Source organism: Pseudomonas sp. MWU349 (assembly GCF_017947325.1).
GTDB lineage: Bacteria > Pseudomonadota > Gammaproteobacteria > Pseudomonadales > Pseudomonadaceae > Aquipseudomonas > Aquipseudomonas protegens.
On sequence record NZ_JAFEVP010000002.1, the window covers coordinates 904,039 to 959,723 of the forward strand.

Annotated in this window: 56 protein-coding genes, 1 tRNA gene and 1 riboswitch (2 of these 58 only partly in view); of the genes, 31 read left to right on the forward strand and 26 right to left on the reverse strand. The window is 62.6% G+C overall.

Annotated elements, in window-relative coordinates:
• The 5 genes from KCG88_RS11430 to KCG88_RS11450 all read right to left on the reverse strand — a co-directional run.
• Positions 1–2,553, reverse strand: partial view of a LuxR C-terminal-related transcriptional regulator gene (locus KCG88_RS11430; protein ID WP_210712389.1) — the 5' portion only. Its footprint begins 183 nt before the window's first position; 2,553 of the gene's 2,736 nt are visible here — the first part of the coding sequence; it begins with the start codon at positions 2,551–2,553; its stop codon lies off the left edge, out of view.
• A gap of 293 nt (positions 2,554–2,846) precedes the next feature.
• The gene (locus KCG88_RS11435; protein WP_047285289.1) at positions 2,847–4,211 is read right to left on the reverse strand and encodes a DUF1329 domain-containing protein; all 1,365 of its coding nucleotides are present in this window, start codon (positions 4,209–4,211) and stop codon (positions 2,847–2,849) included.
• A 30-nt stretch (positions 4,212–4,241) separates the two neighbouring features.
• Positions 4,242–6,131 (reverse strand): DUF1302 domain-containing protein, encoded by a 1,890-nt coding sequence (locus tag KCG88_RS11440; RefSeq protein WP_047285291.1) that lies wholly within the window; start codon positions 6,129–6,131, stop codon positions 4,242–4,244.
• Positions 6,132–6,469: 338 nt separating this feature from the next.
• Positions 6,470–8,152, reverse strand: a complete 1,683-nt coding sequence (locus tag KCG88_RS11445; protein WP_047337770.1) for a fatty acid--CoA ligase — start codon at positions 8,150–8,152, stop codon at positions 6,470–6,472.
• A gap of 146 nt (positions 8,153–8,298) precedes the next feature.
• Positions 8,299–9,483 (reverse strand): MFS transporter, encoded by a 1,185-nt coding sequence (locus KCG88_RS11450; RefSeq protein ID WP_047285295.1) that lies wholly within the window; start codon positions 9,481–9,483, stop codon positions 8,299–8,301.
• A gap of 87 nt (positions 9,484–9,570) precedes the next feature.
• On the opposite strand from KCG88_RS11450, the gene KCG88_RS11455 reads away from it, so the two are divergent.
• Entirely contained in the window at positions 9,571–10,344 is a 774-nt protein-coding gene (locus KCG88_RS11455; RefSeq protein WP_210712390.1) for a helix-turn-helix transcriptional regulator, read from the forward strand.
• Here KCG88_RS11455 and KCG88_RS11460 read toward each other — a convergent pair.
• A complete protein-coding gene (locus tag KCG88_RS11460; protein ID WP_011063367.1) occupies positions 10,328–10,957 on the reverse strand; it encodes a LysE family transporter in 630 nt (209 codons plus the stop codon). The genes KCG88_RS11455 and KCG88_RS11460 overlap by 17 nt on opposite strands.
• An 85-nt stretch (positions 10,958–11,042) precedes the next feature.
• Between KCG88_RS11460 and KCG88_RS11465 the strand changes: the two genes are divergently transcribed.
• The 3 genes from KCG88_RS11465 (at position 11,043) to KCG88_RS11475 (ending at position 13,889) form a co-directional block, all read left to right on the forward strand.
• Positions 11,043–12,008, forward strand: coding sequence for a 2-hydroxyacid dehydrogenase (locus KCG88_RS11465; protein WP_047285298.1), 966 nt, complete (start codon positions 11,043–11,045; stop codon positions 12,006–12,008).
• A 31-nt stretch (positions 12,009–12,039) separates the two neighbouring features.
• Positions 12,040–13,038, forward strand: a complete 999-nt coding sequence (locus KCG88_RS11470; protein ID WP_210712391.1) for a class I SAM-dependent methyltransferase — start codon at positions 12,040–12,042, stop codon at positions 13,036–13,038.
• A gap of 52 nt (positions 13,039–13,090) precedes the next feature.
• A riboswitch (yybP-ykoY riboswitch) is annotated at positions 13,091–13,212 on the forward strand.
• A 92-nt stretch (positions 13,213–13,304) separates the two neighbouring features.
• The gene (locus KCG88_RS11475) at positions 13,305–13,889 is read left to right on the forward strand and encodes a TMEM165/GDT1 family protein (RefSeq protein WP_047285503.1); all 585 of its coding nucleotides are present in this window, start codon (positions 13,305–13,307) and stop codon (positions 13,887–13,889) included.
• An 85-nt stretch (positions 13,890–13,974) separates the two neighbouring features.
• Here KCG88_RS11475 and KCG88_RS11480 read toward each other — a convergent pair whose 3' ends face one another.
• Positions 13,975–14,793, reverse strand: coding sequence for a M48 family metallopeptidase (locus KCG88_RS11480; protein ID WP_011063371.1), 819 nt, complete (start codon positions 14,791–14,793; stop codon positions 13,975–13,977).
• 274 nt (positions 14,794–15,067) lie between these two features.
• Between KCG88_RS11480 and KCG88_RS11485 the strand changes: the two genes are divergently transcribed.
• Entirely contained in the window at positions 15,068–17,209 is a 2,142-nt protein-coding gene (locus KCG88_RS11485; RefSeq protein WP_210712392.1) for a methyl-accepting chemotaxis protein, read from the forward strand.
• A 107-nt stretch (positions 17,210–17,316) separates the two neighbouring features.
• Here KCG88_RS11485 and KCG88_RS11490 read toward each other — a convergent pair whose 3' ends face one another.
• Genes KCG88_RS11490 through KCG88_RS11500 form a run of 3 tightly spaced genes read right to left on the reverse strand, consistent with a single transcriptional unit; the run spans position 17,317 to position 18,432 of the window.
• Complete coding sequence (locus tag KCG88_RS11490; RefSeq protein ID WP_047285304.1) at positions 17,317–17,937, reverse strand: SOS response-associated peptidase; 621 nt, start codon at positions 17,935–17,937, stop codon at positions 17,317–17,319.
• 35 nt (positions 17,938–17,972) lie between these two features.
• On the reverse strand, positions 17,973–18,233 hold the full coding sequence (locus KCG88_RS11495) for a DUF2007 domain-containing protein (RefSeq protein ID WP_011063374.1): 261 nt from the start codon (positions 18,231–18,233) through the stop codon (positions 17,973–17,975).
• Positions 18,234–18,249: 16 nt separating this feature from the next.
• Positions 18,250–18,432, reverse strand: a complete 183-nt coding sequence (locus KCG88_RS11500; protein ID WP_011063375.1) for a CPXCG motif-containing cysteine-rich protein — start codon at positions 18,430–18,432, stop codon at positions 18,250–18,252.
• 139 nt (positions 18,433–18,571) lie between these two features.
• On the opposite strand from KCG88_RS11500, the gene KCG88_RS11505 reads away from it, so the two are divergent.
• The gene (locus KCG88_RS11505; RefSeq protein WP_015636954.1) at positions 18,572–19,738 is read left to right on the forward strand and encodes a 1-acyl-sn-glycerol-3-phosphate acyltransferase; all 1,167 of its coding nucleotides are present in this window, start codon (positions 18,572–18,574) and stop codon (positions 19,736–19,738) included.
• 66 nt (positions 19,739–19,804) lie between these two features.
• On the opposite strand, the gene KCG88_RS11510 is transcribed toward KCG88_RS11505, so the two are convergent.
• Positions 19,805–20,092 (reverse strand): hypothetical protein, encoded by a 288-nt coding sequence (locus KCG88_RS11510; protein WP_015636955.1) that lies wholly within the window; start codon positions 20,090–20,092, stop codon positions 19,805–19,807.
• Between the two features lie 189 nt (positions 20,093–20,281).
• Between KCG88_RS11510 and KCG88_RS11515 the strand changes: the two genes are divergently transcribed.
• Positions 20,282–20,488, forward strand: a complete 207-nt coding sequence (locus KCG88_RS11515; protein ID WP_011063378.1) for a hypothetical protein — start codon at positions 20,282–20,284, stop codon at positions 20,486–20,488.
• An 88-nt stretch (positions 20,489–20,576) separates the two neighbouring features.
• Here the strand turns inward: KCG88_RS11515 and KCG88_RS11520 are convergent, their stop codons facing one another.
• The gene (locus KCG88_RS11520) at positions 20,577–21,161 is read right to left on the reverse strand and encodes a YajG family lipoprotein (protein WP_047285306.1); all 585 of its coding nucleotides are present in this window, start codon (positions 21,159–21,161) and stop codon (positions 20,577–20,579) included.
• A gap of 206 nt (positions 21,162–21,367) precedes the next feature.
• Here KCG88_RS11520 and KCG88_RS11525 point away from each other — a divergent pair, with 206 nt between their 5' ends.
• Both KCG88_RS11525 and mqo read left to right on the forward strand, forming a co-directional pair.
• A complete protein-coding gene (locus KCG88_RS11525; protein WP_047285308.1) occupies positions 21,368–21,601 on the forward strand; it encodes a hypothetical protein in 234 nt (77 codons plus the stop codon).
• A gap of 735 nt (positions 21,602–22,336) precedes the next feature.
• Complete coding sequence (gene mqo / locus KCG88_RS11530) at positions 22,337–23,848, forward strand: malate dehydrogenase (quinone) (protein WP_047285309.1); 1,512 nt, start codon at positions 22,337–22,339, stop codon at positions 23,846–23,848.
• Positions 23,849–23,915: 67 nt separating this feature from the next.
• On the opposite strand, the gene KCG88_RS11535 is transcribed toward mqo, so the two are convergent.
• The 4 genes from KCG88_RS11535 to KCG88_RS11550 all read right to left on the reverse strand — a co-directional run bounded on the left by KCG88_RS11535 (position 23,916) and on the right by KCG88_RS11550 (position 25,886).
• The gene (locus KCG88_RS11535; RefSeq protein ID WP_047285311.1) at positions 23,916–24,203 is read right to left on the reverse strand and encodes a PA4642 family protein; all 288 of its coding nucleotides are present in this window, start codon (positions 24,201–24,203) and stop codon (positions 23,916–23,918) included.
• 63 nt (positions 24,204–24,266) lie between these two features.
• Positions 24,267–24,752, reverse strand: coding sequence for a hypothetical protein (locus tag KCG88_RS11540; RefSeq protein WP_210712393.1), 486 nt, complete (start codon positions 24,750–24,752; stop codon positions 24,267–24,269).
• 99 nt (positions 24,753–24,851) lie between these two features.
• Entirely contained in the window at positions 24,852–25,325 is a 474-nt protein-coding gene (locus KCG88_RS11545; protein ID WP_047285314.1) for a WbuC family cupin fold metalloprotein, read from the reverse strand.
• Between the two features lie 3 nt (positions 25,326–25,328).
• Complete coding sequence (locus KCG88_RS11550; RefSeq protein ID WP_047285504.1) at positions 25,329–25,886, reverse strand: hypoxanthine-guanine phosphoribosyltransferase; 558 nt, start codon at positions 25,884–25,886, stop codon at positions 25,329–25,331.
• A gap of 165 nt (positions 25,887–26,051) precedes the next feature.
• Between KCG88_RS11550 and upp the strand changes: the two genes are divergently transcribed.
• Together upp and KCG88_RS11560 are read left to right on the forward strand one after the other, a co-directional pair.
• Positions 26,052–26,690 (forward strand): uracil phosphoribosyltransferase, encoded by a 639-nt coding sequence (upp, locus tag KCG88_RS11555; protein ID WP_011063386.1) that lies wholly within the window; start codon positions 26,052–26,054, stop codon positions 26,688–26,690.
• A gap of 2 nt (positions 26,691–26,692) precedes the next feature.
• Positions 26,693–27,967, forward strand: a complete 1,275-nt coding sequence (locus tag KCG88_RS11560; protein ID WP_016965962.1) for a uracil-xanthine permease family protein — start codon at positions 26,693–26,695, stop codon at positions 27,965–27,967.
• Between the two features lie 58 nt (positions 27,968–28,025).
• Here KCG88_RS11560 and hemH read toward each other — a convergent pair whose 3' ends face one another.
• Together hemH and KCG88_RS11570 are read right to left on the reverse strand one after the other, a co-directional pair.
• The gene (hemH, locus tag KCG88_RS11565; RefSeq protein WP_047337775.1) at positions 28,026–29,051 is read right to left on the reverse strand and encodes a ferrochelatase; all 1,026 of its coding nucleotides are present in this window, start codon (positions 29,049–29,051) and stop codon (positions 28,026–28,028) included.
• 8 nt (positions 29,052–29,059) lie between these two features.
• Positions 29,060–29,968: a TIGR01777 family oxidoreductase gene (locus KCG88_RS11570; RefSeq protein ID WP_047285319.1), complete on the reverse strand. Its 909-nt coding sequence runs from the start codon at positions 29,966–29,968 to the stop codon at positions 29,060–29,062.
• Between the two features lie 194 nt (positions 29,969–30,162).
• Here KCG88_RS11570 and KCG88_RS11575 point away from each other — a divergent pair, with 194 nt between their 5' ends.
• The 12 genes from KCG88_RS11575 to KCG88_RS11630 all read left to right on the forward strand — a co-directional run bounded on the left by KCG88_RS11575 (position 30,163) and on the right by KCG88_RS11630 (position 40,200).
• Entirely contained in the window at positions 30,163–31,149 is a 987-nt protein-coding gene (locus KCG88_RS11575; RefSeq protein ID WP_047285321.1) for an FAD-dependent oxidoreductase, read from the forward strand.
• Positions 31,146–31,361, forward strand: coding sequence for a TIGR02450 family Trp-rich protein (locus KCG88_RS11580; protein WP_047285324.1), 216 nt, complete (start codon positions 31,146–31,148; stop codon positions 31,359–31,361). Before KCG88_RS11575 ends, KCG88_RS11580 begins: the two co-directional genes overlap by 4 nt.
• Before the next feature lie 120 nt (positions 31,362–31,481).
• Positions 31,482–32,432, forward strand: coding sequence for a DUF523 and DUF1722 domain-containing protein (locus KCG88_RS11585; RefSeq protein ID WP_047285325.1), 951 nt, complete (start codon positions 31,482–31,484; stop codon positions 32,430–32,432).
• 3 nt (positions 32,433–32,435) lie between these two features.
• Positions 32,436–33,371, forward strand: coding sequence for a MerR family transcriptional regulator (locus KCG88_RS11590; protein WP_047285327.1), 936 nt, complete (start codon positions 32,436–32,438; stop codon positions 33,369–33,371).
• 13 nt (positions 33,372–33,384) lie between these two features.
• Positions 33,385–34,830 (forward strand): deoxyribodipyrimidine photo-lyase, encoded by a 1,446-nt coding sequence (gene phrB, locus KCG88_RS11595; protein WP_210712394.1) that lies wholly within the window; start codon positions 33,385–33,387, stop codon positions 34,828–34,830.
• Positions 34,823–35,248, forward strand: a complete 426-nt coding sequence (locus KCG88_RS11600; RefSeq protein ID WP_047285330.1) for a nuclear transport factor 2 family protein — start codon at positions 34,823–34,825, stop codon at positions 35,246–35,248. The genes phrB and KCG88_RS11600 overlap by 8 nt, the downstream gene beginning before the upstream one ends.
• Positions 35,245–36,015, forward strand: a complete 771-nt coding sequence (locus tag KCG88_RS11605; protein ID WP_210712395.1) for an SDR family NAD(P)-dependent oxidoreductase — start codon at positions 35,245–35,247, stop codon at positions 36,013–36,015. The genes KCG88_RS11600 and KCG88_RS11605 overlap by 4 nt, the downstream gene beginning before the upstream one ends.
• The gene (locus KCG88_RS11610) at positions 36,012–37,259 is read left to right on the forward strand and encodes an FAD-dependent oxidoreductase (RefSeq protein WP_047285334.1); all 1,248 of its coding nucleotides are present in this window, start codon (positions 36,012–36,014) and stop codon (positions 37,257–37,259) included. Before KCG88_RS11605 ends, KCG88_RS11610 begins: the two co-directional genes overlap by 4 nt.
• Positions 37,256–38,071 (forward strand): DUF1365 domain-containing protein, encoded by an 816-nt coding sequence (locus tag KCG88_RS11615; RefSeq protein ID WP_210712396.1) that lies wholly within the window; start codon positions 37,256–37,258, stop codon positions 38,069–38,071. Before KCG88_RS11610 ends, KCG88_RS11615 begins: the two co-directional genes overlap by 4 nt.
• The gene (locus KCG88_RS11620) at positions 38,058–39,329 is read left to right on the forward strand and encodes a cyclopropane-fatty-acyl-phospholipid synthase family protein (RefSeq protein ID WP_210712397.1); all 1,272 of its coding nucleotides are present in this window, start codon (positions 38,058–38,060) and stop codon (positions 39,327–39,329) included. The genes KCG88_RS11615 and KCG88_RS11620 overlap by 14 nt, the downstream gene beginning before the upstream one ends.
• Complete coding sequence (locus KCG88_RS11625; protein WP_210712398.1) at positions 39,322–39,837, forward strand: DUF2878 domain-containing protein; 516 nt, start codon at positions 39,322–39,324, stop codon at positions 39,835–39,837. The genes KCG88_RS11620 and KCG88_RS11625 overlap by 8 nt, the downstream gene beginning before the upstream one ends.
• Before the next feature lie 54 nt (positions 39,838–39,891).
• Positions 39,892–40,200, forward strand: coding sequence for a YkgJ family cysteine cluster protein (locus tag KCG88_RS11630; RefSeq protein WP_047285342.1), 309 nt, complete (start codon positions 39,892–39,894; stop codon positions 40,198–40,200).
• An 8-nt stretch (positions 40,201–40,208) separates the two neighbouring features.
• Here the strand turns inward: KCG88_RS11630 and KCG88_RS11635 are convergent, their stop codons facing one another.
• The 6 genes from KCG88_RS11635 to hemA all read right to left on the reverse strand — a co-directional run bounded on the left by KCG88_RS11635 (position 40,209) and on the right by hemA (position 45,564).
• Positions 40,209–40,727 carry an acyloxyacyl hydrolase gene (locus tag KCG88_RS11635; RefSeq protein WP_047285344.1) on the reverse strand — a complete coding sequence of 173 codons (519 nt, stop codon included), beginning with the start codon at positions 40,725–40,727 and terminating at the stop codon, positions 40,209–40,211.
• Positions 40,728–40,843: 116 nt separating this feature from the next.
• Positions 40,844–41,635, reverse strand: a complete 792-nt coding sequence (gene murI / locus KCG88_RS11640) for a glutamate racemase (RefSeq protein ID WP_210712399.1) — start codon at positions 41,633–41,635, stop codon at positions 40,844–40,846.
• Complete coding sequence (locus KCG88_RS11645) at positions 41,628–42,383, reverse strand: molybdopterin-synthase adenylyltransferase MoeB (protein ID WP_047285508.1); 756 nt, start codon at positions 42,381–42,383, stop codon at positions 41,628–41,630. The genes murI and KCG88_RS11645 overlap by 8 nt, the downstream gene beginning before the upstream one ends.
• Complete coding sequence (gene prmC, locus KCG88_RS11650) at positions 42,377–43,207, reverse strand: peptide chain release factor N(5)-glutamine methyltransferase (RefSeq protein ID WP_047285346.1); 831 nt, start codon at positions 43,205–43,207, stop codon at positions 42,377–42,379. Before prmC ends, KCG88_RS11645 begins: the two co-directional genes overlap by 7 nt.
• Entirely contained in the window at positions 43,208–44,290 is a 1,083-nt protein-coding gene (prfA, locus tag KCG88_RS11655; protein WP_047285348.1) for a peptide chain release factor 1, read from the reverse strand.
• A complete protein-coding gene (gene hemA / locus KCG88_RS11660; RefSeq protein ID WP_011063407.1) occupies positions 44,290–45,564 on the reverse strand; it encodes a glutamyl-tRNA reductase in 1,275 nt (424 codons plus the stop codon). Before hemA ends, prfA begins: the two co-directional genes overlap by 1 nt.
• Before the next feature lie 183 nt (positions 45,565–45,747).
• On the opposite strand from hemA, the gene KCG88_RS11665 reads away from it, so the two are divergent.
• From KCG88_RS11665 to ychF, 8 genes are all read left to right on the forward strand, one after another.
• Entirely contained in the window at positions 45,748–47,472 is a 1,725-nt protein-coding gene (locus tag KCG88_RS11665; protein WP_047285352.1) for a tetratricopeptide repeat protein, read from the forward strand.
• Positions 47,473–47,476: 4 nt separating this feature from the next.
• Entirely contained in the window at positions 47,477–48,094 is a 618-nt protein-coding gene (gene lolB / locus KCG88_RS11670) for a lipoprotein insertase outer membrane protein LolB (protein ID WP_047337784.1), read from the forward strand.
• Positions 48,095–48,100: 6 nt separating this feature from the next.
• A complete protein-coding gene (gene ispE, locus KCG88_RS11675; protein WP_047285356.1) occupies positions 48,101–48,946 on the forward strand; it encodes a 4-(cytidine 5'-diphospho)-2-C-methyl-D-erythritol kinase in 846 nt (281 codons plus the stop codon).
• Positions 48,947–48,982: 36 nt separating this feature from the next.
• A tRNA-Gln gene (locus tag KCG88_RS11680) sits at positions 48,983–49,057 on the forward strand.
• Positions 49,058–49,104: 47 nt separating this feature from the next.
• Positions 49,105–50,046 carry a ribose-phosphate pyrophosphokinase gene (locus tag KCG88_RS11685; RefSeq protein ID WP_003171603.1) on the forward strand — a complete coding sequence of 314 codons (942 nt, stop codon included), beginning with the start codon at positions 49,105–49,107 and terminating at the stop codon, positions 50,044–50,046.
• Between the two features lie 138 nt (positions 50,047–50,184).
• On the forward strand, positions 50,185–50,784 hold the full coding sequence (locus KCG88_RS11690) for a 50S ribosomal protein L25/general stress protein Ctc (protein WP_047285358.1): 600 nt from the start codon (positions 50,185–50,187) through the stop codon (positions 50,782–50,784).
• A 168-nt stretch (positions 50,785–50,952) separates the two neighbouring features.
• Entirely contained in the window at positions 50,953–51,537 is a 585-nt protein-coding gene (gene pth, locus KCG88_RS11695; RefSeq protein WP_011063412.1) for an aminoacyl-tRNA hydrolase, read from the forward strand.
• Between the two features lie 23 nt (positions 51,538–51,560).
• Positions 51,561–52,661, forward strand: coding sequence for a redox-regulated ATPase YchF (ychF, locus tag KCG88_RS11700; RefSeq protein WP_015636980.1), 1,101 nt, complete (start codon positions 51,561–51,563; stop codon positions 52,659–52,661).
• 57 nt (positions 52,662–52,718) lie between these two features.
• On the opposite strand, the gene KCG88_RS11705 is transcribed toward ychF, so the two are convergent.
• The gene (locus KCG88_RS11705) at positions 52,719–54,773 is read right to left on the reverse strand and encodes a TonB-dependent receptor (RefSeq protein WP_210712400.1); all 2,055 of its coding nucleotides are present in this window, start codon (positions 54,771–54,773) and stop codon (positions 52,719–52,721) included.
• Positions 54,774–54,961: 188 nt separating this feature from the next.
• Positions 54,962–55,685: the 3' portion of a 4-hydroxybenzoate 3-monooxygenase gene (gene pobA, locus KCG88_RS11710; protein WP_011063415.1), read on the reverse strand. The gene runs 464 nt beyond the window's last position; 724 of the gene's 1,188 nt are visible here — the last part of the coding sequence; its start codon lies off the right edge, out of view; the stop codon is at positions 54,962–54,964.

Consider the following 55,685-nt stretch of genomic DNA (forward strand, 5'->3'; position numbering starts at 1 on the left):
GCTCAGGGACTCGTTATGGGTCACGATCTCCTGAGGTTCACGCGAGGCTGCCGGCAACCGCTCCAGCAACGCCTGGGTCAGGGCCGTCGATACGCCCTGCTGCAACTGCTCGCGCATCCAGCCGGGATGGCCATGGAGCAATGCCATGAACGGCTGCACCGCGCCTCCAACCCCGGCCTCCAGAGCCTGGGCCAGGTCCTGGCGGGCCTGCGGACCGCGACCGGCCGCCAGCAACAGTGCGGCTTTCTGGGTCAGGGCCATCACGCTCAACAGCTGCCGGCCGCTCTGCTGGCCATGCTCGACCAACCGATTCAAGCGCTGCTCCGCCCGGCTCAGGTCGCCCTTGATGCTTTCAAGCTGGGCTTGCTGCAATTCGATGTGCAATGGCAGTTGCGGATGGAACTCCGGTGGCGCCGCCGCCTGTTCGCCGGTGTAGGTCTGGCCCAGGCGGGCCAGCCAGGCTTCGGCCAGATCGGTACGCCCCTGGGCCAGCCACAGCTCGCATTTCACCAGGGTGATCATTGCCAGGTAATAGATCGGTGGTACGTCCCAGATGTGCATCAAGCGCTCGGCTTCCGCCAGCTCGGCGAAGGCTCGGGAGAACTCGCCGACCAGGCCTTCCTGCTTGGCGATCACGCAGTGACCGATCAGCACGCTGATATCGCGACAGGCCCGGGCCTCCACCAGCCCGGCCTGCAAACGCACCAGGCCGGCCTCGGGCTGGGCACGCAGGGTCAGCAGATAACCGTCATACAGGGTCAGGCGGGCCCGCACCGCATACAACCGCTGGGCCGACAGGCCCTGCAGGCGCCGCAGCCCCTGGTGTACCTCCTCCTGCGCCCGCAGCACTTCGCCGCGGGCCTGCAGGACCCGGGCACGGTCGTAGTGGGCCAGGGCTTCGAACAGCGGATTGCCAACCCGTTGCGCCAGCTCCAGGGATTCGCGATTGAGGCTGCGGGCCCGCCACAGATCGGCATCGGTAATGGCCAGGTTGGACAAGGTCGACAAGCACATCAGGCGCTGCCCATACCGTTTGGGCGGCAGGCTTTCCAGGGCCTCGCTGCAATAGGCCAGGGTGTTTTCCCGCTGGCCGCGGCCACGGGCGATGATGCCGCTCAGGGCCAGCCATTGCGCCAACATCGACTTCTGCGCCGTGGCCGAAGGGGCCGGCAGGAAACGACTCAGGTGATTGGCCAGTTCCTCCGCCGCATCCAGCTGGCAGGCCAGGCCCAGGGCCCAGCTGTAGAGCACGATCAGCCGCGGCGTGCTGATCAGCAGGCTGTCGGGCAGGTCCATCTTCCAGCGCAGCAGCATGCCGACGTTCTGTTCCGCCAGCAGTTGCTCTTCGGACAGGTTCTGCACCAGGTTGGCCGCCACGTCCAGGTGCCCGGCGCGCAGCGCTTGCTCCACCGCTTCGTCGAGCAGCCCCTGGGCGTTGAACCAGCGGCAGGCGCGCAGGTGCAGGCTGGCCGCTGGCACCAGGGCATTGGCCGTGGGCCGGGTGCGCAGCAGGTCGGAAAACAGGTGGTGATAACGATACCAATGGCCGTGTTCATCCAGGGGCACCAGGAATACCTGGTGGGCCTGGAGGAAACCCAGGATCTCGGCGCTGTCATGGGCTTCGCGCAGGGCATCGCACAGCTCGGCGCAAAACCGCTCCTGGGGCGCCGTGTCATACAGGAATGACTGCACTTCGGCGGGCAGGCAGTCGATGACCTCTTCCAGCAGGTAGTCGCGGATCAGCCCTTCCCCGCCATGCAGGCCCTGGGGTAGAGCGCCCCCGGCTCCCGCCTCGGACGCCGCCAGCAGCCAGAAACGCAGCCCGGCCACCCAGCCTTCGCTGCGCTGAATCAGGTTTTCCAGGGCTTCGCCGCGCAGCGAACTGCTGTGCCGGTCGAGCAGGCTCAGGGACTCGTCGTGGGTCAGGCGCAAATCCTGCTCGTGCAGCTCCAGCAGTTGCCGGGACAACCGCAGCCGCGCCAGGTGCCAGTCCGGACGTTGGCGGCTGGTGACCAGCACCAGCAAGCCATCGGGCAGGTGATTGAGAAAAAACTGCAGGCAACGATCGAGGACCGGCCCCTGGGCCAGGTGATAGTCGTCCAGCACCAGCAATAACGGACTGGCACCGGACAATTGCACCGCCAGCTCATCCAGCAGGCCGTCCAGCCACTCTTCAAAGGCGAAGGGCTGGTGGCGCTGACGCATTTTCAACAGGCCCAGGGACTGCCGTCCCAATTGGGGAAAGTACTGCTGCAGACCGGCCAACAGACGCTCGAGGAAGCGCCCGGGATCGCTGTCCCGGCGGCTCAACCCCAGCCACAGGCTCTGCCAGTTATCCGGCAGGCCCTGGCAAAACTCCACGGCCAGCGAGCTCTTGCCAAACCCGGCAGGCGCACAGACCAGCAGCAATCGCCCCTTCAACCCGGCGCCCAGACGCTCGCAAAGACGCGGCCGCTGCACGTATCCATCGGGCAGGGGGGGTCGATAAAAACGCCCCTCCAGAGCGGGAATCACCGCGCTGGCAGGCCGTTGCAGGGGGGACAGGTCAGTCATGGCCAACTCTTATTGATGTACGGTTGTCGGCGTAGCAGATGTCCGCAGACTAGCGGTAAAAGGCCACCTGTTGAAGATTTTTGCGACCATTCGGGCGAAAAAGACTATGAGCAAATTGGTCAGATAACTCTGAATGATTAAAAGATATTTCGTTTATTTATTAATTAAGTGGCTAATTAGCTTCGAGAAAACCGTCTGTACCCGAACGGATTCCAAGACTGGGCCTCAGGCAAAAAAAAGCCCCGAACCAGGTCGGGGCTTTTTCCGAGGATGCGGCCTCTATTTGCAGCGGCTCAGCGAACCCCGTCCTGACGCAGGGCGGCTGGGGTGAAATCGCTGGTGGTGGCGGTGAAGCCGAAGTCGTACGCCTGCTTCTCTTCGTTCTTCATGCCCAGGGCCAGGTAGCGGCCGGACTGCAGGTCGTAGAGGGTTTCCAGGGCGTACCACGGCACTTGCTTGTCGTAGTAGTTCTCGGCATGAGCCTCGGCCACGCGCCACAGCTGGCCACGACCGTCGTAGTGGTCGATCACCGCTGCCTGCCAGGTGTCTTCGTCGATGTAGAAGTCACGCTTGGCATAGATATGGCGCTGGCCTTCCTTCAAGGTTGCCACCACATGCCAGACCCGGCGCAGCTCGTAGCGAGCCAGGTCCTGGTTGATATGGCCGGCCTTGATGATGTCGGCGTACTTCAGGGTCGGCGAGTCGAGCTTGTAGCTGTCGGAAGCGATGTACATCTCCTTCTTGCCTTCCAGCTTCCAGTCGTAGCGATCCGGCGCACCGTTGTACATGTCCAGGTTGTCGGAAGTACGCAGGCCGTCGGCAGCAGTACCCGGGCCGTCATAGGACACTTGCGGGGCGCGGCGCACGCGGCGCTGGCCAGCGTTGTAGACCCAGGCCGAACGCGGCTCCTTCACTTGGTCGAGGGTTTCGTGCACCAGCAGCACGCCACCGGCCAGGCGCGCCGGCGCGGTCACTTTCTGCTTGAAGTAGAACAGGATGTTGCCCGGGTTTTTCGGGTCGTAGTCCTTCATCTTGTCGCGGAACACGAACTGGTCCTGGAAGTACACCAGGCTGTAGGAGCCGTTGGCCTGTGGCGTGGCCTGGGTCACCAGGCGGGTCACACTGCCACCGCGATAGCGGGTGATGTGGTTCCAGATGACTTCCACGCCGCTTTTCGGAATCGGGAACGGAATCGCGGTTTCGAAGTTCTCCAGGCCGTTGCCGCCGGACACCAGGTTGGTTTTGGTGGCGTTGCGCTTGATGGCGGCGAACACGTCAGCCGGCACGGTGGCCCCGCGATGGGACGGGTAGACCGGCATCTTGAAGGTTTCCGGGTAGCGCTTGAACATCGCGTACTGCCCCGGCGCCAGCTTGTCCTTGTACTGCTCGACGTTCTGCGCGGTGATGGTGAACAGCGGCTGCTCGCTGCCGTAGGGGTTGGACAGGAAACCCTTGCTATCCACGGTGCCGGCATTGGTTGCCAGTGGCTTCCAGGCCGGAATGGTACCGGCGGCATTGCCGGCCATTTCCGCACCCATCGGCGTCAGGCTGGTACCCAGCTTGGCGGCTTCATCGGCCGAGACCGCGGCCATGACCCCGGTGGCCAGCAGTGACAGTCCCAGCACACCGACGTGCAACAGACTCTTGGTGATTTTCATAGTGTTGTTCTTCCTGAAAATGCAGTGTGCTTAGAAGTTCACGCCAACGCTCAAGGCGAGGAAGTCCCGATCATCCACGGTGCTGTAGTCGCCACCGAAGAAGTTGGTGTAGGCCAGGCTCGCGGTGTAGGTGTTCTGATACTCGGCATCCAGCCCCAGGCTGATGGCCTTGCGGCCTTCTTCGAAGTTGCCGCCAGGACCTGGCGAGTAACCCTTGACGTCATGGGACCAAGCCACGTTCGGCTTGAGGTTCACACCAGCGAACACATCCGGGTATTCCCAGATGGCACGGCCGCGGTAGCCCCAGGAAGTGGCGGTGGTGAAGCCATCGTTGTTGCAGTTGGTGCTCAGATTGCTGGCATCTGCCCCAGGACCTGCACCAGCGATGGTGGTGGAGTTAAGCGCACGACAGGTGTTTTGCCCGCCGGTGGCTGGCAAGGCGCCAGGACCAAACACCGGATCACGTCCATAGCGGACATCCGACTTGCTCTCAAGACCACCGACGTGGGTAACCCCCAACTCACCCACCAGCGTCAGACGGCTGGCGCCCATGACCTGATCGAAGAAGTGCGTGAAGGTGGTCTGGAATTGCGTGATTTCCTTGCGGCGATAGCCGTGCAGGTCCTGCCCCGGCACACCTTCAAGCAGAGAGGCGTTGGTGTATGCCCCCTTCAGAGGTCGAACGGCGGAATAGAGAATATCGGTCGAGTTGAGTTGCACAGGCGCATTCGGCCGGTAGCTGATTTCACCGCTCCACGCCGTCCCCGTAGGCAGGGTGGTGGAGAAGCTCAAGCCATACAGGCGAATGTCTTCTGGATACTCGACGAAGTACTTCGAATTACCGGCGATCCATACCGGCGCCAAAGTGCCAAAGCCAGGAGCAATGGCGTAAGCCGACTGTGGCGCAGCCGTGGCACTGAAAATCGGCGCCCGGCTGTGATAGTTCATGAAGTAGGCGCCGAACTCGGTGTCCAGCGGCTCGAAGTTGTAGTGGAACGCCGCACCGAACTGGCCGCTGTCACGGGCATCACGGTCGCCACTGCGGCGCACCAGCGTGCCTTCTTCGTTGACGTCGACGCCACGAGCCTGCATCGCGGCCAGGGCCGCTCGCCCGGGCGCGGTGGCGGCGATGGTCGAACGCTTGGCCAGCAGTCTCAGGTTGTCGTCACAGCCGTCGGAAATGTTGTCCGGCTGCGAGAAGAAGGTGCCGCAGTTATCGGTAACGGTCTGGTCCCACTCCAGCTGGTAGAAGGCTTCGGCCGACAGGTTCTCGGTCAGGTTCTGGGAGATGTAGAACATGTTGACCGGGATCAGGCCTTCCTTGATCTCGGCGCCAGGACGGCGGAACGCCGACACATCGATGGGGTTGATCGAGTTGATGCCGCCACCGATGAAGGTACTTTCGCCCCAGCTCACCACCTGCTTACCGAAACGCACGGAACCCGGCTCATCGGCAATGGAATAGTTGTGATAGATGAAGGCATCGAGAATCTGCCCGCCGGAAGACTTGGCGCCCTCTTTACGGTTGTCGTTGCTGACGTTCTTGAAGTCCAGGTCTTCGTCCTGGAGCTTGAAGTCATACCAGTACTTGCCACGGACAAACACACCGGTGTCGCCGTACTTCAATTCCAGGTCATGGATACCCTTGAAGATCTTCGAGAAGGTCTGGCCCTTGTTGAAGTTCAAGTGGCCGTCATCGGTGGTCTGGGACAGGCCCTTGCCGCCGTTGTTGACCCCGATCAGATCCTTGTTGCGCCCGGCGGTCGACCAGCTGGCCCCCACCGACAGGGACGAATCGAAGCTGCCTTCGATTTCACCGATATTGAAGCTGACGCCGAATGCCGGCCCGGCGAGCGTGGAGGCGAGACCGACGGCCAGGGGCAGTTTCGCCCGGCGCCAGAACTGGTTTGCTGATGTCATCGACGCTACTCCATGTGCATTATTGTTATGGCAGTACGCTCTTCTGAAAACGCTTCGAATACCGGCCGCATGAACACTCGCTCCGGTTCCGAAGTTGCGTGGCGCGAGCACCCCACAATGCTCCGTCGTTCAGAAAAATCCGTGAACGGACTATATCCAGCAGGGATTACTGCTTGATCCCTCTAAAGTGTGATTTGCAGCCACCCACCGCACTGGAACAGCCCTTTGCCATAACCTTTGAAAAACGGCGCGGCAAGAATGACGGAAAAATCCGTTAGTACAAGGCAAAGGCTTGCCGGGTGGGCGTGCCGTGCCCGAGCGGGCACGGCCGGGGACGCTCAGAGCGTGGAGAGGAAGGTGCTGTTGCTGGCTTGCCACTCGCTGATGTCGACGCGGATGCGCTTCTTGTCGAGCTTGCCAACGCTGGTCTTGGGAATTTCAGTAACAAGGGCGATCTGACTGGGAATCGCCCACTTGCTCAGGTGGCCCAGCTCGACGAAGGGCTTGAGGTGCTCCTTGAGCTCGCGGGCGCCAATCTCATGGCCCTCGCGTATCACCAGCAGGGCGAATGGGCGTTCGCCCCACTGCGGATCGGCGATGCCCACCACTGCTACTTCACGTACCGCCACGTGGCGGCTGATGAGGTCCTCCAGGTCCAGGGAGGAAATCCACTCGCCACCGGTCTTGATCACGTCCTTGATCCGGTCGCGGATGTCGATCACCCCCATGCTGTCCAGGGTTGCCACGTCACCGGTATGCAGCCAGCCGCCTTCCCAGAGCTCGGCGCCTTTTTGCGGCTCGTTGAAATAACCTTCGCTCAGCCAGGGCGCCCGCAGCACCAGCTCGCCCTGGGCCTCGCCGTCCGCCGGCAGGAAGTTGCCTTCGGCATCGATGATCGCCGCTTCCACCAACGGCCCCGGTACCCCGGCCTTGATGCGGTAGGTGGTGCGCTCGTCCTCGCTGCCCGCCATCAGTTCATCGTTCAGGTGTGCACAGGACACCAGCGGTCCGGTTTCCGACATGCCGTAGGCAGCCGTCAGCTGGATGCCCTTGGCCTTGGCCGCCTCGTACAGCGCGCGGTTCAGCGCACTGCCGCCGATGACGATCTTCCAGCCGCCGAAATCCGTACCCTGGGCCGCCTTGGCATTGAGCACCATCTGCAGGATGGTCGGCACGCAGTGAGAGAAGGTGACCTTCTCCCGGCGCCACAGCTCCACCAGGTACTCCGGGTCGTAGCGCCCGGGATAGACCTGCTTGAGCCCGAGCATGGTGGCCACGTACGGCAAGCCCCAGGCGTGCACGTGGAACATCGGGGTGATGGGCATGTACACATCGTTGGTGCCCAGCAGGCGCACGCTGTCGATGGCCCCCATGATGGTGGACACCCCCAGGGTGTGCAGCACCAGCTGGCGGTGGGTGAAGTACACGCCCTTGGGGTTGCCGGTGGTGCCGGTGGTGTAGAAGGTGGTGGCCACCGAGTTCTCGTCGAAATCCTCGAACCTGTACTGGGGGCTGGCGGCGGCGAGCAAGGTCTCGTACTCGCCCACCAGGTTCGGCAGCTCGGCGGTTTTCTCCGGGGCATCGGTGAGCAGCAGGGTTTTCTCCACCGTGGTCAGGTGCCCGGCAATCGCCTGGTACAGGCCGACGAACTCGCTGTTGACCAGCACGAAGCGGTCCTCGGCATGGTTCATGGTGTAGAGAATCTGCTCCGGCGACAGACGCACGTTGATGGTGTGGATCACCGCACCGATCATCGGGATGGCAAACATGCACTCCAGGTAGCGATGGCTGTCCCAGTCCATGACCGCCACGGTGTCCCCCGCCTTGACCCCGGCCGCGGTCAGCACATTGGCCAGGCGCGCCACCCGCTCGATCAGGGTCGGATAGGTATAACGCAACTGGTCACGGTAGATGATCTCGCGGGTTTTTTCGTAGCGGGTGCCGGACATCAGCAAGCGCTTGATCAGAAGTGGGTATTGGTAGGCGCCTTCGGCGGGAGGAATAACGCGAGTCTGCAACATAAGAATCCCTTTTCTGACGGCTCGGTCGTGACTGGAGGATAACCACTCTAGAGCTCCTGCGCGCCCGCTAAATCAGCCAAAGGAATGATTTGCAGAGCCGTACAAATACTAGCTTCAGGCCAGTATTGTTACGGCCCTGCACCACTTCAGGCGCTTTGCCCCACTGCGGCCTCCGCCGGGGTGCGGGGAAAGGCCAGTGCCGCGGCAAACGTCAGCGCCGCTACCCCTGCCAGCACGAGGTACAGGCCGCTCAGGCCCTGGCGCGGCTCCACCAGAGCAATCAACGGAATCGCCGTGGCACTGGCACCGAACGACAAGCAGTAACGCAAGGCGAAGACTCGCGACTGCCACTGGGGCGCCACGAAGTTGGCGACCATGGCATCGTTCACCGTGACCTGGCCGAACACCACGAACATGAAGGCCGCACCCAGGACGATCACGCCCCAGCCCTGGCTGTCGGCCATCGCCAGCAGCAACGGGGCCTGGAGCAGGGTCAGGATGATGAACGGCCATTTAAGGCTGAAGCGGTGCAATACCCGGCCGATCAACAACTGCGCCACTGCGCCGAAGGCATAGGCCAGGCTGACCACCACCCCCAGGGTCTGCGGCGAGGTGAACAATTCATGCAGGCGTTCCTGGAACAGCTTGGGGTAAGTCATGGTGGTGGCGTTGAACACCACCCCGCCGGTAGCGGTGGCCAGGGCCAGCACGCCGAACACCAGGAACATGGAGATCTGCTGCCCGCCCTTGCCCTTGAGCGGCACATGGGCGCGTGCGGGGGCAGGCTCGTCACGCACCTGCAAGGCAAAGCCGACACCCAGAAGGATGGCCACGCTCCCCGGCAGGATGAACGCCGAGCGCCAGCCGAACTGCGCCACCAGCAAGCCGGTAATCAAGGCCGAGAAGGCCACGCCGAGGTTGCCCCACATACCGTTGATGCCGATCTCGCGTCCGCGATTCTGCGCATAGGCCACCAGCATCGCGGTGCCGACCGGATGATAGATAGCGGCGAATACTCCCATCAGGGTCAGCCCGATCACCAGCATGCTCGGGCTATTACTGAGCCCGGTGAGGATCGAGGCGCCACCGATGCCGAAGAAGAACAGCAGCATCATCTGCCGCCGACTCCAGTGATCCCCCAGCCAGCCGGCCGGTAGCGAACAGGCGCCAAAGGCGATGAAACCGCCCAGGGACAGACCGATCAGCGCGGCATAGTCCAGGCCAAAGGCCTGGGTCATGCCCAGCACGGCAGCGGGAAAGATCAGCATGAACATGTGATCGATGACATGGGCGGCGTTGACGTAGCGGATGACGTTTCGGGCTTGATTCATGGCGACACACCGGGGGTTGGTTGTTGTGCCGCCTATGCTAATTTGGCAATCCACCGCATTTCTGACAACAAAGTCATTGGACCGGACATGTTAATCGACCACTTCCACCATGGGCCGGTCAGCGCCTATCCCCGGGACTACCCCGACGCCGCGCATCAACCATTGCACCGCCATCGCGAGGCGCAGTTTCTCTACGCCGCCAGCGGCACCATGCGCCTGGTCACCGCCCAGGGCGCCTGGGTGATCCCACCGAGCCGGGCGGTGTGGATCCCGCCACTGGTGGAGCATGAAATCTTCATGGTCGGCGAGGTGCGCATGCGCTCTCTGTTCATCGACCCGGAGCTGTCTGCGTCCGTATTGCGCCAATGCTGCGTCCTGGCGGTCACACCGCTGCTGCGGGAGTTGATCCTGCGTGCCGTGCAAGGTCCGGAGCAAGCGAAAAACCCCTTGATCCAGCAATTGATGCTGGAAGAAATCGCCGCCCTGGAAAACCTTCCGCTGCACATTCCCATGCCTCAGGACCGGCGCTTGCAAGCCATCTGCCGGACCTTGATACAGACCCCGGACCACCCCCACACCCTGGAAGACTGGGCGCAGCAGGTCGGCGCCAGTTCGCGAACCCTGGCGCGGCTGTTCCAGCAGCAGGTGCAGATGAATTTCAATGCCTGGCGCCAGCAGGTGCGCCTGATGGAAGCCCTGCCACGCCTGCTCGCCGGGGAAAGCGTACACAGCGTGGCCGACTCGCTGGGATACGGCAGCGCGCGGGCCTTCAGCGCGATGTTCTGCCGTTTGCTCGGGGACACGCCACGGCATTACGTGGCGGCCCTGAATCAGCTCAGCGCAATCAATGCATCTCGGTGAAGGCCAGCTTCACGCCGATGGCGATCAGCACTGCGCCCATGGTGCGGTCGAACCAATGGCCCATGCGGGCAAAGCCGGCACGAACCCGCTGCTGGCTGAAGAGCATGGCCACCAGGCAGAACCACACAGCGGTGGCCACTGCCAGATACACGCCATACCCGGCCTGGATCGCCAGCGGCGTATGCGGGTTGATCACCACGGTGAACAGCGAGAGAAAGAACAGCGTTGCCTTGGGGTTCAGGCCATTGGTGACAAAGCCTGAAGTGAAGGCCCCACGCGCAGTGCGGACCCCGGCTTCCTTGTGCAAGTCGTCGGCCGCCGGCTTGGCCGGTTGGGCACGCAAGGCCTTGTAGCCGATGTACAGCAGGTAAGCGGCAGCCAGCCACTTCAGTGCGTTGAACAGGACGATGGACTGGGAAACGATCAGGCCGATCCCCAGCAGCGAGTAACCCACGTGCAGGAAGATTGCACAGCCCACGCCCAGGGCGGTCCAGGTGCCGGCGCGACGGCCGTGGGTCACGCTTTCACGCACCACCACGGCGAAGTCCGGGCCGGGGCTGGCCACTGCCAGAAGATGGATGAGGGCAACGGTCAAGAACTCGGTGAAGTACATGCAGGCTCCCTGTGTATGTCTAATTATTTCATCTGTTAGGCTCGGCAGATTACGCCTTAGATCCCTCGTGCAAAAGGTACAGTTCATGACTAACAATCGCCGCGCCGTCTTCCTCGATCACAGCTCACTGGACCTCGGTGACCTGGACCTCAGTGCGCTGCATGACAGTTTCAGCCCTCTGCAAGTACATGCCCACACAGCACCGGAACAGGTCGCCGAACGCCTGCAGGGTGCCCAGGTGGCCATCAGCAACAAGGTGGCGCTGACAGCCGAAACCCTGGCCGCCTGCCCCGACCTGCAACTGATCCTGGTGGCCGCCACCGGCACCAACAATGTCGACCTGGCCGCGGCCCGCAAGCAAGGGATCACCGTCAGCAACTGCCAGGGCTACGGCACTCCCTCGGTGGCCCAGCACACCCTGATGCTGCTGCTCAACCTGGCCACCCGGGTCGCCGATTACCAGCAGGCCGTGGCTGCCGGGCGCTGGCAACAGGCCAGTCAGTTCTGCCTGCTGGACTACCCGATCATCGAACTGGCGGGCAAGACCCTGGGCCTGCTGGGCAATGGCGAACTGGGCAGCGCGGTGGCCCGCCTGGCCGAAGCCTTTGGCATGCGTGTACTGCTGGGGCAGATTCCAGGCCGCCCGGCCCGCCCGGACCGCCTGCCGCTGGAGGCACTGCTGCCGCAAGTGGACGCCCTGACCCTGCACTGCCCCCTCAACGAGCACACCCGCCACTTTATCGGTGCCCGGGAGCTGGCCCTGCTCAAGCCTGGAGCCCTGGTGGTCAACACCGCCCGCGGCGGGCTGATCGATGAACAGGCCCTGGCCGATGCATTGCGCAATGGTCACCTGGGCGGTGCGGCCACCGATGTGCTCAGCGTCGAACCGCCGGTGGCTGGCAATCCCCTGCTGGCCGGCGACATTCCGCGCCTGATCGTCACTCCACACAACGCCTGGGGCAGCCGCGAGGCCCGCCAGCGAATCGTCGGTCAATTGACGCAAAACGCCCACGCCTTCTTCAGCGGCGCCCCGCTGCGGGTCGTGAGTTGATAAACTTCGCCACTTTTTTCGGGGGCGGATCATGGACACACGCAGTGAAGTACTGTTGCGTCAGGCTGAATTGTTTCAAGGCTCACTGCTGCTGGCCGGCCTGGCCGCCGACGACCTGCTGGGCCGCCTGCCCAATGCCCGGGGCTGGAGCTGGCACGCCGGCGATCAGGCAGCCCTGGAGGCGCGCTTTCCCGGCCGCAGCCACTTTGGCGTAGACGCACCGGCCCAATCCTTCGACAGCGCCGTGCTGTTCCTGCCCAAATCCAAGGACCTGACCGACTACCTGCTCAACGCCCTGGCCTCGCGCCTGGCCGGGCGCGAACTGTACCTGGTGGGCGAGAAGCGCAGCGGCGTGGAGAGTGCGGCCAAGCAACTCAACCCCTTCGGCAAACCGCGCAAGCTCGATAGCGCCCGGCACTGCCAGCTGTGGCAGGTCACGGTGGCCAATGCTCCCGAACCGCTCACCCTGCAGAGCCTGGCCCAGGAGTACGAACTGCCGCTGGCCGAAGGCCCGCTAAAAGTCATCAGCCTGCCGGGGGTGTTCAGCCATGGCCGGCTGGATCGCGGCACCGCGCTGCTGCTGGAACACCTGGACCACCTGCCCGCCGGCCACCTGCTGGACTTCGGCTGCGGTGCCGGAGTGCTCGGGGCCACCGTGAAACGCCGCTACCCGGACAGCCGCGTAACCCTGCTGGATGTGGACGCCTTCGCCGCCGCCAGCAGCCGCCTGACCCTGGCGGCCAACGGCCTGGAAGCCGAGGTGCTGACCGGTGACGGAATCGACGCCGCGCCCATGGGGCTGAACGGCATCCTGACCAATCCGCCCTTCCACACCGGAGTCCATACCGACTACCAGGCAACGGAAAACCTACTGCGACAAGCGGCCAAACATCTGCAAAAAGGTGGCGAACTGCGGGTAGTTGCCAACAGCTTCCTGCGCTACCAGCCGCTGATCGAAGAGCACCTGGGGCCGTGCGCGATCAAAGCCGAAGGCCAGGGTTTCCGGATTTACCGGGCCAAGCGCGGCTGAGCTGGCTTTTCGCAAACAAGGCTTGCCGAATGGATTTTGCCTAGGCAGAATCCGCTCCGTCCTAGGGGAGTAGTCTCCCACGAGCACCACGCTCGTCCGGCATGCGTCAACATACTTGGTCCTCAGACCATGGCGCATGCGACCCAAGAGTCCGCACAGACGGACCGCAGGGTTTGACAAGACCTATGACACGCACACCTTACCCGGGGCGGGAAGGCTGTACGTGTCATAGCCGTGTCGACCCGCCCCTTAGGAAAACCCTGATGATGCTGGATTCTCTCCTCGTTCCCACCGCAATCGTTGCCTTGGCCGAAATCGGCGACAAGACGCAACTGCTCGCCCTGATTCTTGCCGCGCGCTTTCGCAAACCCTGGCCGATCATCGCCGGCATCGTTGCCGCGACCCTGGCCAACCACGCGGCGGCCGGTGCGGTAGGCGCCTGGTTCGGCAGCTTCTTCTCGGACTCGACCCTGCACTGGATCCTCGCCGCCAGCTTCACCGCCACCGCGCTGTGGACCCTGGTTCCGGACAAGATGGACGACGACGAAGCCACTACCGCACGCAAGTTCGGCCCTTTCCTGACCACCCTGATCGCCTTCTTCCTGGCGGAAATCGGTGACAAGACCCAGGTCGCCACCGTCATGCTGGCGGCGCAGTACCCGGATCTGTGGCTGGTGATCATCGGTACCACCCTGGGCATGCTGATTGCCAACGTACCGGTGGTCCTGGCAGGCAACTTCGCCGCAGACAAGCTGCCCCTGACCCTGATCCGTCGCCTGGCGGCGTCGGCCTTCTTCATCCTCGCCGTGGTGGCGGTGTACAAGGCCATGCAGATCAGCGGCTGGCTATAAACGAAATCGCCGGCAAACCGACTCCTACACAACCTGTAGGAGCCGGCTTGCCGGCGAAAGCGTCATCGACAATGACGCGAAGGGATCAGGACTTCTTGGCAGCCTGATACAGCGGCATCACCTTGGGAATCGCCGCCTGCAAGGAAGCGATACGGCTGGTGGAAGCCGGGTGAGTGCTCATGAACTCGGGCGGCGCGGAGCCACCGGCAGCCTGGCCCATCTTGTTCCACAGGCTGATGGCCGCATTCGGGTTGTAGCCGGCACGGGCGGCCAGTTCCAGGCCGATCAGGTCCGCTTCGTTTTCATTCTCGCGGCTGTTGGGCAGGGTCATCAGCAGGTTCACCCCGTTGTCGCCCAGGGCTACGGTTTCCTGCGGAACGCCGAACAAGGTAGCGATCTGCTTGCCGGCACCGACCGCGTACTGCTTGGACATGGCTTCGCGACCGTGCTCGCGCAGGGCGTGGGCAATTTCATGGCCCATGACCGCGGCGATCTCATCGTCGGTGAGTTTGAGCTTCTCAATCAGCCCGGAGTAGAAAATGATCTTGCCGCCAGGGCCGCAGTTGGCGTTGAGCTCGTCGCTCTTGATCAGGTTGACTTCCCACTTCCACTGCGCACAGTCGGGGCGGAAAGTCGGCGCCTGGGCAATCAGGCGATTGGCAATGACCTGCAGACGCTTGGCGTTGGCGCTGGTCTTGTCCAGTACGCCCTGGCTGCTGGCTTCACCCAGAGTCTGTTGATAGGACTGGGCATAGGACTGGTTGACTTCAGCACTGGAAACCATGCTGAACATGGATTGCTTGCGATCCACACCGACCACGCCACCGCTGGTGGTATTGACCGTTTCACAACCGCTGAGCAGTACTGCGGCACTCAATGCACATACGACCAATGACTTCTTCATCATGAAACCTCCCTGAAAACGTGGCGCGTATCCTAAGGGCGGAAATGTATCCGCGCCAGATGTAAAAGCAGCAATCGGTCGCATTTCAGATACATATCTGCCCTACAGGAAACATTCATTCCTCCCGCAAATCTCGCCCGGGGTTCCCCCCACAGCTTCGTCAAGAACGACATCAACCTCCCTGAAACAGTCATTTTTCCGTGTAAGGCTAATGGCCAGCGCTGCAGCGGCCGATACAGCTCGGCAGACCTAAATTCCTGCGCCCGGAGCCTCTATGAAGTTCAAGTCGATCCAGTTTTCCGTCGCCGCCCTGGCCGGAGCCATCGTTCTCAGCGTGGTTGCAGCCCTGGTGCTGTATGCCCTGTTCTCCGGGGCCAGGACCCAGCAGATGGTGCAAGACCGTACCCAGGCCCAGTTCGAGCAAGTCATCGAACAACGCCTGAGCGGCCTGGCGCAGACCCAGGTCAGCCAGATCCAGCGCGAACTGGAAGCGCCCCTGCTGATCGCCGGCGGCCTGGTGCGGGTCAATGCGCTGATGGGCACCCAGGACTCGCAAGGCCATGCCGGGCTGAGCCTGAGCCGTGAACAACTGATTGCCCTGATCAAGGAAAACGTCACCCAGAACCCGAAGATCCTCGGTGCCTACATTGGCTGGGAACCCGGCGCCATCGACCATAACGACGCTGCCTACGTAGGCACCTCGGTGGTGGGTATCGATGCGGCCAACGGGCGTTTCCTGCCCTGGTGGTTCCGCAACGAAGACGGCAGCCTGGGCCTGGACAAACTGGCCGACGTCAATGATCGGACCCTGCTTTCCACCGGCGTGCGCACCAGCGAGTACTACCTCTGCTCCCAGGACAGCCTCAAGCCTTGCGCCATCGACCCCGCTCCCTACAAGGTCGGCGACAAGGTGGTGATGCTGGCCTCCTTTATTCAGCCGATCCTGCTCAACGGCAAGTTTCAGGGCATCGTGGGGGCCGACCTGTCAGTGAACTTCATCCAGGACATGCTGGTGGGCGCCAACCAGAAGCTCTACGGCGGCGCCGGGCACATGGCGCTGATCGGCGGTAACGGTCGCCTGGTCGCCTATACCAAGGACTCGAGCAAGTTCGGTGAAAAAGTCAGCGACGTGCTCAGCAGTGACGCAGTGACCAAGCTGTCCAGCCTCAAGCGCGGCGAAGTGACCTATGACGTCGACCAGGCCGACGGCACCATCAGCCTGTACCTGCCCTTCGGCATCGGCCAGACCGATGCGCACTGGACCCTGATGCTGCAACTGCCGCTGAGCGCGGTGATGGCCGACCTCGACAAACTGCAAGGTGACCTGGCTGAACAACGCAAGGCCGACACCTTCGGCATGGCCATGGTCGGGCTAGTGATTGCCGGTCTCGGCTTGCTGGTGATCTGGCTGGTGGGCCACGGCATTGCCCGGCCGCTGCGACAGATGGTGGCAATGCTCGACGACATCGCTCAGGGCGAAGGCGACCTGACCCGACGCCTGACCAGTGATCGCGCTGACGAGCTGGGCTCCATCGCCAAAGGCTTCAACACCTTTTTGGCCAAGCTGCAGGCGATGATCAGCCAAGTGGTGACCTCGGTTCAGAGCGTCAGCGATTCTTCGGAACACACCGCAGACATCGCCATTCGCACCAACCAGGGCGTGCACAAGCAAATGGTTGAAATCGATCAGGTAGCCACCGCGGTGCACGAAATGACCGCCACCGCCCAGGACGTCGCGCGCAATGCCACCCAGGCCGCGCAAGCCGCCAGCCACGCCGACCAGGCCGCCAGCCAAGGCATGCAGATCGTGCGCGACACCTCCAGCGCCATCGGCGCCCTGGCCGAGGAAATCGGCCGTGCGGTGGGCGTGGTGCAGACCCTGGCCAAGGACAGCGAGAACATCAACGCCATCCTCATCGCCATTCGCGGGATTGCCGAGCAGACCAACCTGCTGGCGCTTAACGCGGCAATCGAGGCGGCCCGGGCCGGCGAGCAAGGCAGGGGCTTTGCGGTGGTTGCCGATGAAGTGCGCAACCTGGCGCAGAAAACCCAGCAGGCCACCGAAGAAATCCAGTCGATGATCCAGCAACTGCAACAGGGCACCCGGGAAGTGGTGCGGGTGATGGAGGACAGCCAGCACAAGACCGACCAGAGCGTGGAACACGCGGCCAAGGCCGCCCAGGCCCTGGAAACCATCACCCAGGCGGTGTCGGTGATCAACGACATGAACACCCAGATCGCCAGCGCCGCCGAGGAGCAGAGCGCGGTGGCCGAGGACATCAACCGCAATGTGATCAATATCGGCCAGGTGGCCAATGAAGTGGCCGGCGGCGCCGATGAATCCAGTGCGGCCAGCGCCGGGCTGACCAAGCTGGCGGAACAGCAACGACGCCTGATCAATCAGTTCAAGGTCTAATCACGGACCTGTAGGAGCCGGCTTGCCGGCGAAAGCGATCCTGGCTTGGGCAACAGGCCTCTTCGCTGGCAAGCGAGCTCCTACAGCCAGCTCCTGCAGTCGATGCTTCAGGCTGGGGTCAGGCACTCGGGGCCGTTGAGCTTGGGGTCATTGACCAGGTTGGCCAGGACCCGCTCGCGCAAGGCTGCCGGCGGGCTGGCCAGCAAGGCTTGCAGGGCATGCAAGGGGGTCTCGGGATCGAGCCAGGCTTGCTGGCCGGCGGCATCGAGGATCAACGGGCGACGCAGATTGGAAGCTGCCTGGGTTACCACGGCAGTGCTCAGCCAGACCTGTTCCTGCACCGGGTAAGCCTCCCAGATCGCAGCAAAAAAGATCGACGAACCTTCCCCCGGCGTCAGCCAGTAGGGGCGCTTGCGGGTGCCGCCGCGCCATTCGTAGAAACCATTGGCCGGCAGCAGGCAGCGCCGCTCGCGAAAGGCCTGGCGAAACATCGGCTGCTCCGCCAGGGTTTCCGCCCGGGCATGGGCGGGCGTCCGGGAAAGGTCCGTGAGCCACGGCGGTGTCAGCCCCCAGCGGGCCCGGGCCAGGGTGCACTGGCCGTTTTCCGCGCGTTGGATCAGCACCGAATCATTGGGCGAGATGTTCCACTGCGCCTTCTGGTCGGCGGGAAATCCCGGCAAGGCGGCAAACGCGGGGTTCCAGCGAAACAGGGCATAACGTCCACACATGGGGCAATACAACTCTCGGCAAATCGGCGCTCAGCCTAACAGACCAGCACCCCGGCAAAATTGTCCGGTTCATCAAAGGGCAACGGCAGGGCCGCATTGTACGCAGCGATCAGCTCTCGCGCCTGTTGCGCCTGGTGGTTTTCCACCGACAGCCCCAGCAGCCCGAACAGCGGCAACTCCCCTGCCCCGCCCAACAGATCGCGGCCCTGCAGATGGGCCTCGATCCCCTCGCTGGCCAGCATGCACTGGAGCAACTCGCCTTCCAGGAGGTTTTCCGGCTCGTAGATGCGCTGCATAAGGGCTACTCCCCATTCAGTCGTTTTCACTGTGAACGTCGAGCATCCATTCCCGACCGTCGGTTTGCAGGGTGAATACAATGGGCCGGCAGCACACCGGGCAGTCTTCGATATAGGTCTGGTCGCCGCCAGACAGGTCCAGCACCGCCTCCGCCTGTTCGCCACAGTAAGGGCACTGATAATGGTCGGTTTCCAGCATCGCCGTCTCCAGAGTGACTTATGCGTATAATCGCCGGTCTATTTGCAGGGCTTTTTTTGTTTGAGCTGAATTTTCAGACCGTGCCCGGCTTTTTTCGATCCGAACCTTTTCTTACCCTAGCCGTTTCTAACAAGAGAGCATGATGGGCGAATTCGATGCCATCCGACCTTACCACGACAGCGAAGTACCAGCGGTGCTGGCCCGGCTGCTCGGCGACAAGGCGTTTCTAGATATCCTCACCCACTTTCGCTTCCCGCGTTTTGCCAAGACTTTCGGCTGGCTGCTCAAACCCTTGATCGCTCACCGCCTGCGCCGTGAGTTTGCCGGGGTCACTTCGGTGGCCACCCTGCAGGACAAGGTCGAGTTCTACGTCGACCACACCATCGAGCGGGCCACCGACGGCGTGACCTACACCGGCGTCGAGCAGTTCAAGTCGGGCACCGCCTATGTGTTCCTGGCCAACCACCGCGACATCGTCATGGACCCGGCCTTCGTCAACTACGCGGTGTACCATGCCGGCCTGCCGACGCCCCGCATCGCCATTGGCGACAACCTGCTGCAGAAGCCGTTTGTCAGCGACCTGATGCGCCTGAACAAGAGTTTCATCGTGCACCGCTCCATCAGCGGTCGCCGGGAAAAGCTCGCGGCCTACCAGCTGCTGTCGGCCTATATCAACCATTCGATCCGCAACGACGGCCAGTCGATCTGGATCGCCCAGGCCGAAGGCCGGGCCAAGGATGGAGACGATCGCACCGAGTCGGCGATCCTCAAGATGTTCCACATGAGCCGCAAGGACGAACCGTTCGGCGAGGTTATCCAGTCGTTGAACCTGACGCCGGTATCCATCAGCTACGAATACGACCCCTGCGACCAGGCCAAGGCTCGCGAGCTGTACATCCGCGCCACCACCGGCACCTATACCAAGGCACCAGGCGAGGATGACGTGAGCATCGCCAAGGGCATCACCGGCTATAAAGGCCGGGTCCACGTGAACTTCGCCGCGCCCATCAGCGAATCCTTCGAGGACACCAAGCAACTGGCCATGGAAATGGACCGGCAGATCCTCGGCGGCTACCGCCTGTTCCCGGTGCACTACCTGGCCTATGCCCAGTGGAGCGATGCCGATCCGCAACTGCAGGTGCCAACGGCCGCCGAGGTCTTCCCGGCCCAGGAACTGGCCAAGGCCGAGCAGGAATGGCAGCGTCGGCTGGATGCCTGCCCGGCAGAACACCGGCCGTACCTGGTACTGCAATACGCCAATCCGGTGCGCAACCAGTATCGGGTCAAGGCCGGTCTGGCGCTGTAACGGCAGGACTGAAAAGCACAACGGCGCCTGCGGGCGCCGTTGTCGTTTCTGCAACCTGGGGGTTGATCAGAACCGGGTGCTGATCCAGGACACCAGCAACGCCAGGCCAAGGCAGGCAAAGCCGAAGCGGTAGAAAAACCTATTGATGCGCAAGGTTGCGGGATCCAGCATCAGCAGCGGCTGATCCACCGCCCGTCCCTCGCTTTGCACGGCCAGATTGGCCAGGGCCCGCAGCTCACGACGGCGGGTGGCGTGCAGCAGCCAGCTGCCTGGGCAGGCGAACAGCAGGGCAAGCAGGTTGATCAGTTTGGCGGGATGGGCGTTGAACATCGACCAGATCAGTTGCAGCGACATCATGAACCTCGGAGGAAAGCCGTATACGGGCCGTCGACTGCACCCGCGGCGCGGATTCTACTCAATCCCCGACAAAATGCGGGGGGCTTTCCGACCAGTAACGAGACGCCGGTCCATTAATTTAAAGCGTCATCTTTTCGTCATCTAAACAAGCCAGTCTGTCGCCCCTCGAAACCCACGGAGCTTGTCATGCTGCACGCCGAAAACCAGGACCGCCTTTACCTGATCGCCCCCAGTGAAGAACAGCAGGCGCTGGTGGGCGCCCTGGCCTTCAACGTGCAGGACCGGCACTGGCTGGTGTATTGCGCCCTGGGCGGGCACCAGCACGCGGACCTGCCGGAAACAGACCTGCTGACGGGCGTCAGCATGCTGGACTTCTACGTCGAGGCGGCCTGATCCGCGCCCATAAAAAAGCCCGGCGTGCCATCAGGCAGCCGGGCTTTTTCGTTGCTGGGCCAGGGCTCAGCCCCCGGCCAGGCGCCAGTTACTCGCCGAGGATCTGGCCCACGGTCGGATCCTTGAACAGACGGGTCAAGGCATCGCTGAGCACATCACCCACCAGCTTGGTGTTGGTGTCCTGGTTCGGCGCCATGCCGAAACGCTGGTCCAGGGAAGCACCGTAACGGCCGCTGTAACGACGGTTGGCGTTCTGCACATCCGAGCGGAAGGTGGCACCGATGGTGGCTTCGGTCACGTATAGGCCTTCTTTAGGCGACTGGTACTTGAGCTCGGCCAGGGTCACGGTCAACTGAGGGGCGTTGGTACCACCGGCGGTCGGGGTAAAGCCCAGCAGGCGCACTGCCGCTTCGGCCTGGGCCTGCAGCTTGGGCAGGATCTGCGCGCTCTGCACGGTGATGGCACTGGTTTCCGGGTACAGGCCACCACGGGTGCCCAGGGTTGGCGAGGGACGTCCATCAACCACTTTCACCACCACCGGCTGGCCATGGCCAACAGGCGCCAGCTGGGCTGTGAGCTTGGGCTCCGGGCTGAGTTGTTGCGGGCTGTGGGCGCAACCCACCAGCGACAGGCTGGTCACAGTGATCAAACCGAACAACAGGCGTTGCAACATGCTCATCTCTCCAGGAATCAGGCACAAACAGGCCCGCAGTATAGCGGTGTACAAGGACGCCAAACCAGCGCCAGGCATGACTTAGTGAAGACTCAGACAGGTCCCGTACAACCGGGTTCCTGTAACCTGCCGTTCACTGGCAATACATCATGATGTAACGGCTCAAGGGCATTCTTATCGTCAATGACACATTCAGGTACCTGGTCATGAACTTCCTCCGCTCCCTGTTCGCCCCGCGTCAACAGTTTCGCAGTTTCGCCCTGCTGGACAGCCAGGGACGTTGCCAGGCCTTCAAGCACTGCCTGCTGGCCCCGGTAGGCGATGGCTGGGTGGAAATCCAGGAAATTCGCCTGAACTGGTTGCACCAGCCGCTGCCCGCCAGCGCCCGGGTCAGCCCGCGCTGCGCTCGCTCCCGGGTGCAACCGATACTGGCCGCCTGACCAAAAGCCTAATAAAAGTCGCGAAACAGGATCATTTCTGCGCATTTCTTCGTTACAATCTCCCCCCGATTATAAGGACGTCTCCTGATCGGGCCTCGCAGTACCGCCAATGCCACTGCTTTGGCACCCCGCACCGCCCACAGAGAGCCGCCCACACAGTTCGAGTGAAGCTGGCGTGCTTGCTGTTCACCTTGCAAACCTCCACTTTTCGCGAAACTGCAGAGCTGCCGTTGCTCGGCCACTTAAAGCTGTTTGCCCGTCGTGCCCGCATCCTTTGCCGGCATCACCGCGCGGGCCAGGTGCCAGGCTGAGGCAGCCCTTTTTTGAGGTTCACGTCTTCAAAAGAGCGTGAAAAAACGGGTTTTCACAACTTCACAAGAGTGTGGCGAGCAAATGAATAGTTTTGCGTCTGAACTGGCACCATTGGCCTCTACAACAGCCCGATTACACAGGACCGAGCACTCCTCAAGAACTGGTGCTTGAAGCCTGTCCGCTGACGGATTTGGTTGCACGAGCGGATGTATCGACCATAAGTCGAATTGCCCGAGGCTCCCCGAGATGCGTTCATACGCACCTTGAGGCCCGGTTGGCAGCGTCCGTGGTAGTTGCAAAAAATTGCGAAGATTCGGACATGGCGATCCTGGCCATGGGTAACCTGGGGCATTACGTGAACCGCCCCGTCACTCCTGGCAGCCATGCCGTCAATTTGGTGCTGCAGATTTTGGAGACGCGTTAATGGCGCATAACGAAGCAGTAGACGTCGTATTGGTCGGGGCCGGCATCATGAGTGCCACCCTTGCTGTACTGCTCAAAGAGCTCGACCCCGCGATCAAGCTGGAAGTCGTCGAGCTGATGGATTCGGGTGCCGCGGAAAGTTCCAACCCGTGGAACAACGCCGGTACCGGCCATGCCGGCCTCTGTGAGCTTAACTACACGCCACAGGCCGCCGATGGCAGCATCGACATCAAGAAAGCCGTGCACATAAACACCCAGTTCGAGGTGTCGAAGCAGTTCTGGTCCTACCTGACCAAGAAAGGCACCTTCGGCTCGTCCAAGTCCTTCATCAGCCCCGTGCCGCACCTGAGCTTCGTACAGGGCGAAAAAGGCGTTTCCTTCCTCAAGAAGCGCTTTGAAGTACTGAGCCAGCACCATGCCTTCGCGGACATGGAATACACCGAAGACAAGGCCAAGATGGCCGAGTGGATGCCGCTGATGATGCCGGGCCGCCCAGCGGACGAAACCATCGCCGCCACTCGCGTGCTCAACGGTACCGACGTCAACTTCGGCGCCCTGACCAACCAGTTGCTCAAGCACCTGACCAGCGCTCCCGATGCCCAGGTCAAGTACTGCAAGCGCGTCACCGGCCTCAAGCGCAACAAGGCCAACGGCTGGACCGTGAGCATCAAGGACGTCAACAGCGGCACTACCCGCGAAGTCGACGCCAAGTTCGTGTTCCTCGGCGCCGGTGGCGCGGCCCTGCCCCTGCTGCAGGCCTCGGGCATCGAGGAAAGCAAGGGCTTCGGCGGTTTCCCGGTGAGCGGCCAATGGCTGCGTTGCGACAACCCGGAAGTGGTCAAGCAGCACCAGGCCAAGGTCTACAGCCAGGCGGCCGTGGGTTCGCCACCGATGTCCGTGCCGCACCTGGACACCCGCGTGGTCGAAGGCAAGAAGTCCCTGCTGTTCGGGCCTTATGCCGGCTTCACCACCAAGTTCCTCAAGCACGGCTCGTTCCTGGACCTGCCGATGTCGGTACGCGCCAGCAACATCGGCCCGATGCTGGCCGTGGCCCGGGACAACATGGACCTGACCAAGTACCTGGTCAGCGAAGTCATGCAGTCCATGGAGCAGCGCCTGGAATCCCTGCGCCGCTTCTACCCCGAGGCCAAGGCCGAGGACTGGCGCCTGGAAGTGGCCGGCCAGCGGGTGCAGATCATCAAGAAGGATCCGAAGAAAGGCGGCATCCTGCAGTTCGGTACCGAACTGGTGGCCGCCAAGGACGGCTCTCTGGCCGCCCTGCTCGGCGCCTCGCCAGGTGCCTCGGTGACCGTTTCGATCATGCTGGAGCTGATCGAGCGCTGCTTCCCGGCCAAGGCCAGCGGCGAATGGGCTGCCAAGCTCAAGGAAATCTTCCCGGCACGGGAAAAGGTCCTGGAAACCGACGCAACGCTGTACCACCAGATCAACAGCGAAAACAACCTGAGCCTGGAGCTGGTCGAGCCAAGTAAGGAAACCGAAAGCTGCGCCTGATCCGTGCTGAATGAAAAACGCCCCGTCCTTCGCAGGACGGGGCGTTTTTTTATGCCAGGCGGGAAGATCAGCCGCGGGCGTTGTCCATCAGCTCGATGTAGTCGGCGGCGTTGCGCTGATCGCGGATCAGGTCGACGAACGTCTGGCCGTGCTCATCCTTGCCATCCAGATCGAAACCGGCATCGACGAAGAAGGTCAGGAAACGTTCGAAATCATCGATGCGCAGGCCACGATAGGCCTTGATCAGCTTGTGCAGGGACGGCGAAGTCGCATCGACCGGCTCGAAATCGAGGAACAACTTGATCTGCTCGTCGCTGATCTCGTCACCAATCACTTGTTTCTTATCTTTACGCATTGCCGACTCCAGCTCGCAGACATTTCACGGGGCGGGCAGTTTACCCCCAGCCCGCATATGGCCTCAACGCGAACGCACGCTGCCGGTGTGCAGGTCAGCCCAGATGTGCCCGTTGGCATAGCTGAGGAACTGGCAATACACCGTGTCGTTGCGCAACAGGTCCATCACCGCACGGTACTGGGCCAGCGGGTAATACAGGGTCAGGGTCCGGGTCTTGGCATCGAACTGCGGCTTTTTCAGGCTTTTGCTCTCACCGTCGAAATTCACCAGCACCTGGCTGATGGTGGCGCCCTTGTTCAGCGGCTTGCCCTTGAGCCGCACCCACACCGGCGAAGTCACGGGAATCGGTTGCTGGTTCGATTGGCGCTGACTGCCGATCACCACCGAGTACTCGGTGACCTGCAACAGCTGCTGCTGTTCAGGGACCGAGTCGCGCAGAGTCAGGTCATCAGGCGGCAGAAATTGCCCGTGCAAGGGGGCCGGGGCGGCGGCCAGGGGCAGGCTCAAGCACAATAGAAGGGCCGCGCTACTGCGAATCAACAGGCTCATGACAGGCTCCAGACAAGGGCCGAGCACTCTAGCACGGGTTTTTACCGCAAATCTTGCACCGTTACCGACGGTAGGCCGCTGTCACGGGCGCGGGCCTGTTCAGTCGAACTGGGCGCGCATCCAGGCCTGGTATTCGGCCACGCCGGGCTCGCCTTCACGGGGCGCCCAACTGGCCTGCTCACCCTCGCCCACCGGACGATAAGGACCGGCCTTGCATTCGAACATCAGGCTGTCGGGCTCCAGCACCACCAGGCCGTGGAAAACCCCGGCCGGCAAGTCCACACCGACGCAGTCGCCGCCGGCCTGCAGCACCCGCTTGCCCTGGACCTGGCCCGCGTCATCGAAAATCAGCACGCCCAGGCGACCCTTGAGCACCAGCAGGGTCTCGGCCTTGTCAGCGCTCAGGTGGCGATGCGGCGGAACATAAGTGGAGGGTTGCAGCCCCACCGCCATGCGGTGGCAAGGCTCTTCCATGGCATGAAAGTTGTGGTGCTGACGACCGCGGGGGTTGGCCGCGGCTTTCTCAGCCAGGTCGCTGAACAACGCTTGATCGAGAAAGCTCGGCCCGGTCATCGCTTACATCCCTTTGACGGCATAGATGCCAGCAGCGTTACGCCAGTAGCCCTTGTAGTCCATGCCGTAGCCAAACACGTAGCGGTCCACGCAAGGCAGGCCCATGTAGTCGGCCTTGAGGTCCGGACGGGCCTTGCGATCGTGCTCCTTGTCGATCAGCACCGCGGTATGCACGGCGCGGGCACCGGCGTGTTTGCAGAAGTCGATGATCGCGCCCAGGGTGTGCCCCTCATCGAGGATGTCGTCGATGATCAGCACGTCGCGGTCGATAAAGGAGACTTCCGGCTTGGACTTCCAGAACAGCTCGCCGCCGCTGGTTTCGTTGCGGTAGCGGGTAGCGTGCAGGTAAGAGGCTTCCAGGGGAAAGCGCAGGTGGGTCAGCAGCTTGCCCGCGAAGATCAGGCCACCGTTCATGACGCAGAACACCACCGGATTGCGCTCAGCCAGTTCTTCAGTGATTTGTGCACCGACCCGGGCGATGGCCGCCTCGACTTCAGCTTCGGTGTACAGGCAGTCAGCCTCGCGCATGATTTGACGGATATGCTCGAGATCAGCGGACATGGCGCTCTCCAAGGGGGTGACAGTTTCGGAAAAGCGGGCAAAGGTACGCATCCGGCCCGGTCAGATCAAGCGTTTCTGGACTAACGTACTTTATGTCTATAGGACAACAACCCCGGATAGATTAATCTAGGCCGTTTTTTTTGCCCGCCGCCGGAGCCTTTCCCTATGCCCATCCGTGAGATCCGCCATCCGCTGATCCGACACAAACTTGGCCTTATGCGCCGCGCAGACATTAGCACGAAGAACTTTCGCGAGCTCGCTCAGGAAGTCGGTGCCCTGCTGACGTACGAAGCCACCAAAGACCTGCCCCTGGAAAGCTACGAGATTCCAGGCTGGTGCGGCCCTGTCCAGGTCGAGAAGATCGCCGGCAAGAAGATTACCGTGGTACCGATCCTGCGTGCCGGCATCGGCATGCTCGAAGGCGTGCTGAGCCTGATCCCGGGCGCCAAGGTCAGCGCCGTGGGCGTGGCCCGCAACGAGGAAACCCTGCAGGCCCACACCTACCTGGAAAAACTGGTACCGGAAATCGACGAGCGCCTGGCGATGATCATCGACCCGATGCTGGCCACCGGCAGTTCCATGGTCGCCACCATCGACCTGTTGAAAAAGGCCGGCTGCCGTGACATCCGCGCCATGGTCCTGGTGGCCGCCCCCGAGGGCATCGCCGCCGTCGAGCAGGCGCACCCGGACGTGACCATCTACACCGCGTCCATCGATCAGAAGCTCAACGAGCATGGCTACATCATTCCTGGCCTGGGTGATGCCGGTGACAAGATCTTCGGCACCAAGCAGAAGGACTCCTGATCATGCAGGATGAGTTCAACGATCCGCTCTGGCGCCAGGTACTGTCTGGCGCGCAGATGCTCTTCGTGGCCTTCGGTGCCTTGGTGTTGATGCCGCTGATCACCGGTCTCGACCCGAACGTGGCGCTGTTCACGGCGGGTCTCGGGACTCTGTTGTTCCAGGTGGTGACCGGGCGCCAGGTGCCGGTCTTCCTGGCGTCGAGCTTTGCCTTCATCACCCCGATCATTCTCGCCAAGGGCCAGTTCGGCCTGGCGGCGACCATGGGCGGCGTCATGGCTGCCGGCTTCGTCTACACCTTTCTCGGCCTGGCCGTGAAGATCAAGGGCACCGGCTTCATCGACCGCCTGCTGCCACCGGTGGTCATCGGACCGGTGATCATCTCCATCGGCCTGGCCATGGCCCCCATCGCCGCCAACATGGCCATGGGCAAGGCCGGTGACGGCAGCGAGCTGATTCATTACCAGACGGCAATGATGATCTCGATGCCGGCGCTGCTCACCACCCTGATCGTCGCAGTGTTCGGCAAAGGCATCTTTCGCCTGGTGCCGATCATTTCCGGCGTGCTGGTGGGCTTTGCCCTGTCGTTCTACTTCGGCGTGGTGGACACCGCGAAGATCGCCGCCGCCCCTTGGCTGGCGCTGCCGCACTTCACCGCACCGGAGTTCAACTGGCAGGCGATCCTGTTCATTGTCCCGGTCGCCCTGGCTCCGGCCATCGAGCACATTGGTGGCGTGATTGCGGTCGGCAGCGTCACCGGCCGCGACTACCTGAAGAAGCCCGGCCTGCACCGCACCCTGTTCGGTGACGGCATCGCCACCACCGCTGCCGGCCTGTTCGGCGGGCCGCCCAACACCACCTACGCCGAAGTCACTGGCGCGGTGATGCTGACCAAGAACTACAACCCGAAAATCATGACCTGGGCGGCGGTCTTCGCCATCACCCTGGCCTTTATCGGCAAGTTCGGCGCGCTGCTGCAAAGCATCCCGGTGCCAGTGATGGGCGGGATTCTCTGCCTGTTGTTCGGTTCGATCGCCGCGGTGGGCATGAACACCCTGATCCGCCACAAGATCGACCTGGGCGAAGCCCGCAACCTGGTGATCGTCTCGGTGACCCTGGTGTTCGGGATTGGCGGCGTGCTGGTAGGAACCGGCACCGGCCCGGATGACTTCGGCCTCAAGGGCATCGCCCTGTGCGCCATTGTCGCCATCGTGCTGAACCTGGTGCTGCCGGGGAACGACGGCTGGAAGAACAAGAAGGCCGATGAGCCTTTGATCTAGACCCCCCTTCGCCGGCAAGCCGCCTCCCACACAGGAGCCGGCTTGCCGGCGAAGCTATTTACAACGCCAGCGGCGCCCGCTCGCACAAGGCGTTCAAGGCCTTGGCCCATTGTGGGTCGTCATTCAGGCAAGGGACCAACACCAGGTCCTCCCCTCCCGCCTCGCGAAACTGCTCGCGGCCGCGATCACCGATCTCTTCCAGGGTTTCGATGCAGTCGGCGACAAATGCCGGGCACATCACCATGACTTTCTTGACTCCCTGCTTGGCCAATTCATCAAGCCGCGCCTCGGTGTAGGGCTCGATCCACTTGGCCCGTCCCAGGCGAGACTGGAACGACACCGACCAGGAGCCATCCGCCAATCCCAAGTGCTCGGCCAAAGCCGATGCGGTGCGCATGCACTGGGCGCGGTAACAGGTGGCCAGCACCGCCGGCGAAGCATTGCGGCAACAGTCGGCGTCCTTGAAGCAATGCTGGCCGCTCGGGTCGAGCTTGGTCAGGTGGCGTTCCGGCAGGCCGTGAAAGCTGAGCAACAGATGATCATGCTCCTGGGCCAGGTATGGCTTGGCGCTGGCCGCCAGGGCCTGGATGTACTCCGGCTGATCGTAGAACGGCTGCAGCACGCTGAATTGCACATCCAGCTTGCGCTCGCGAACCACGCGCCTGGCCTCTTCGATCACGGTGGTCACCGTGCTGTCGGCGAACTGTGGGTAAAGTGGCGCCAGGGTAATTTTCTTCTGCCCCTGGGCCACCAGCTTGAGCAGCGCCGACTCGATCGAAGGTTCACCATAACGCATCGCCAGCTCGACCGGCCCCTGCTTCCACTGCTCGCTCATCACCTTCTGCAAACGCCGGCTGAGCACCACCAGCGGCGAACCCTCCTCCCACCAGATCGAAGCGTAGGCGTGGGCCGATTGCTCTGGCCGCTTGATCAGGATCAGCGACACCAGCAAGCGTCGGACCGGCCAGGGCAGGTCGATTACATAAGGGTCCATGAGGAATTGGTTGAGGTAGCTGCGCACGTCCGCCACCGAAGTGGAGGCCGGCGAACCCAGGTTGACCAGGAGCAACGCGTGATCGGTCATGCAACGTCCTATTTCAGAGGCGGCTGGACACAGGCGTCCAGGGCCGCAGGCAAATCAGTGAACTGGAAAGTGAAACCCGCTTCCAGCAACCGCGCGGGAACGGCACGCTGGCCTCCCAGCAGCAGCAACGACAACTCCCCCAAGGCCAGGCGCAGGAAAAACGCCGGCAGTGGTATCAGTGCCGGCCGGTGCAGCACCCGCCCCAAGGTCTTGGCGAACTCGCGGTTGCGCACCGGTTTTGGCGCGCAGGCATTATAAGGACCCTGCGCCCCAGGCTGATGCACAAGAAAATCAATCAGGGCGATTTGGTCGTCGATATGAATCCACGGCATCCATTGCCGGCCGTTGCCGATCGGCCCGCCCAGCCCCAGCTTGAAGGGCAGCAGCAGGCGCGACAAAAAGCCGCCCTCGGGTGACAGCACCAAACCGGTGCGCACCAGCACCACACGCACGCCCATGGCTTCGGCACGCTGGGCTGTTTCTTCCCAGGCAATGCACAACTGGCTGGCAAAGTCCTCGTTGACCGGGGGCGAATCCTCGCTCAATTCCCGCTCGCCACCATCGCCGTACCAGCCCACCGCCGAGCCCGACACCAGCACACCGGGTTTGTGTTCGCGGCTTTCGAGCCAGGCCAGCAGGGTTTCGGTCAGGGCGATGCGGCTGCTCCACAGCAGCGCCTTGCGCTTGTGGCTCCAGGGCCGATCGGCGATCGGCGCTCCGGCCAGATTGATCACCGCGTCCACTGGAGTCTGGTCCAGCTCTTGCAGCGTCTTGACAGCCCGCACCTGGGGACCGCACAGGGCGGCAACCTTATCGGGTTGGCGAGTCCATACACTCAACTGATGACCCTGGGCCTGCCAGTGACGACACAGGGCACGCCCGATCAAACCAGTACCGCCGGTCAGCAATATATGCATGACATCTTCCTCGCGTGGCGTTTTACCCGAATCACTAGTCTATTTTTATAAGCAGGGATCTTTTCAATCGGACAGGCTGTGTTTTAACGATAGACAACCTGGACAACCGATGACGCCGAAAGCTATACCAAAAAACAATATTGTACAGGTTTTGGCAGCGGCGTAATCTGTACAAAAAGGTAAACGAGGCCCCTATGACAGTACCCATCGCAATCATTGGTACCGGCATCGCCGGACTCTCCGCCGCCCAGGCGCTACGAGACGCCGGGCATACTGTCCACCTTTTCGACAAAAGCCGCGGCAGCGGCGGGCGCATGTCGAGCAAACGCAGCGATGCCGGCAGCCTGGACCTGGGGGCCCAGTACTTTACCGCCCGCGACCGTCGTTTCGTCACCGAAGTCCAGCGCTGGCAAGCCAAGGGCTGGGTCGCCGAATGGATGCCGCAACTCTACAACTCCCACGGCGGCCAGCTCAGCCCCTCGCCGGACGAACAGACCCGTTGGGTGGGCACTCCGCGCATGAGCGCCATCACCCGCGCGCTGATCGGCGACCTCGAGACCCACTTCGCCTGCCGCATCACCGAAGTCTTCCGCGGCGAACAGCACTGGCACCTGCAGGACGCCGAAGGTTTCACCCACGGCCCTTTCAGCCATGTCGTGATCGCCACGCCGGCACCACAGGCCACTGCCCTGCTGGCCGCCGCGCCGAAGCTTGCGGGCGTAGCAGCCGGGGTGAAAATGGACCCGACCTGGGCCGTCGCCCTGGCCTTCGATACCCCTCTGCAAACCCCCATGGAAGGCTGCTTCGTGCAGGACAGCCCGCTGGACTGGCTGGCCCGCAACCGCAGCAAGCCCGGGCGCGACAGCCACCTCGACACCTGGATCCTGCATGCCACCAGCGCCTGGAGCCGGCAGCACATCGACCTGTCGAAAGAGGCCGTGACCGAGCAATTGCACGGCGCCTTTGCCGAGCTGCTGCACAGCGTCATGCCCGCCCCCACCTTCAGCCTGGCCCACCGCTGGCTCTATGCCCGCCCGGCCACCAGCCATGAATGGGGCGCCCTGGCCGACGCCGATCTGGGCCTGTACGCATGCGGCGACTGGTGCCTGTCCGGCCGCGTCGAAGGCGCCTGGTTGAGCGGGCAGGAGGCCGCGCGCCGGCTCCACGAGAGCCTGCAGTGAATCGCCTCAACCCGCGCAAGCTGCTGCTGTCGAAGTGGACGGCAGCCCACCCGCAAAAGCGTGAAAAGCACTTCCTGGTCACCGAGCTTTTCTGCGACGAGGAAGGCACTGTGCTGGAAATCGAACTTCAGGCTGTACTCACTCGACGCAGCCAGCGCATGGGCTGGCAAACCCTGCAAAACGACAGCGAGTGGCGCATGGGCTGGCAGTGACCCGCCCACCTGCGAGGCAATACCTGTACAAAAAAATTGACTTGTACAACTTTAATTCTATGATGAAGACAAGTTGTACAGCATAAGTTTTTTGTACAGGTAATTCCCGGAGGTTGCACCATGTCCGCCAAGCCGAAAATTGCCATCAGCGCCTGCCTGATGGGGGTAGAAGTCCGCTATAACGGCGGGCACAAAGAATCCCGCCTGTGCAGCCGAGTACTCAGTGAGCACTTCGATTTCGTCCCCCTGTGCCCTGAAGTTGCCATCGGCATGGGCACCCCCCGCGAACCTATTCGGCTGGTTGGCGACCCCGAACAACCTAGGGCCGTAGGCACGGTGGATGCCGCTCTGGATGTGACCCGGCCCCTGGCGGAATATGGCGAACTCATGGCGGCTCGAGTGGGTGATATCTGCGGCTACATCTTCATGCAGAACTCGCCCTCCTGCGGCCTGGAACGGGTCAAGGTGTACCAGGCCAATGGCATTCCCCACCGTAACGGTGGACGCGGCATCTACGCCCAGGCGTTTTGTGAGAAACACCCCGACCTGCCGGTGGAAGAAGCCGGGCGCCTGAACGATGCGGTGCTGCGGGAAAACTTCCTGACCCGGGTCTACGTCTACCGCGACTGGCAGGCGCTGCTCAAGCAGGGCCTGACCCGCCGCGCCCTCACCGACTTCCATTCGCGCTGCAAATACCTGCTGATGGCCCACCACCCGGTGCAATACAAAACTCTGGGCAATCTGCTGGGCAGCATGGGCAAGGGCGATCCAAACCTGATCGGCCCACGCTACTTCAGCGGGTTGATGGCGGCCCTCAGCCAATGCGCCACTCGCGGCACCCACAGCAACGTGCTGCAGCATCTGAGCGGCTACCTCAAGCAAGCCATCAGCCGCGAGGACAAACAGGAGGTGCTGCACGTGATCGGCCAGTATCGCCACGGCATCGTGCCCCTGGTCGTGCCCCTGACCCTACTCAAGCACCACTTCCGCCAGCACCCCGATCCCTACATCGCTCAGCAGCTGTACCTGCAGCCGCACCCGGAAAACCTCAGCCTGCGCAACGCGATCTAAGCCATGAAATCGCTCGCCCAAGGGGCCGACGACAACAGCGCCCGCTACCGGAGCGCCCTGGACGAGGGCTGGCTGCCGATTCGCGAGGTGGCGCGCCAGACCGGGGTCAACGCCGTGACCCTACGAGCCTGGGAACGCCGCTACGGCCTGATCGTGCCGCTGCGAACCCCGAAGGGCCATCGCCTGTACTCCCAGGAACAGGTGCAAGAGATCCTGACCATCCTCACCTGGCTCAATCGCGGGGTCGCGATCAGCCAGGTCAAGCACCTACTGGACAGCGTTCCGAGTGTCAGCCCACCGGCCGAGAATGACTGGCAGCGCCTGCGCCAGACCCTGAGCCTGGCTATCAGCCAGCTGGCCGAACGCAAAGTCGATGACACCTTCAATCAGGCCATGGCTCTGTACCCTCCCCGCACCTTGTGCGAACACCTGCTGATGCCCTTGCTGGCGGAGCTGGAGCAGCGCTGGCAGGGGCAGTTCGGCAGCCAGATGGAGCAGGTGTTCTTCTACTCCTGGCTGCGCAGCAAGCTCGGCGCCCGGATCTATCACAACAACCGCCAACTGCAAGAAGCCCCGCTGCTGCTGGTCAACCAGTCGGACCTGCCACTGGAGCCTCACCTGTGGCTCACCGCCTGGCTGGCCAGCAACGCCGACTGCCCGGTGGAAGTCTTCGACTGGCCACTGCCCGGCGGCGAACTGGCCCTGGCCACCGAACGCCTGCAGGCCCGAGGCCTGCTGCTGTATTCCAGCAAGGCACTCAACCCCGCCCAATTGCCCAGGCTGCTCAGCGGCGTTGCCTGCGAAAAATTCATCGTCGGACCCGCGGTGTGCATCCACCCCGCCGAGTGGTCCGTATGTACCACTGAAATCGCCGATCTGTACCTGGCCCAGGACCCGATTGCGGCCTGCCAGCTACTGCTCGAGCGAGGACTTTTCTGATCCGGGAACCGACATGCAATTGATCTGGCTGCGCAGCGACCTGCGCCTACACGACAACACCGCCCTGAACGCCGCCGCCCAGCGGGGCCCGGTCGTAGCGGTGTATCTGCTGAGCAAGGAGCAGTGGCTGGCCCATGACGATGCACCGTGCAAGATCGATTTCTGGCTGCGCAACCTGCAATCGCTGAGCACCGCCCTGGGCCGCCTGAACATACCGCTGCTGATCCGCAGCGCCGCCACCTGGGAGCAGGCGCCTCAGGTCCTGCTGGAACTGTGCCGGCAATTGCAGGTGCAGACGCTGCACTTCAACCAGGAATACGGCATCCACGAAAGCCGCCGCGATGCGGCCGTGACCCAGGCGCTGCAACACGCTGGAGTCAGCGTCCAGGGTCATCTCGATCAATTGCTGTTCCAGCCCGGCAGCGTGCTGACCAAGAGCGGCGGCTACTTCCAGGTCTTCAGCCAGTTCCGCAAGGTCTGCTACAGCCGTCTGCATACCGCAATGCCGGCCCTGGTGAAGGCACCCGTGGCTCAGTTGCCGCTGTCGATCAACGCCGATCCGCTCCCGCAGCAGGTCGAAGGTTTTCCCAGCCCCACCCAAGCCTTGCGCGAGCTGTGGCCCGCCGGCGAGGAGGAGGCGCAAAGGCGCCTGGAGCAGTTCAGCGATGAACGGATCCACTACTACCAGAATGAACGCGATTTCCCGGCCAAACCCGGCACCAGCCAGCTTTCGCCCTACCTCGCCGCCGGCGTGATCTCACCCCGCCAGTGCCTGCACGCCGCCTTGCGCGGCAACCAGGGCGAGTTTGAAAGCGGCAGCCCCGGGGCCGTCACCTGGATCAACGAACTGCTCTGGCGCGAGTTCTACAAGCACATCCTGGTGGGCTACCCACGGGTGTCCCGGCACCGGGCCTTTCGCCCGGAAACCGAAGCGGTCAAATGGCGCCATGCCCCCGAGGAACTGGCGGCCTGGCAGGAGGCCCGCACTGGCCTGCCGATCATCGATGCCGCCATGCGCCAACTGCTGGAGACCGGCTGGATGCATAACCGCCTGCGCATGGTGGTGGCGATGTTCCTGACCAAGAACCTGCTGATCGACTGGCGCGAGGGCGAGCGTTTCTTCATGCGCCACCTGATTGACGGCGACCTGGCGGCCAACAACGGTGGCTGGCAGTGGAGCTCGTCCACCGGCACCGATTCGGCGCCCTACTTCCGCATCTTCAACCCCATCAGCCAGTCGCAGAAGTTCGACAGTGAGGGGCGCTTCATCAAGCACTGGCTGCCGCAACTGGCGGGGCTGAACAAAAAAGATATCCACAACCCGGCGGCCATGGGCGGCCTGTTCGGCGTGCCTGGCTACCCGGCGCCGATCGTCGATCTTTCACGCTCCCGGGAGCGGGCCCTGGCGGCGTTCAAGGCGCTGCCCGCGCGAATGGATGCGGGGGTGAGCCATGAGTGACTTTCTCGACAACTTCGCCCGACAGTTCGCCGCCCTCGACCGGCACAATCTCGATCGGCTGGGGCAGCTCTACAGCGATGACATCCAGTTCACCGACCCCCTGCACGAGGTCCAGGGGCTGGCCCAGTTGCGCGGCTACTTCGCCGAGCTCTACGCCAATGTCCGTGAGCTGCGCTTTGAATTCCACGGCAGCGACCTGTGCGCCGATGACCAGGGCTACCTGCGCTGGACCATGAGCTACCGCCACCCGCGCCTCAACGGCGGCGCCCTGATCCAGGTGGCGGGCTGCACGTACCTGCAATGGCGCGACGCCAGGGTCTACCGCCACCGCGACTATTTCGACGCCGGTGCCCTGCTCTATGAACACCTGCCACTACTCGGGGCGATGATCGCCTGGTTGAAAAGGAGGCTCGGATGAACCCGGCAATGCCACGGCGAACCTGGCTCACCGGTGCCAGCAGCGGCATCGGCGCGGCCTTGGCCGAAGAACTGCTCAAGGCCGGCGCCCAAGTGGCCGTCAGTGCGCGCTCGCGCGAGCCTCTGGATGCCCTGGCCCAACGTTATCCGGGCCGGGTGCTGGTGGTACCCGGCGATCTGACCGACGCCCTGCAGGTGCGCGAGATCGGCAAGCGCATTGCCCAGGCCTGGGGCGCCCTGGACACGGTGATTCTGAATGCCGGCACCTGTGAATACATCGACGTGCAACAATTCGACGCGGCGCTGATCGAGCGTGTGCTGAGCAGTAACCTGCTGTCCGCCGGCTATTGCATCGAGGCCGCGCTGCCCTTGCTGCGCGCCGGTAATCGCCCCCATCTGGTGGGCGTGGCCAGCTCCGTGACCTATCTGCCGCTGCCCCGGGCCGGTGCCTACGGCGCCTCCAAGGCCGCCCTGCGTTACCTGCTGCAATCCTTGCGTATCGACCTGGCCGCCGAGGGCATCGACGTCACCGTGGTCAGCCCGGGGTTCGTCGACACCCCGCTGACCGCGCGCAACGACTTCGCCATGCCCATGAGCTGGCCCGCCGCCAAGGCCGCCCGGCATATCCACAAGCATCTGTCACACCGGGATCTGGAGATCGCTTTCCCCGCCCCTTTCATCTTCGGCCTCAAGCTCCTGGCCTGGCTGCCCGGCCGACTGCAACTGGCCATCGCCAAACGCCTGGCCCGCACGGGGAGTGCATCGTGAAAATCGCCATTATCGGTAGCGGTATCGCAGGGCTGACCTGCGCCTACGTTCTCAACCGTCGCCATGACATCCGGGTCTTCGAGGCCGGCAGCTGGATTGGCGGGCACACCCACACCGTGGAGGTCAGCCACAACGGCGAGCGCCAGGCCGTGGATACCGGCTTCATCGTCTTCAACGACTGGACCTACCCCAACTTCATCCGCCTGCTGGGCCAGATCGGGGTCAAGTTCAAACCCACAGAGATGAGCTTCTCGGTGTGCGATCCGGCCTCGGGCCTGGAGTACAACGGCAACAACCTCAACAGCCTGTTCGCCCAGCGGCGCAACCTGCTGTCGCCCGGATTCTGGGGCATGCTGCGAGACATCCTGCGCTTCAACAAAAGCTCGATGCTGGATCTGCAGCAACAGCGGATCGCCGCCGACACCACCCTGGGCGACTACCTGAAGAGCCAGGGCTACGGCGAGCGTTTCATCCAGCACTACATCGTGCCCATGGGCTCGGCGATCTGGTCCATGTCACGGGTACAGATGCTTGGTTTCCCCTTGCAGTTCTTCGTGCGCTTCTTCAAGAACCACGGCCTGCTGTCGGTGAACAACCGTCCGCAATGGTGCGTGATCGAAGGCGGCTCCAGCCGTTATATCGAGCCGCTGACCGCGAGCTTTCGCCAGCACATCCGTCTCGACTGCCCGGTGCGGCAAGTCGAACGCGATGAGCAAGGCGTACTTATCCACAGCGCTGCCGGCAGCGAGCGCTTCGACAAGGTGGTGTTCGCCTGCCACAGCGACCAGGCCCTGCAACTGCTGGCCAGCCCCAGCCAGGCCGAGCGGGAGATTCTCCAGGCCCTGCCCTACGCCGACAACGACGTGGTGCTGCACACCGATACCCGCCTGCTGCCGCGCCGGCGCCTGGCCTGGGCCAGCTGGAACTACCGCCTGGACGCCAGCGGCGACAAAGCCGCCGCCGTGACCTACGACATGAACATCCTGCAAGGCCTGAAGAGCGACACCACCTTCTGCGTCAGCCTCAACCAGACCGCGGTCATCGACCCGACGCAAATCCTGGCCCGCTTCACTTACGCCCATCCGCAGTACAGCCTCGAAGCAGTGACGGCCCAGGCCCGCTGGGGCGAACTGCAGGGCGCCCGGCACAGTTTCTACTGCGGCGCCTACTGGGCCAACGGCTTCCATGAGGACGGCGTGGTCAGCGCCTTGCGCGTGGCCCAGGCCTTTGGAGAACAACTGTGAACAGCGCCCTGTACAGCGGCTGGATCAGCCACCGGCGATTCACCCCCAAGGACCATGCCTTCCGCTACCGGATCGGTCTTCTGTACCTGGACCTGGACGAACAGGAGACGGTGCTGGGGCTCTCGCCCCTGGCAGGCCGCAGCCGTTTCGCCCCCTTCGCCTTCCGCGAAAGCGACTACCTGAAAGACTTAACCGGCCAGGGCATGCGCCTGATCGACGCGGTACGCCAGCAAGTGGCCGCGGCCATCGGCCATGTGCCGGGAGGCGCGGTGCACCTGCTGACTCAAGTGCGCAGCTGGGGCCTGGCATTCAATCCGGTGAGCTTCTTCTACTGCTTCGAGGCCAACGGACAACTGGCGGCGATTCTCTGCGAGGTCACCAACACCCCGTGGCACGAACGCTATCACTACGTGCTACCTGCCCGCCCGGGCACAGCCACAACGCCCGAGCACCAGCACTTCGCCGTGGCCAAGGCCTTTCACGTATCGCCGTTTTTGCCCCGTGAACTTGAATACCGCATGAGTTTCAGCCCGCCGGCCGAGCGCCTGGGCGTGCACATGGCCGACTGGCAGGGCGAGCTCAAAGTGTTCGACGCCACCCTCAGCCTGCAGCGCCAGGCTCTGGATCGCCGCAGCCTGCACCAGTATTTGCGGCACTTCCCGTGGATGACCGCCAAGACCTGCCTGGCGATCTACTGGCAGGCCCTGCGCCTGGCCGCCAAGGGCATGCGTTTTTTCCCCCATCAGGCCGCCGCCGGCGCCTATCGCACAGCCGCTGTACAACCCAAGGATCGCCCACATGAAATCCTCTAGCGTCTCGGCCAAGAACCTTGCCTTCAGCACCCACAGCCTCACTGCCAGCCTGTTGCGTCGGGGCGTGCTGCGGCAACTGGCGCAACTGCAGCACGGCCAACTGGTGGTCTACGAAGACGGCGAGCGTCGGGTGTTCGGCAGCAGCGGCGCCACCCTGCAGGGCGAAATCCACATCCATGACAGCAGCACCTGGGGCCTGGTGGCCAGCAGCGGTTCGATCGGTGCCGGCGAGGCATTCATCCACGGCTACTGGAGCACCCCGGACCTGACCGCGGTGATCCGCGTGTTCGTCAGCAACCTGGACGTGCTGGATGCCATGGAAGGTGGCCTGGCGAAACTCGGCAGGCCGCTGATCCGCGGCCTGCACTGGCTCAACCGCAATACGCGCAAGGGCTCGCGGAAAAACATCGCCGCCCACTATGACCTGGGCAATGAGCTGTTCGAGCAGTTTCTCGACCCCACCATGATGTATTCCGCCGCGCAGTTTCGCAGTGACGAAGACAGCCTGGAACAGGCCCAGTTGAACAAGTTGCAACGCATCTGCCAGAAGCTGGCGCTAAAGCCCGAGGACCACCTGCTGGAGATCGGCACCGGCTGGGGCAGCATGGCCCTGTATGCCGCGCAGCACTATGGCTGCCGGGTGACCACCACGACGCTGTCCAGGGAGCAGTTCGCCTATACCCGGCAGCGGATAGAGGCCGCCGGCCTGCAGGACCGGGTGACCCTGCTGCTGGAGGATTACCGCGACCTGCGGGGCCAGTACGACAAGCTGGTGTCCATCGAGATGATCGAAGCCGTGGGCCATCGCTTCCTGCCCACTTACTTCAAGCAATGCGCGCACTTGCTCAAGAGCAACGGCCTGATGCTGTTGCAGGCCATCACCATTCGCGACCAGCGCTATGAGCAGGCGAAAAATGGCGTGGACTTCATCCAGCGCTACATCTTTCCCGGCGGCGCCCTGCCCTGCGTGCAGAAGATGCTCGAAGTGGTCAGCCGCGACACTGACATGAACCTGCTGCATATGGAGGACTTCGGCCTGCATTACGCCCGCACCTTGCGCCTGTGGCACGAGAACTTCCGCCGCGCCCATGGCCGCCTCAGCGAACTGGGCTACGACGAATATTTCCTGCGACTCTGGGAGTTCTACCTGTGCTACTGCGAAGGCGGCTTCCTGGAACGCAGCATCGGCACCGCCCAATTGCTGCTGGCCAAACCTGCGGCGGCACCCCAACCGCTGTTGGGGCGCCTCGATGCCTAAGCAACTGATCAATGCCCTGCTGTTCCAGTTGGGCTGGTTCATCTGCGTGCTCAGCGGCGACAGCCTCTGGTTGCTGCTGGGGGTGGCGATCTTGCTGGCGCATCTGCGATGGATCGGCCGCTGGGCCGACGAAGGCCCGATGATCGTCGGCATTGCCCTGATCGGCATCGCCCTGGACAGTTTCCTCAACTGGCTTGGGGTGTTTGAGTTCCAGCAAGTCAGCCTGCTGGTGCCCCTCTGGCTGATGCTGCTCTGGGCCTTGCTGGCCACCACACTGCGCCATGGCCTGGCCTGGAGTGCCCGGCCCTGGTGGCTGGGGTGCCTGCTGGGTGCATTGGGCGGACCGCTGTCCTACTACGCCGGGGGGCACCTGGCGGGAGTGACCTTCCCCTACGGCACCGGCCCCACCCTGCTCGGCCTGGGAGTGCTATGGGCCCTGCTCCTGCCACTGCTGCATGTGCTCGCGCGGCCGGCACCGCAAGAACCGCCACTGGTCACCGGAGACTGAGCATCCGTCCGGGCTTTAACACAGCCCGGGCTCACTGCCTTACACTGCGGGCCTATGACCACCATCCCTGTTACCTCCATCGCCACCGAACCCGCCGTCAGTTGCTCCACCTGCGCCGCCTGCTGCTGCCAGTTGGAGGTCATGCTGATTACCGACACCGGGGTGCCCGAGCGCTTTATCGATACCGACGATTGGGGAGGGGAAGTCATGCTCCGCCTGGATGACGGCTGGTGCGCGGCACTGGATCGCGACAGCATGCGTTGCAGCATCTATGAGCTGCGGCCATTGATCTGTCGCGAGTTCGAGCTGGGCGAGGCGGATTGCCTGAGCGAACGCCGGGGAATTGCCACGGCGTATCGCTGACAGCGACCTCAGAGCGGCATCGTGTAATGCAGCGCGTAGCTTTCGATACCGTCGTTGGGGGTCTTGAGGCCGGCGTTGGAGTAGTGCGTGGCACGGATGCCGACTTCATGGCCGCCGGCGAAGCGCAGGCCGAAACCGATGCGGTCTTCGAACTGGAAGGATGACCCCAGCTTGTTGTCCTCGACCTGGGTATGGGCAAAGGCCGCTACCCCGATCCCGGCCTCGATGTAGGGCTTGACGCTGGCCCCGGCGAATTCGTAGACCAGCACCGGGGAGAACGACAGGCTGTGGTTACTGGAGGTCTTGTCGCCATCCCAATAGGTATAGGCACCGCTCCAGTACCCCGTTAGACGGCCGACGTCACTTTGCAGCCAGCTCTTGTCCCAGTCCCATTGCATACCCAGCCGATAGGCCTGGGTCGAATCGCCGGTTTGCCCTACGGAGAACTCGACTCCGGCCGCCTGTGCGGAAAAACTGTGCCCCAACAACCCGGCCGCAAGTGCAGCCAAACATAACAGTCGCTTCATCAGGAACATCCTTTTCGAACGGTTTTATATGGTGTTGTACAACCCTGTGGATAGGCTATAGAAGCCAGCGCGCATTCAGAAGTTCAGCGCCAGCGGAGGGATTTTTCACGTTTTTTTCACAACTGCAAAGGCAGGACTTCAGCAGACTCTTTCCACAGCAGAGGCAGCACCCGGGCAAAGTGCGGGACATCGCCACTGGTCCAGAACCTGGTTTCCCGGGCTGGCCCATGGGCAAGCAGATCACCGTCATCGAGCAGCCGCTGCAGCTGCCGGGCAACCGCGGCGCCGGTATCGATCAGGCTGATATGGCCAGGCAGTATCTGCGTCAGCAGCGGCTTGAGAAACGGATAATGGGTGCAGCCCAGGATGATGGTGTCGCAGCCGGCGGCCAGCAGTGGCTCGACGTAGCCCTGCAACAGCTGGCGCAGAGCGGCACTGTGCAAATCGCCATTCTCGATCATCTCCACCAGCCCCGGACAGGGCTGAGTGACGACTTTCACGTCGGTGGCGAAACGGTCGAGCAAGGCGGCGAACTTGGCACTCTGCAAGGTGCCGGTGGTGGCCAGCACCCCGACCACACCGCTGCGGGTCGCGGCCGCCGCCGGCTTGACCGCAGGCTCCATGCCAACGATGGGCCAGTTCGGATAATCGCGGCGCAGGTCGGCCACCCCGGCCACGGTAGCAGTGTTGCAGGCCAGCACCAGGGCCTTGGCGCCCTGTTCACGAAAGAACCGGGCCATCAGGCTGCAACGCTGGCGAATGAACTCGGGGGTCTTTTCGCCATAGGGAATATGCCCGCAGTCGCCGAAATACAGCAGCGACTCATGGGGCAGCAATTGTTGTATTTCCGCCAGCACCGAGAGGCCGCCGACGCCGGAGTCGAACACCCCGATCGGCGCTTCACTCACGATGGGCACCACAGACGCTGCAACCCGGATCACGCTTGACCCGCAATTCGCGAAAGCGCGTGCCCAAGGCATCGATCAACAACAGCCGGCCTACCAGCGGTTCGCCAAAACCGGCCAGCAATTTCAGGGCTTCCAGGGCCTGCAGGCTGCCCACAGTGCCCACCAGCGGGCCAAGCACCCCGGCTTCGCTGCAGGTCAGTTCGGCTTCGCTGCCATGCCCGTATAGACAGTGGTAGCAAGGGCTTTGCGGGCGCCGCGGGTCGAAGACCGACAATTGCCCTTCCAGGCGGATCGCCGCACCGCTGACCAGGGGCTTGCCGGCCGCCACGCAAGCGGCGTTCACCGCCTCGCGGGTAGTGAAGTTGTCGGAGCAATCGAGCACCAGGTCCACCGCCGCCACGGCAGCGGCCAGGGTATCGACATCCAGCGCCTGGCGATGGGGCACCAGGCGGACCTCCGGGTTGAGGGCAGACAGGCGACTGATGGCCGAGTCCACCTTGCTGACCCCGACGCTGTGGCTGTCGTGGATGATCTGGCGTTGCAGGTTGGTCAGGTCCACGCTGTCGAAGTCGGCCAGGTGCAGCTCACCAACCCCCGCCGCCGCCAGGTACAAGGCTGCGGGAGCACCGAGACCGCCGAGGCCGACGATCAGCACGCGGCTTTCCTTGAGGCGCAGCTGGCCGTCGATATCGACATGCTGCAACAGAATCTGTCGGCTATAGCGCAACAGCTCCTGGTCGGTCAGCACGGCCGGCACCCGAGGCTGATGCGCTCATGCCCACCCAGGTCGACCCGGCTGTGGACTTCGATGAACCCCTGGGCAGCCAGCAACTCGCGGACCGCCGCGGCCTGATCGTAACCGTGCTCCAGCATCAGCCAGCCACCGGCCTCCAGGTGCTGCGGCGCCTGGGCGACGATCAGGCGCAGGTCGTCCAGACCATCCTTGCCCGCCACCAGGGCACTTTCCGGCTCGAAACGCACGTCGCCAGCCACCAGATGGGGGTCGGCTTCGGCAATGTAGGGCGGGTTGCTGATGATCAGATCAAAGCGCCGGGACTCGATGGAGCTGAACCAGTGGCTGCTGAGCACGCTGACGTTGTCCAGTTGCAGGCGCTGGCGGTTGCGTTCGGCCAAAGCCACGGCTTCCAGTACCCGGTCCACCGCCGTGACCTGCCAGGCCGGCCGTTCGCTGGCCAGGGCCAGGGCGATGGCACCACTGCCGGTGCCCAGGTCAAGGACCTTGGCCGGGGTCGCGGGCAACAGTTCCAGCGCCGCTTCCACCAGTAGCTCGGTGTCGGGGCGCGGGATCAGGGTATGGGGCGCTACCTCCAGGTCGAGCTTCCAGAAGCCCTGCTGGCCCAGGATATAGGCCACCGGCTCGCCGGAGCGGCGTCGCTGCAGGTAGTCGGTGAATAGCAGGGCCGCCTCGCTGGGCACAATGCGCTCCGGCCAGGTGTGGAGAAAGCTGCGGGGCTTGCCCAGGGCCGCGGCCAGGAGCAGCTCGGCATCCAGGCGCGGGGTCGGCGAGTCGGGCAGTTGGGCTGCGCGCAGCAGGCTGGCGATGATGGTCATTTACTCACCCAATGCCGCAAGTTGATCGGCCTGATACTCAGCCAGCAACGGCTCGATGACGGCTTCCACGCCCCCGGCGAGGATTTCGTCCAGGGAATACAGGGTCAGGTTGATGCGGTGATCGGTGACCCGGCCCTGGGGAAAGTTGTAAGTGCGGATACGCTCGGAGCGATCCCCCGAGCCCACCAGCAGCTTGCGCTCGCTGGCAATGGCATTGGCCGCGGCGCTGGTCTGCTGGTCGTTGAGCTTGGCCGACAGCCAGGACATGGCCCGGGCCCGGTTCTTGTGCTGGGAACGCTCTTCCTGGCACTCCACCACGATCCCCGAAGGGATGTGGGTGATGCGGATCGCCGAGTCGGTCTTGTTCACGTGCTGGCCACCGGCGCCGGAGGAGCGATAGGTATCGATGCGCAGGTCCGCCGGGTTGATCTCGATGGCTTCCTGCTCATCCGGCTCTGGAAGCACCGCCACGGTGCAGGCCGAGGTATGGATGCGGCCCTGGGATTCGGTGGCCGGCACTCGCTGCACACGGTGCGCGCCCGACTCGAACTTCAGCTTGCCGTAGACATTCTCGCCTTCGACCCGGGCAATGACTTCTTTATAGCCGCCGTGCTCACCCTCGTTTTCCGAGAGGATCTCCAGCCGCCAGCCGCGCCGTTCGGCGTAGCGCGAATACATGCGGAACAGGTCGCCGGAAAAGATCGCCGCCTCGTCGCCGCCGGTGCCGGCACGGATTTCCAGGAATACGTTGCGCCCATCGTTGGGGTCCTTGGGCAGTAGCATGCGCTGCAGGCTGCTTTCCAGTTCGGCCAGTTGTTCCTTGGCCTCGCGCACTTCCTCGGCGGCCATTTCCCGCAGGTCCGGGTCGTTGTCCTTGAGCAGCGCCTGGGCGCCCTCAAGGTCCGCCTGGACCTTGAGCACCTGTTTATATGTAGCCACGATCGGCTCGACTTCCGCGTACTCCTTGGAATAGGCGCGGAACTTGGCCTGATCGGAAATGACCTCAGCATCGCCGAGCAAGGCGGTCAGTTCCTCGAAACGGTCCTGGAGAATGTCCAGCTTACTGAGCAGTGACGCTTTCATTACGGGGTTTTATCCGATGAGCCCTCACCGAGGGCAAAGAGTTCTTGGGCCATGGCCAGCGCATCGAGGCGGCCTTCGGCAGACAGCTTTTTCAGTTGCACGCTCGGCGCGTGCAGCAGTTTGTTGGTCAGGCCGCGGGCCAGTTGGGCCAGCACGTCCTCGGCGCCGCTGCCGTTGGCCAGCATACGCAGGGCTTTCTGCAGTTCTTCATCGCGCAGGCGTTCGCTCTGCTGACGATAGGCCTTGAGCACATCCACCGCCGCCAGCTCGCGCAGGCGCACCATGAAATCCTCGGCGCCGATGTTCACCAGCTCCTCGGCGGCCTGGGCCGCGCCCTGGCGGCTCTTGAGGTTTTCCGCGACCACTTCGTGCAGGTCATCGACGGTGTAGAGGTAAACGTCGTCCAACTCGCCGACTTCTGGCTCGATATCCCGGGGAACGGCGATATCCACCATGAAAATCGGCTTGTGCTTGCGCAGCTTCAGCGCGCTTTCCACTGCGCCCTTGCCGAGGATTGGCAACTGGCTGGCGGTGGAACTGATGACGATGTCGCTGTGCACCAGTTCCTGGGGAATATCCGAGAGCAGCACGGCGTGGGCCCCGAACTGCTCCGCCAGGAGGCTGGCGCGTTCCAGGGTGCGGTTCGCCACGACGATGCGCTTGACCCCCAGGTCATGCAGGTGCCGGGCCACCAGGGTGATGGTCTCCCCGGCGCCGATCAGCAGTGCCTGGCTGCGTTGCAGGTCGCTGAAAATCTGTTTCGCCAGGCTCACCGCGGCGAAGGCCACGGACACCGGGTTCTCACCGATGGCGGTGTCGGTGCGCACCTGCTTGGCGGCGCTGAAGGTGGCCTGGAACAGCCGGCCCAGCAGCGGCCCGACGGTGCCGGCCTCGCGGGCCACGGCGTAGGCGGATTTCATCTGCCCGAGAATCTGTGGCTCGCCCAGCACCAGCGAGTCCAGCCCCGATGCCACCCGCATCATGTGACGAACTGCCGCATCGTCCTCATGCACGTAGGCACTGGCGCGCAGCTCGTCTAGGCTCAAATGGTGATATTCCGCCAGCCAGCGCAGCACCACATCCGCAGAAAGATGATCCTGTTCTATATAGAGCTCACTGCGATTGCAGGTGGAGAGGATCGCAGCTTCGCGGCTGTCGGTGAGTCGGCAGAGCTGCTGCAAGGCCTCAACCAACTGCTCAGGGGTAAAGGCCACGCGCTCGCGGACGTCTACAGAAGCAGTCTTGTGGTTAATACCGAGTGCAAGGAAGGCCATTCAAGGTCGCTGATGATGTCGAGAAGCCGGCAATTGTCCTACTTCGACCGACGCAGAACAACTACCGCCGACTATTGTCCTAATAGACTGCCTCTGTTCTGGCATCCCGTTGAGTCTCGGTTATGTTTGGCCGAAGGCTTGTGTCATGATGATCCGACCGCAGGTTAGTCGCCCTCTTCCTATATGAATAGATCTTCCGCGTTGCTCCTCGCCTTTGTCTTCCTCAGCGGTTGCCAATCTCTGGCACCCGTTTCATCGGACGCTACGTCGCCGGTGGAAGACAGCACCTCCGCCCCTGAAAAGCCCAAGGTCTATTCCTCGTTCAGCGAAGACACCGTCTTCAGCCTGCTGAGCGCTGAACTGGCGGGCCAGCGCAATCGTTTCGACATTGCCCTGGACAACTACGTGACCCAGGCCATCAACACCCAGGATCCGGGCATCTCCGAGCGGGCATTTCGCATCGCCGAGTACCTGGGCGCCGACCAGGCTGCCCTGGACACGTCGCTGATCTGGGCGAAAAACGCCCCCGACGACCTGGAAGCGCAGCGAGCCGCCGCGATCCAGCTGGCCAGAGCCGGGCGCTATGACGACTCCATGGTCTATATGGAGAAGGTCCTGCAAGGCAAGGGCGATACCCACTTCGACTTTCTAGCCCTGTCCGCGGCCGATACCGACCAGGACACGCGCAACGGGCTGATGAAAAGCTTCGACCGCCTGCTGCAGAAACATCCGCACAACAGCCAGTTGATTTTCGGCAAGGCCTTGCTCATGCAACAGGACGGCGAGGCCAAGGAGGCACTCGCCCTGTTGGAGCAGAACCCACCGGAAGACGGTGAAGTTGCGCCATTGCTACTGCGCGCCCGCCTGCTGCAAAGCCTGAACCGGGGTAAAGAAGCCCTGCCGCTGCTGGAAAAAAGCATCCGCAAGTACCCGGACGACAAGCGCCTGCGCCTGACCTATGCCCGCATGCTGGTGGAACAGGACCGCATGGAGGATGCCAAGACCCAGTTCTCCAGCCTGGTCCAGCAATACCCGGAAGATGACGAACTGCGCTATTCCCTGGCGCTCGTCTGCCTGGAGGCCAAGGCCTGGGAAGAAGCCAAAGGCTACCTGGAAGACCTGATAGCCCGTGAAAGCCACGAGGACTCCGCGCACCTGAACCTGGGCCGGATCGCCGAAGAACTCAACGACCCGCAAGGGGCCTTGATCGAATACGGCCAGGTCGGCCCGGGCAATGACTACCTGCCCGCGCAGTTGCGCCAGGCCGATATCCTGATGAACAACGGCCGCACCGACGAGGCGCAAAAACGCCTGGCGGCGGCCCGCGACGCCCAGCCCGACTACGCCATCCAGCTGTACCTGATCGAAGTCGAGACCCTGTCGGCGAACAACCAGGGCGAGCGCGCCTGGAAAGTCATCCAGCAGGCCCTGCAGCAATACCCCGACGACATGAACCTGCTGTACACCCGCGCCATGCAGGCGGAAAAACGCAATGACCTGGCGCAGATGGAAAAGGATCTGCGCCTGATCATCCAGCGCGAACCGGACAACGCCATGGCATTGAACGCCTTGGGCTACACCTTGTCTGACCGCACCACACGCTATGCCGAAGCCAAGACCCTGATCGAGCAAGCCCACCAGCTGACTCCGGAAGACCCGGCGGTCCTCGACAGCCTGGGCTGGGTGAATTTCCGCCTGGGCAACCTGGACGAAGCCGAACGCCTGCTGCGCCAGGCCCTCGAACGCTTCCCCGATCAGGAAGTGGCGGCGCACCTGGGTGAGGTGCTGTGGAACAACGGCAAGCAGCGCGAGGCCAAGCAGATCTGGAGCAAGTTCCTCAAGGATCAGCCAGACAGCCCCGTGCTACGCGGCACCATCAAACGCCTGACCGGATCAGAGACTCTTTAAGACCATGTTTTTGCGCCACTTTATTGTTTTCAGCTTTATCGCCCTGCTCGCCGGCTGCGCCGGCTTCGGCGCCCGCGAGTCTGTCCAGGGCCAGGGCAACCCTGCGCAATGGCGCGTGCACAAGGATCAACTGACCGGCCTCGACGGCTGGCAGATCAACGGCAAGATCGGCATTCGCGCCCCCAAGGATTCCGGCAGCGGCACTCTGTTCTGGCTGCAACGCCAGGACTACTACGACATCCGCCTGTCAGGCCCGCTGGGCCGTGGCGCCGCGCGCCTGACCGGTCGCCCCGGCCAGGTCAGCCTGGAAGTGGCCAACCAGGGTCGCTACGAAGCTGCAAGCCCGGAAATCCTGCTGGAAGAACAGCTGGGCTGGAAGCTGCCGGTCTCGCACCTGGCCTGGTGGGTTCGCGGCCTGCCTGCGCCCGACAGCAAAAGCCGCCTGACCCTGGACGGCGACAGCCATCTGGCGAGCCTGGAGCAAGATGGCTGGCAGGTGGAATACAGCAACTACTCGCAGCAGAACGGCTATTGGCTGCCCGAGCGAATCAAACTGCACGGCAGCGACCTTGACGTCACCCTGGTGATCAAGGAATGGCTGCCGCGCAAGCTGGGGCAGTGACCGAGCATGGAAAAACTGACCCTGCCCTCCCCGGCCAAGCTCAATCTGATGCTGCACATCCTCGGTCGCCGTGAAGACGGCTATCACGAGCTGCAGACCCTGTTCCAGTTTCTCGACTACGGCGATGAAATCACTTTCGCCCTGCGTGATGACGGCGTGATTCGTCTGCACACCGAGTTCGAAGGCGTGCCTCACGACAGCAACCTGATCGTCAAGGCGGCGAAGAAACTCCAGGAACAATCGGGCTGTACCCAGGGCATCGACATCTGGATCGACAAGGTCCTGCCCATGGGCGGCGGCATCGGCGGCGGCAGTTCGAATGCCGCCACCACCCTGCTGGGCCTCAATCACTTGTGGCAACTGGGCTGGGACGAAGACCGGCTCGCCGCACTGGGGCTGACCCTGGGCGCCGATGTCCCGGTTTTCGTCCGCGGGCACGCTGCCTTCGCTGAAGGCGTGGGGGAAAAACTGACCCCTGAATATCCCGAAGAACCCTGGTATCTGGTGCTGGTCCCGCAAGTGTCTGTTAGTACAGCAGAAATTTTTTCAGATCCTTTGTTGACACGGAACACCGCGCCCATTAAAGTGCGCCCCGTTCCCAAGGGAAACAGCAGAAATGACTGCCTTCCGGTAGTCGCAAGGCGTTATCCAGAAGTACGTAACGCATTGAATTTGCTAGGTAAATTTACCGAAGCAAAACTGACTGGAACTGGAAGTTGTGTGTTTGGGGGCTTCCCAAGCAAAGCTGAAGCTGATAAAGTCTCGGCCCTTCTTACAGAGACCCTTACAGGGTTTGTAGCCAAAGGAAGCAACGTTTCGATGTTGCATCGCAAGCTGCAAAGTCTGCTCTAAAGGAACCGAGTGCCAGGCATTCGAAGCAACAGATACAGGGGCGTCGCCAAGCGGTAAGGCAGCAGGTTTTGATCCTGCCATGCGTTGGTTCGAATCCAGCCGCCCCTGCCATTTTCCTATACTCATCCAGGTATACCCTCAGCCTTCAGGTACTGCGCGTGTCCAAGATGATGGTCTTTACGGGGAACGCTAACCCCGATCTGGCTCGGCGTGTTGTACGTCAGCTGCATATCCCTCTCGGTGACATCTCTGTTGGAAAGTTTTCCGACGGCGAAATTACTGCCGAGATCAATGAAAATGTCCGCGGTAAAGACGTCTTCATTATTCAGCCGACTTGCGCTCCGACCAACGATAACCTGATGGAACTCGTGGTGATGGCCGACGCCTTCCGCCGTTCCTCAGCGACTCGTATCACTGCTGTTATTCCTTATTTTGGTTATGCCCGTCAGGATCGCCGTCCGCGTTCCGCACGTGTGGCTATCAGCGCGAAAGTCGTCGCTGACATGCTCACCGTAGTCGGCATCGACCGTGTTCTCACGGTTGATCTGCATGCTGACCAGATTCAGGGCTTCTTCGATATTCCGGTAGATAACATCTACGGCTCCCCGGTTCTGGTGGATGACATCGAAGATCAGCGTTTCGAAAACCTGATGATCGTGTCCCCGGACATTGGCGGCGTCGTGCGTGCACGTGCCGTGGCCAAGTCCCTGGGCGTTGACCTCGGGATCATCGACAAGCGTCGTGAGAAAGCCAATCACTCCGAAGTGATGCATATCATCGGCGACGTCGAAGGACGCACCTGTATTCTGGTCGATGACATGGTCGATACCGCCGGCACCCTGTGCCACGCGGCCAAGGCCCTGAAAGAGCATGGCGCAGCCAAGGTCTTTGCCTACTGCACACACCCTGTGCTGTCGGGTCGAGCCATCGAGAACATTGAAAATTCCGTGCTGGACGAGCTGGTGGTGACCAACACCATCCCGCTGTCCGCTGCAGCACAAGCCTGTGCGCGTATCCGTCAACTGGATATCGCACCGGTAGTTGCCGAGGCGGTTCGCCGTATCAGCAACGAAGAATCGATCAGCGCGATGTTCCGCTAGGGCCCGTCCCTGGCAGAACATCCCGATGACGAAAAGCGCCCCGTCCCAACCTGTGTTGGGACGGGGCTTTTTTGCCCATATCGCCTTTAGCGCTGGTCGCAAACGCTGGGGCGAGTGTGGTTATTTTGGAGATACAACATGAACGATTTTACTCTGAATGCTGAACTGCGTTCCGACCTGGGGAAAGGTGCGAGCCGCCGCCTGCGTCGTCTCGCAAGCCTGGTTCCAGCTGTAGTTTACGGTGGCGACAAAGCCCCTGAATCCATCAGCATGCTGGCCAAAGAAGTGGCCAAGCTGCTGGAAAACGAAGCTGCCTACAGCCACATCATCGAACTGAACGTTGGTGGTACCAAGCAGAACGTCGTGATCAAGGCCCTGCAACGTCACCCGGCCAAAGGCCACGTGATGCACGCTGACTTTGTTCGCGTGGTTGCTGGTCAGAAACTGACCGCTATCGTTCCAGTGCACTTCATCAACGAAGCTGCTCCGGTCAAGAAAGGCGGCGAGATCTCGCACGTAATCGCGGAAATCGAAGTTTCCTGCCTGCCTAAAGACCTGCCTGAGTTCATCGAAGTCGACCTGGCTGACGCTGAAATCGGCACCATTGTTCACCTGTCCGACATCAAGGCCCCTAAAGGCGTTGAATTCGTGGCCCTGGCACACGGCAACGACCTGGCAGTAGCCAACGTTCACGCTCCACGTGTTGCTCCAGAAGCTGCAGAAGGCGCTGCAGAGTAATTCACTCTGACGCGGGAGTTAAGCGGAGTACATCGCGGACTGGAACGTAGCGAGAAAGCGGGCGAGAACGCGAAGTTTGCCGCAAGGCAACCCAGCTCTTGTCGTCCACTTTCGCCGTAGCACCGGTTGCGGCGATGTCATCCACCACTCCAAAGAAGGGCCCCTATCGTGACTGCCATCAAACTGATCGTTGGCCTGGGTAATCCAGGCACCGAATACGAACAGACCCGGCATAACGCAGGGGCCCTTTTTGTTGAGCGTATCGCCGAAAAACAAGGGATCAACCTTGTCGCCGATCGCAAATATTTCGGCCTGACCGGGCGCTTCAGTCACCAGGGTCAGGACATTCGTCTGTTGATTCCCACCACCTACATGAACCGCAGCGGCCAGGCCGTGGCGGCGCTTGCCGGCTTCTTCCGCATCAAGCCGGAAGAGATCCTGGTGGCCCACGACGAACTCGACTTGCCGCCAGGCGTCGCCAAGCTCAAGACCGGTGGCGGCCATGGCGGGCACAACGGACTGCGGGACATCATCGCGCAGCTCGGTAATCAGAATACCTTTCACCGCCTGCGGCTCGGCATCGGCCATCCGGGCGTTGCCAGTATGGTTTCAAACTTTGTCCTGGGTCGTGCGCCACGCGCCGAACAGGAAAAACTCGATGCCAGCATCGATTTTGCCCTCGGCGTGCTGCCGGATATCTTCGCCGGTGAATGGAACCGCGCGATGAAAAACCTGCACAGCCAGAAGGCCTGACTCTACTCCTCGGGGAATACACCATGGGATTCAATTGCGGCATCGTCGGCCTGCCTAACGTCGGCAAGTCCACCCTGTTCAACGCCCTGACCAAATCCGGGATCGCGGCCGAGAACTTCCCCTTCTGCACCATCGAGCCCAACAGCGGTATCGTGCCGATGCCCGACCCGCGCCTGGACGCCCTGGCCGCCATCGTCGTGCCCGAGCGCGTGCTGCCCACCACCATGGAGTTCGTCGACATCGCCGGCCTGGTGGCCGGTGCTTCGAAAGGTGAAGGCCTGGGCAACAAGTTCCTGGCCAACATCCGCGAAACCGACGCCATCGCCCATGTGGTCCGCTGCTTCGAAGACGACAACGTGATCCACGTGTCCAACAGCGTCGACCCCAAGCGCGATATCGAGATCATCGACCTGGAACTGATCTTCGCCGACCTCGACAGCTGCGAAAAACAGTTGCAGAAAGTCGCCCGTAACGCCAAGGGCGGTGACAAGGATGCCGTGGCCCAGAAAGCCCTGCTGGAACAGCTGATCGCCCACTTCACCGAAGGCAAGCCGGCCCGCAGCCTGATGAAGGACATGAGCGCCGACGAGAAGCTGATCATCCGCGGCTTCCACCTGCTGACCACCAAGCCGGTGATGTACATCGCCAACGTTGCCGAAGACGGCTTCGAGAACAACCCGCTGCTGGACGTGGTCAAGGCCATCGCCGAAGAAGAAGGCGCCATGGTGGTGCCGGTGTGCAACAAGATCGAAGCGGAAATCGCCGAGCTTGAAGACGGCGAAGAAAAGGACATGTTCCTCGAAGCCCTGGGCCTTGAAGAGCCCGGCCTGAACCGGGTGATCCGCGCCGGCTACGAAATGCTCAACCTGCAGACCTACTTCACCGCCGGGGTGAAGGAAGTTCGCGCCTGGACCGTGCGTGTCGGTGCTACCGCGCCCCAAGCAGCCGCGGTGATCCACACCGACTTCGAGAAAGGCTTCATCCGCGCCGAGGTCATCGCCTACAACGACTTCATCCAGTTCAAGGGTGAAGCCGGAGCCAAGGAAGCCGGTAAATGGCGCCTGGAAGGCAAGGAATACATCGTCAAGGATGGCGACGTAATGCACTTCCGCTTCAACGTGTAAGCCTCTTCAGCCCCATTGCCTGGCAATGGGGCTGATCCCCCCGCCCCATCCAGCGGCCTAGAAGTAAGTGGTCGCCCCCGCGAAGAACGCCCGTCCGGGCACGTAGAAGTTGGTCGATCCGTCCCGCAGGTCTTTATCCAACAGGTTCTGCACGCCGCCATTCAGGGTCAGCCACTGGGTCAGCGCCAGGTTCGCCGTCAGGTCGTAGGTGGTGTAGGACTGCACGAAATCATTGCCCAGGCCCCGCTGCTTGCCGACGTGCTGAGCCGAAAGCTCGGTGCTCAAACGGTCGGTGACCTGCCAGTCCAGCGCACTGAATGCCGACAGTTTGGGTGAGCTGATCAGGTCTTCACCGGTGGACAGGTTCTTGCTTTCCAGCATGTAGGTGGCGTTGGTGCGCCAGTTCACGGAGTCGCCCAGCGGCACCCGGGCGGTGCCTTCCCAGCCACGGGTACGGGCCTTGTCGACGTTTTCCAGCATGGTCCACCAGCGGCCCTGGTACTGGCCCAACGGGCCGTATTCGATCTTGTCGGTGAAATCGGTATGGAAATAGGTCAGGCCCGCTTCCCAGCCATCGTGGTCGAACGAAAGGCCGATTTCCTTGTTGGTGCTGGTTTCCGGTGTCAGGTTCGGATTGCCCGCCATCCAGCAACTACCAGTGACATAACCCAACGGCCGCAACGAACCACAGCCCCGGCCTGCGGATTCGGTAGCCGCCCCCGCACTGCCCTCCTTCAGGCTTGGCGCACGAAAACCCTTGGAAACACCGCCACGCACGGTCCAGTCCGGGTGCGGGTGATAAACCACATACGCCCGCGGACTGTTGTGGTTGCCGTACTTGTCGCTGTGGTCGAAGCGGTTGCCCAGGGTCAGGGACAGGTTGTCCAGCAGGAACAGTTCATCCTCGATAAAGGCCGCCGAGTAATCGCCCTTCAAGGTCGAGCCACTGACCGGCGCGCCCTGATAATCCACGGGTACCGTGCCCAGGGTATCGGTGTTGGTCAGCTCTTCACGCTTCCATTGCCCGCCCACCGTCAGACGCTGGTCCAACAGCAGTTGGAAGGGAATATTCAGGCTGCCCTCGACGATCTTCTCTTCCGAGCTGGCTCTGCCCAGGTCAAGGTCGTTGCGGTACTTGTTCAGGTAGGCATCGAGCTTCGAGGTGCCAAAGCTCCAGTCGCCGGTATGGGACAGAATGTAGCTGTCGCGGGTCAGGCGGCTGGGGCCGAAGGCGCCACCAACGGTCTCGTTCCAGTCACCAAAGGTCTTCTTGGACGCCCAGGAATGCTCAACGCCATGCACCGCCTCGAAGGACAGGCTCTGCTCCTGGTTGATCTGCCAGTCCAGCAGTGCATTCACGCTCTGATCCTTGGAGCCGCCCGCGCCATCGTCGTACATGAAATCGCCCTGGGCATCGCGCCGCGCCTCGACCTCATCCGCTGCCCGCCGCGTGACGTTGGCCCCCAGGCGCAGCCCCAGGGACTCCGTCAGCGGACCTGCCGCATTCACGCTGTACTGAGTGGTCTGACCGCGGTCGGAATCCTTGGGCACGGTGATGTGGGTGCTGGCCGAGCCGGTCCAGGTCCGCGAGACCTTGCGGGTGATGATATTGATCACTCCGCCCATGGCGTCCGAGCCATACAGCGACGACATAGGCCCGCGGACGATCTCGATGCGCTCGATCATGTTCGGCGAGATCCAGTTCAGGTCCTGGCGCGCCAGGTCGCGGCGATAACTCAGGTCCGCGGAACTGCCGACCCGCTTGCCATCCACCAGGATCAGCGTGTACTTGTCGTCCAGCCCTCGCAGCTTGATCTTCGACTGCTCGCCCACCGGGCCGAAACCACCGGTCACCCCCGGCACCCGGCGCAGCAGGGTATTGAGGTCATAGACCGGCTGGCGCTCGATTTCCTCGCGGGTGATGACGCTGACACTGGCCGGGGCATCCTTGAGATCCGTGGCGCCGCCAGTAGCCGTGACAAAGGCGGTATCCAGTTCCAACGATGCAGGCTTGACCTCTTCAACCGCATCGCCGGCCTGCGCCAGCGGGGCCAGCAGGCCGACACCAGCGCTGAGCAGAAGCGAATTGAACAGGCAGGGGCTGACTTTCATTACAAACGATCCTTGTCAATTCAATGCACCCGGATGGTGCATCAAGGGAGAGAGGCTCGGAGTGTAATGCTAATGAATATCATTTATAAATAGGAATGTTTACCGACTGTTACAGTGCGGCTTGCCGCCCGTTGCAGGCAGCGCCCTGAAACGGCCCACTGCATGCGGGTCGCTTCAGGGTCGTGGGCTCAGCAGATTTCTTCGTAAGGCAGGCCCACATAGTTCTCGGCAATGTTCACCAGGCCAGCGTGGGAGTTGAGGAAATATTCGCGATCGGCCTGCTGCATCTTATGGTCCCAGGCATCCTGCCGGTCGCCGAAATCATGCAGCAGATTGGTCATGAACCAGCTGAAGCGTTCGCCCTTCCACACCCGGCGCAAGGCCAGTTCGGAATACTTCTCCAGCAGCTCGGTACGCCCTTCGCGGTAGACCTTGACCAGGATCCGGTACAGGTAGCACACATCGGAGGCCGCCAGGTTCAAGCCCTTGGCACCGGTCGGCGGAACGATATGGGCCGCGTCCCCCACCAGGAACAGCTTGCCGTACTGCATGGGCTCCACCACATAGCTGCGCAGCGGCGCGATGCTTTTCTCCAGCGCTGGCCCGGTCACCAGGTCAGCCGCCACCTCTTCTGGCAGACGGGCCTTGAGCTCGTTCCAGAAGCGCTCGTCGGACCAGTCCTCGACCTTGTCGCTCAGCGGCACTTGCAGGTAGTAGCGGCTGCGGGTCAGGGAGCGCTGGCTGCACAGCACGAAACCACGTTCATGCTGCCCATAGATCAGTTCGTGATTGACCGGTGGGGTATCGGACAGCAGCCCCAGCCAGCCGAAGGGGTATTCGCGCTCGTAGTGGGTCAGCACGTCTTCGGGGATGCTCTTGCGTGCCACACCATGAAAACCGTCGCAGCCGGCG

Excerpts from the sequence above, each read along its gene's own strand:
- KCG88_RS11570 (WP_047285319.1), bottom strand. The coding sequence starts at position 29,968 with ATGCATATATTGCTGACCGGCGGTACTGGTTTGATCGGGCGTGCCCTG.
- upp (WP_011063386.1), top strand. The coding sequence starts at position 26,052 with ATGCCCATCCGTGAGATCCGCCATCCGCTGATCCGACACAAACTTGGC.
- KCG88_RS11510 (WP_015636955.1), bottom strand. The coding sequence starts at position 20,092 with ATGTCGCTGCAACTGATCTGGTCGATGTTCAACGCCCATCCCGCCAAA.
- KCG88_RS11525 (WP_047285308.1), top strand. The coding sequence starts at position 21,368 with ATGAACTTCCTCCGCTCCCTGTTCGCCCCGCGTCAACAGTTTCGCAGT.
- KCG88_RS11480 (WP_011063371.1), bottom strand. The coding sequence starts at position 14,793 with ATGAAGAAGTCATTGGTCGTATGTGCATTGAGTGCCGCAGTACTGCTC.
- KCG88_RS11435 (WP_047285289.1), bottom strand. The coding sequence starts at position 4,211 with ATGAAAATCACCAAGAGTCTGTTGCACGTCGGTGTGCTGGGACTGTCA.
- KCG88_RS11540 (WP_210712393.1), bottom strand. The coding sequence starts at position 24,752 with ATGAGCCTGTTGATTCGCAGTAGCGCGGCCCTTCTATTGTGCTTGAGC.
- lolB (WP_047337784.1), top strand. The coding sequence starts at position 47,477 with ATGTTTTTGCGCCACTTTATTGTTTTCAGCTTTATCGCCCTGCTCGCC.
- KCG88_RS11625 (WP_210712398.1), top strand. The coding sequence starts at position 39,322 with ATGCCTAAGCAACTGATCAATGCCCTGCTGTTCCAGTTGGGCTGGTTC.
- KCG88_RS11635 (WP_047285344.1), bottom strand. The coding sequence starts at position 40,727 with ATGAAGCGACTGTTATGTTTGGCTGCACTTGCGGCCGGGTTGTTGGGG.
- KCG88_RS11500 (WP_011063375.1), bottom strand. The coding sequence starts at position 18,432 with ATGCTGGAAACCGACCATTATCAGTGCCCTTACTGTGGCGAACAGGCG.
- KCG88_RS11600 (WP_047285330.1), top strand. The coding sequence starts at position 34,823 with ATGAGTGACTTTCTCGACAACTTCGCCCGACAGTTCGCCGCCCTCGAC.
- KCG88_RS11665 (WP_047285352.1), top strand. The coding sequence starts at position 45,748 with ATGAATAGATCTTCCGCGTTGCTCCTCGCCTTTGTCTTCCTCAGCGGT.
- hemH (WP_047337775.1), bottom strand. The coding sequence starts at position 29,051 with ATGACCGATCACGCGTTGCTCCTGGTCAACCTGGGTTCGCCGGCCTCC.
- KCG88_RS11590 (WP_047285327.1), top strand. The coding sequence starts at position 32,436 with ATGAAATCGCTCGCCCAAGGGGCCGACGACAACAGCGCCCGCTACCGG.
- KCG88_RS11490 (WP_047285304.1), bottom strand. The coding sequence starts at position 17,937 with ATGTGTGGACGTTATGCCCTGTTTCGCTGGAACCCCGCGTTTGCCGCC.
- prmC (WP_047285346.1), bottom strand. The coding sequence starts at position 43,207 with ATGACCATCATCGCCAGCCTGCTGCGCGCAGCCCAACTGCCCGACTCG.
- KCG88_RS11545 (WP_047285314.1), bottom strand. The coding sequence starts at position 25,325 with ATGACCGGGCCGAGCTTTCTCGATCAAGCGTTGTTCAGCGACCTGGCT.
- hemA (WP_011063407.1), bottom strand. The coding sequence starts at position 45,564 with ATGGCCTTCCTTGCACTCGGTATTAACCACAAGACTGCTTCTGTAGAC.
- KCG88_RS11505 (WP_015636954.1), top strand. The coding sequence starts at position 18,572 with ATGATGGGCGAATTCGATGCCATCCGACCTTACCACGACAGCGAAGTA.
- KCG88_RS11440 (WP_047285291.1), bottom strand. The coding sequence starts at position 6,131 with ATGACATCAGCAAACCAGTTCTGGCGCCGGGCGAAACTGCCCCTGGCC.
- KCG88_RS11630 (WP_047285342.1), top strand. The coding sequence starts at position 39,892 with ATGACCACCATCCCTGTTACCTCCATCGCCACCGAACCCGCCGTCAGT.
- prfA (WP_047285348.1), bottom strand. The coding sequence starts at position 44,290 with ATGAAAGCGTCACTGCTCAGTAAGCTGGACATTCTCCAGGACCGTTTC.
- KCG88_RS11585 (WP_047285325.1), top strand. The coding sequence starts at position 31,482 with ATGTCCGCCAAGCCGAAAATTGCCATCAGCGCCTGCCTGATGGGGGTA.
- KCG88_RS11520 (WP_047285306.1), bottom strand. The coding sequence starts at position 21,161 with ATGTTGCAACGCCTGTTGTTCGGTTTGATCACTGTGACCAGCCTGTCG.
- KCG88_RS11560 (WP_016965962.1), top strand. The coding sequence starts at position 26,693 with ATGCAGGATGAGTTCAACGATCCGCTCTGGCGCCAGGTACTGTCTGGC.
- KCG88_RS11690 (WP_047285358.1), top strand. The coding sequence starts at position 50,185 with ATGAACGATTTTACTCTGAATGCTGAACTGCGTTCCGACCTGGGGAAA.
- KCG88_RS11705 (WP_210712400.1), bottom strand. The coding sequence starts at position 54,773 with ATGAAAGTCAGCCCCTGCCTGTTCAATTCGCTTCTGCTCAGCGCTGGT.
- KCG88_RS11470 (WP_210712391.1), top strand. The coding sequence starts at position 12,040 with ATGGACACACGCAGTGAAGTACTGTTGCGTCAGGCTGAATTGTTTCAA.
- KCG88_RS11445 (WP_047337770.1), bottom strand. The coding sequence starts at position 8,152 with ATGTTGCAGACTCGCGTTATTCCTCCCGCCGAAGGCGCCTACCAATAC.
- KCG88_RS11495 (WP_011063374.1), bottom strand. The coding sequence starts at position 18,233 with ATGCAGCGCATCTACGAGCCGGAAAACCTCCTGGAAGGCGAGTTGCTC.
- KCG88_RS11605 (WP_210712395.1), top strand. The coding sequence starts at position 35,245 with ATGAACCCGGCAATGCCACGGCGAACCTGGCTCACCGGTGCCAGCAGC.
- KCG88_RS11515 (WP_011063378.1), top strand. The coding sequence starts at position 20,282 with ATGCTGCACGCCGAAAACCAGGACCGCCTTTACCTGATCGCCCCCAGT.
- ychF (WP_015636980.1), top strand. The coding sequence starts at position 51,561 with ATGGGATTCAATTGCGGCATCGTCGGCCTGCCTAACGTCGGCAAGTCC.
- KCG88_RS11485 (WP_210712392.1), top strand. The coding sequence starts at position 15,068 with ATGAAGTTCAAGTCGATCCAGTTTTCCGTCGCCGCCCTGGCCGGAGCC.
- KCG88_RS11620 (WP_210712397.1), top strand. The coding sequence starts at position 38,058 with ATGAAATCCTCTAGCGTCTCGGCCAAGAACCTTGCCTTCAGCACCCAC.
- ispE (WP_047285356.1), top strand. The coding sequence starts at position 48,101 with ATGGAAAAACTGACCCTGCCCTCCCCGGCCAAGCTCAATCTGATGCTG.
- KCG88_RS11475 (WP_047285503.1), top strand. The coding sequence starts at position 13,305 with ATGCTGGATTCTCTCCTCGTTCCCACCGCAATCGTTGCCTTGGCCGAA.
- KCG88_RS11455 (WP_210712390.1), top strand. The coding sequence starts at position 9,571 with ATGTTAATCGACCACTTCCACCATGGGCCGGTCAGCGCCTATCCCCGG.
- KCG88_RS11535 (WP_047285311.1), bottom strand. The coding sequence starts at position 24,203 with ATGCGTAAAGATAAGAAACAAGTGATTGGTGACGAGATCAGCGACGAG.
- KCG88_RS11550 (WP_047285504.1), bottom strand. The coding sequence starts at position 25,886 with ATGTCCGCTGATCTCGAGCATATCCGTCAAATCATGCGCGAGGCTGAC.
- mqo (WP_047285309.1), top strand. The coding sequence starts at position 22,337 with ATGGCGCATAACGAAGCAGTAGACGTCGTATTGGTCGGGGCCGGCATC.
- KCG88_RS11465 (WP_047285298.1), top strand. The coding sequence starts at position 11,043 with ATGACTAACAATCGCCGCGCCGTCTTCCTCGATCACAGCTCACTGGAC.
- KCG88_RS11450 (WP_047285295.1), bottom strand. The coding sequence starts at position 9,483 with ATGAATCAAGCCCGAAACGTCATCCGCTACGTCAACGCCGCCCATGTC.
- phrB (WP_210712394.1), top strand. The coding sequence starts at position 33,385 with ATGCAATTGATCTGGCTGCGCAGCGACCTGCGCCTACACGACAACACC.
- KCG88_RS11575 (WP_047285321.1), top strand. The coding sequence starts at position 30,163 with ATGACAGTACCCATCGCAATCATTGGTACCGGCATCGCCGGACTCTCC.
- KCG88_RS11460 (WP_011063367.1), bottom strand. The coding sequence starts at position 10,957 with ATGTACTTCACCGAGTTCTTGACCGTTGCCCTCATCCATCTTCTGGCA.